Below are 57671 nucleotides of genomic sequence, written 5' to 3' on the forward strand. Positions count from 1 at the left end.
CGATTGCTACTCGCTATGACAAGTTAGCCTGTCATTTCCTCAGTGCGATTCATTTAGTTTCTTGTGTCATTTGGCTTAATTGATGACACGCCCTAGATAATCAGATAAAACTACGCCCAGTACACGAAAGTGATAAAATAAGGCTCAGCGCTGTAAATACAGTCTGGGCTTTTTTGTGTTAGCTATTTAGTGGCTTATTAATATTTATTTACCACTGATTGAGCGTCGATTGAGCATCTGGTTCAATACAGGATTTGCCTTTTTGCTGTGTAATAAGAGACAATGTGACATTTTTTCTATTTGTGTCACGAATCATTGCCTTATCACAATAATGCTATGATCGATGCTGATACTATTTATGCTGCCTATGCCGCTATTTTTTATTTATTTTTATTCGTGTTTTCACTCATATTTATTGGAAGTCTGCTGAACCATGCTTGATATTGCAAAAGATCCGACTCGGCCTATCGCCTTAGATTTACAAGACGTCCATAAAAGCTATGGCTCATTGGCAGTGCTAAAAGGGGTGTCCCTTACCGCATATGACGGTGATGTCATCTCTATTTTGGGCTCATCAGGCTCAGGTAAATCTACCTTGCTGCGCTGCATTAATTTGCTCGAAAAGCCCAATCAAGGTCGTATTATTATCGGTAATGATGAGCTGATGCTCAAGCCTGCCAAGTCAGGTGAGCTGCAAGCGGTCGATATTAAGCAATTGGAAAACTTGCGCGCGCGTGTGGGTTTTGTCTTCCAAAACTTTAACTTATGGCCGCATAAAACGATTTTGCAAAACATCATCGAAGGGCCAACCCAGGTTTTAAAGATTAAAAAAGATCAAGCCATTAGCGATGCTGAAAAGCTGCTCGATAAAGTCGGTTTGCTTGATAAAAAAGACGCCTATCCAGCGAATTTATCTGGTGGTCAGCGTCAGCGTGTCGCTATTGCCCGTGCGCTTGCCATGCAGCCACAAGTGCTGCTATTCGATGAGCCAACCTCAGCCTTAGATCCTGAGCTGGTCAATGAAGTGCTCGCCGTCATGCGTGAGTTGGCAGAAGAGGGGCGTACTATGCTTATCGTCACCCATGAGATGCGTTTTGCGAGAGAAGTATCAAGCAAAGTGGTGTTCTTACATCAAGGTGTGATTGAAGAGATTGGCACGCCCGAGCAAGTTTTTGATAATCCTACCTCTGAGCGTGTCAAAGACTTTATGGCATCGCATCGTCAGAACTAGCCTCCTATTTAGTATCCGTTTTATATGCAAAAATGGGGTGGTAATATTCTTACCACCCTATCGTCATTTTATTTTAAGCATAAAATTACTGCTTAGTAAGCAGCGTTGAGCGTTTATTACCCGTTAATAACAGTCGGTATGTAAAACGTTTGTTTTTGATATTTTACTCAGGTATTATCAAAAGGTTTACAGGTGGTCGATAATGACGGCTGCTTGTGTATTCTGCTATCTATATTGCTTGTCTGGCAGGGACGTCAGAGAACAAAATATCAGAACCCTACATTAAAAACCCATCAGAATTTAAGGAATGTATGATGTCGAATTCTCGCCTATTGTGGTCATCGATGACCGTTACCGCCGCATTGATGCTGAGCGCCTGTAGTCAACCGGCTAATGAAACTACTGATAGCAACACTGACGCCACTGCAGCAGAAACGGCTGGCAAGACCATTCGTATCGCGACCGAAGGTGCTTACCCTCCTTTTAACTACACCAATGCTGATGGCAGCTTGGCAGGCTACGATATTGACGTTGCCAATGCCTTGTGTAAACAGATGCAAGCCAAATGTGAAATCGTCGCTCAAGATTGGGATGGTATTATTCCAGGTCTTTTAGCACAAAAATATGATGCAGTGATTGCGGGTATGTCTATTACACCTGAGCGTCAAGAAAAAGTCGACTTTACCGAGCCTTACTTTGCTAATACGATGGTTTGGCTGACCGATACCAAAGGCAGTTTTGATCCTATGGCGATCAAAAATTTGACACTTGGTGGTCAACGTTCAACCACGCCTGGCGCTTATTTACAAGATAACTATGAAGGCAAAGACGGCAATACTGTGCAGTTGTATGACAATTATGACAATGCTTATCTGGATCTAAAGTCTGGTCGTAGCGATGCGGTATTGGCGGAAAAAGTCTCTGCCAAATCATGGTTGGCAGACAACCCTGAAGGCTTTGGTATCGTTGGTGACGAAATTGACAATGACGACAATATTGCCATTGCTGTTCGTAAAGGTGACGCACTCAGAGACGACTTTAATAAAGCACTCAGCGAAATCCGTAGTAACGGTGAGCTGGCACGTCTTGAGCAAGCGAACTTTGGTCAATAATCTTCTGATTGAAAAATGAAGGAATAGCAAACATGACAATATCAATGACATCATCATTAAAAACTAAGGCGCTTTGGCTTGCGCCATTAAGTGCCGCGATGCTTATGCTGGCTGGTTGTAATAATAGCGCCACGCCTGAAGATGGTGCGGCAGCTGACACCACAGCCGATGCACCTATGAACATAAAAATTGCCACCGAATCAAGCTATAAGCCGTTCAGTTATACCGATGCTGATGGCAAGTTAATTGGTTATGAGATTGAGCTGGTCGACGCTCTGTGTGCACAAATGAAGGCAAAATGTGAAGTCATCTCACAAGATTGGGATGGTCTCATTCCTGGTCTAAATGCCCAAAAATTCGATGCAATTATCGCAGGTATGTCGATCACGCCTGAGCGTAAAGAAGTGGTTGAATTCACTGACCCGTACTTTCACACCGGCATTATCTTGATCGGTAAAAAAGGTGATGACATTCGCGTCGATGCATTAAAAGGTCAGCCCATTGCCTCACAGCGCTCAACCGTCGCTTCACAGTACTTGCAGGATGAACATGCAGATGCTGATATCAAGCTTTATGATACCCAAGATAATGCGTATCTGGATCTGACTTCAGGTCGCGTACGGGCAATGATGTCCGATAAAGTCACTGGCATCGATTGGCTAAAAACGGATGCTGGCAAAGACTATGAAGTGAAAGGACAAGAAATCAGCACCGACGAAGATGCCATGGGTATCGCGCTTCGTAAAGGCGATCCATTGGTCGCTAAGTTCAATAAAGCGTTGGCTGAATTAAAAGAAAACGGTACTTATGACCAAATCACAGGCAGCTATTTTGGCACCAGCTCTACTGCTGCTGCGCAAAAAGCCGTGGCAACCACCGACGTAAAAGAAGTGATGGTGGTTGAAGGTGATGATGCTGTTGAAGTGAAAGAAGAATCAGCTGAAGCGGCGACTAACTAATATCATAGCTCATCTCTGTGCTCGGCTGATATGGCTGTCACGTATGGCGATATTCACTCATAGAGATGAGTGTTACTTTACTAACAAACCCCAAGGATGATCATGAACAACCATTTTGACCAACACCGTGCAATCGCGAACGCATCCGTTATCAATGGCATCAAGGCGCGACGTTTTTCAGCGCCCTTGCTTGCGATGGCGGCGCTTTTAACCTTAGCAGGATGTAGCAATGGTCAAAATGATGCAAATGATGATGTCAGCCCAGACGCCGCTGAGACCGCAGCGACGGGTGATGTGTTACGTATTGGTACCGAAGGCGCTTATGCTCCCTTTAATTATACCAATGCGGATGGCACCCTTGGTGGTTTTGATGTTGATATTGCCAACGCTATCTGTGCTGATATGAAGGTAGCATGTGAAATCACGGCGCAAGATTGGGACGGTATCATCCCCGGTCTAAAAGCGGGTAAGTACGATGCGATTGTGGCCGCCATGTCGGTGACGCCTGAGCGTGAGCAACAAGTCAGCTTTACAGAGCCGTACTTTAGCAATACCTTGGTGTTTTTGGCCAAAAAAGACAGCAGCTTTGATCCCAGTAATAGCGATGATATCAATGCGCATTCTATTGCCGCTCAGCGCTCGACCATTTCTTCGCAGTGGTTAGAAAAGGTTTATCCAAATGCTGATATGAAGCTTTATGACACACTCAGTAATGCATTTTTGGATTTGGGTTCGAATCGTGTTGATGCGATGGTGTCTGATAAGCTGCCAGCGCTAGAATGGCTTGGCTCCACCTCAGGCAGTCAGTATGCGCTCAAAGGTCAAGAGATTGACATCAATGATAATTTTGCCATCGCGGTGCGTCCAGGCGATGCATTGCAAGCAAAAATCAATAAGTCATTGGTCAATATTAAAGCGGATGGCACTTACGATAAAATCAATCAAAAATATTTTTCGATTCCAGCGTCAAGCTCAACGGTCACTACTGAGCCGACAGAAAAACCTGCTGAATAAGTCTTAAAATATATTTAGCACTGTTGCATCGTAACCGTGAGAATGGTGATTTTTACTAGGGCGTGTCCTCATTTTAAAAATGGTGATAAAAATGAGGTAAATTGCAGTCAAACAAGGAAAATAGTGCAGATAATATCGAGATATTACCTAGCTATTTGACGATGTTTGGCAAGATTTAACCATTTTTAGCTCATTTAGATTGCTATCAATTGAATTGAGGACACGCCCTAGGTTAATTTGAATTCCATTTCATAGGAAGGGTATTGCTTCAATAGCGATATCCTTTTTTTGTTTTTTATAAAAAATAGTTCGGTCTTGTGATATTGACTGTTCGGTTTGTAAAAATATGACTAATCTAATGCATTTTTAAGAAGATAAGCGTCTATTTAAGCACTGCTTTTACGTGTGAGTATTAACATAGCTGGCAGCGAATATGATAAAATCAGCGCTCATTTCTACTGTGTCAATTTCCGCCGCAATAATCGTATTGATTTGACGTCGATCTATGACGCAAAGCACCAAGGTCTATTTGGTATAAAATACGCTTATGAGCAGCGCTCAGCGATTGATGCTGATTCTTTTAACTCATATTTTGCAAATTGCTAATATAAAGAGACTGAGTGGATAATTGTGTTTGATTTACAAGGATTTGGCGCGCTACTACTGAGCGGCGCTACCGTCACCATCAAGCTTGCCATGACCAGTTTAGTCATCGGCATGGCTTTAGGGCTGCTCGGTGCCACAGCTAAGCTGTCCAATGTCTGGCTGCTGCGTAAAATTGCGACTGTATATACAGCGACAATGCGCGGTATTCCAGAGTTGCTATTGGTACTGTTTATCTATTACGGTGGCTCTATGCTGCTGATGACGATTCTCAAGAAATTCGGCTATAACGAATATGTTGAGATCAGTGCCTTTTGGGGTGGCGTGATGGCGTTGTCTATTGCGTTTGGCGCTTATGCGACTGAAATTTTTCGCATGTCGATCCAAGAGATTCCGATAGGGCAGAAAGAGGCGGCGCAAGCAATTGGCATGCGTCCTTTTCAGACGTTTTATCGCATTACCTTGCCACAAGTTTGGCAGATTGCGTTGCCAGGATTGGGCAATTTGTTTTTGGTGTTGCTCAAAGATACCGCATTGGTATCAGTTGTGGGTCTCAAAGACGTCATGTATCAGGCGTCACGTGCCGCCCAATCAACGCAGCAGCCATTCACTTTTTATATGGCAGCGGCGATTATTTATCTGGGTTTAACCATGTTGATTACTGGTTTTATGATGTGGCTCGAATGGCGCGCCAATCCAGCGGCACGCTATGCTAAAAAGCTGAGCCGTCAGTCAACCCACCGTCAATCGACCATAGGATAGAGGAGAAATACTATGGATTGGAATTGGCAGGTTATTTTTGATAGTATTCCTGATTTATTAAACGGGGCAGTATTGACCGTACAGCTGGTGGTTATCTCAGGTATTATCGGTCTATTTTTTGGTTTGGTTTTAGCCCAGTTGCGCTTGTCAAAAAACTGGCTGGTGCAGATACTACCATTTTCTTATATCTTCTTCTTCCGTGGCACGCCGCTGCTGGTACAGATATTTTTGATTTATTATGGTCTAGGACAGTTTGAGGCTATACGGAATTCGTTCTTATGGGAACCTGTGCTCAGTCAAGCGTATTGGTGTGCCATCATTGCCTTTACCATGAATACCAGTGCTTATTTGGCAGAAATCATTCGCGGTGCGATTCAGACCATTCCTGTTGGTGAGCTCGAAGCAGCTGACGCTATCGGTATGTCGAAATGGCAAAAGCTTACGCGTATTACCTTACCCCGTGCCTTTGGTATTGTCATTCCAGCTTATAGCAATGAAGTGATCTTTATGCTAAAAGGCAGTGCGCTAGCGTCAACCATCGCTTTGATGGATATCACGGGTGTCGCTCGAACCATTAGTGCGCGAACTTATACCTTGATGGAGCTGTTCTTTGCTGCTGGTATTATTTACCTTTTATTATCATGGGTGATTTTGTTTAGCTTTAGGTTGTTTGAAAAAAGAATGAATCGCCACACAAGCTATGTACCGCCTGATGTAATGACCAACACCATACCTTAAGGGTTTGGCTCAAAATAATGCTAAAAAATCAATGAAATAGCGGGTTAATATCTTAATATTAACCCGCTATTCTTTTGTTTAACTGCCATTTATCTCATTTTTATGACTATTTTAAAATGAAGATAAGCCCTAGAAAAATAGCGACAGATAGTGCAGTATGTATGACCAAACTATCAATAATCTGCTGTGAGTGCCTAGTATGAGCCAATCATCCCATATTTCGTTAATCAATGCGATTGCTGCCAGCGTCAATGATGACGCGAGCATCGCAATGGTTAACGATAGCGTACGTGCATCCATCGGCAAGGTGGTCTGTGTCGGTCGTAACTATGCGGAACACGCCCGCGAGCTTGGCAATGAGATACCAAAATCACCCATCTTATTTATGAAACCAGCATCGTCAGTGATCAGTGTGCGTCATGATATCGTCCGTCCCAATCCAGCGATATATGGTGAGACTCATTATGAAGCTGAGCTGTGTGTACAATTAGCAGCAGACTTATCGGCAGCCACGCTTGAACAAGCACAGCAAGCGATTGGTGGCGTGACTTTGGGGCTGGATTTGACCTTACGTGACTTGCAAAGTAAGCTCAAAGAAAAAGGTCATCCATGGGAGCGTGCTAAGTGTTTCGATGGTGCCTGTGTACTTGCTGATTGGATTGATCCGCAAGCGTTTGGTGATTTTAGTCATGTCGAATATCAGCTTTATATCAATGATGAGCTGAAGCAAGATGGTGACAGTGCCTTGATGCTATTTCCAGTTTATGAATTACTGGCAGAGATTAGCCATGCCTTTAGCTTACAAGCAGGTGATGTAATTATGACTGGAACGCCAAGCGGCGTTGGCATACTACAAGCAGGCGATGCGTTAAAATTGAAGCTCGGTGCCCATGAATGGCAGGCGCAGGTTCAATAAATTTCTGTAGCAGCACTATTTTATCAGTCGTCAAATGCAGCGACGCCATCATGAAATCCCAAGTTAACGCTTGGGATTTTTTTTCGTTTTATGAAGTGCTTACAAAGTGTTGTCATGAGACTGTCATCTATGTTTCAACGTTCTGTCATAAACTCTCGGTAGACTTAGGCGTAATTCGTATTTTTGTGGTGATAATTGTAAAGCCGCGACCAACTCTCCGCCAATCCAGCCTAACAGCAAGGTGACTGATAATGACATTATTGAATAATAAACAACCACTTGCCCATGAAGTCGTTGAAGATTCTAATCCAACTGACAATATCGATTTTCAAACCATTATTAGTCGTCGTTTAAATCGTCGTAGTATCCTAAAAGGTGGCACAGGATTGACGGCGGCGGCTTTTTTTGGGGCGCTACCTTTGGTTGGCTGTAGCGATGATGATGATGACAGCAGTCCTATCAAAAATACTGATAATAACGCGGCTATCCCTGCACAGGGCGATCTCAAACGTCCCGAAACTTTGAAGTTTACGGCAGTGGCGCATTCAACTGCCGAAACGATGAGCGTGGCAGCAGGCTATAAAGCCGAGATGATATTACCACTTGGTACGCCGCTGATATCTGGTATCGATGATTGGAAAGACAATCGAGAGCAGTCGGCAGAGTCATTCGAGTGGCGCATGGGTGATAACCATGACGGCATGTGGTTCTTTGGTAAGAATGGCGGCGCTTATGATGCCAAAGCGTCAGATAATGGCCTGCTAGTCATGAATCATGAATACGTGAATAGTAACGAATTGAGTCCGTTTGGCTACTATGTGACCCAAGATGATAATGCTGCTCCGATATTTAAAAACCGTCGCCTTGCGAGCGATGTGCGCCGTGAGGTTAATTGCCATGGGGTAGCAGTGGTCGAGATGAAACGCCGCTCTGATGGCATGGGTTATGAGATGGTGACTGATTCGAAATATAATCGCCGTCTCACGAGTAGTAGTACGGCGCAGTTAACAGGGCCCGTTGCTGGCTCTGATTTGGTCAAGACTAAGTTTGATCCGACAGGCTTTCAGACTCGCGGCATCAATAATAACTGCGGTGCAGGTTTGTCACCTTGGGGCACCTATCTGACCACCGAAGAGAACTTTTTAGGGGTATTCGCCCGTGGGCAAGATGCTAGCCAATTAAGTGATGGGCAAAACTATGGTCGCGAGCGCTACGGTGCAACAGAGGATTTCCCAGGCTGGGAGTATCTGTGGCACACACCTGAAGCCAAAGATGCCAAGATAGCCGATGAGTTTTCGCGCTGGGATATGACCGCCGTCGGTACCAGTGCTGCTGACGATTATCGTAATGGCTTTAATACCTTTGGCTATATCACCGAAATTGACCCTTTTGACCAAAACTCTATGCCGCAAAAACGTACGGCACTGGGACGTTTTGCCCATGAGAATTGCGCCTATGCGCCCGTTGAACAAGGCAAACCGGTGGTCTTTTATATGGGCGATGATGCTCGCGGCGAATATATTTATAAGTTTGTCTCCAAAGCCACATGGTCAAATAGTGATATCGGTGGTGGCTTAAAAGCGGGCGATAAGTATTTGAATGACGGTACGCTTTATGTTGCTATCTTTAATGAAGATGGCAGCGGTGAGTGGAAAGCACTCGTCCATAGTCAAAACGGACTGGATGCCTCCAATACGGTATTGCCTTTTAATGGGCAAGATGAAGTTCTGGTTTTTGCTCGTGCCGCAGCAGATGTGGTCGGCGCCACCAAAATGGATCGACCAGAGTGGGTGTCGGTTAGCCCTATGACTGGTGAGGTGTACGTCACATTGACCAATAATAAATACCGCGGCGTACGCGAAGATCAACCTGTGTCAGCCTCTAATCCGCGTAGCTATCAGGCAGGTGAAAAAGCGGCAGGTAATGACAATGGTCATATTATTCGCTGGGCAGAAGCAGGTGGCGATCATGCGGCCATGAGTTTTGAGTGGGATATTTATCTGTTTGCCACGCCTTATGATCTGACCGCAGAAAATTTGTCACAGTTAAATGATAGCAATGATTTGTCTTCTCCCGATGGTTTGTACTTCGATCCGCGTGGCGTATTATGGATTCAGACCGATGATGGTGCTTATACCGATACCAGCAGTTGTATGTTACTGGCGGCGCTGCCTGGTAAAGTCAGTGATGGGACAGCCATAACGACCTCAGCAGGGCAACAGACCCGAGTCGGCATGCCTGCTAGTAATGACAATATCAAACGTTTTTTTGTCGGTCCAGAAGGCTGTGAAGTAACAGGTATTACCATGGCTCCTGACTTTAAAACCTTATTTATCAATATTCAGCATCCGGGTAATACTTGGGGTGCTATTGCTGGAGGCAGTACGCCGCGCTCAGCGACCGTAATGATTACGCGTGAAGATGGTGACGTCATACTTGCAGAGTCGTTTGTCTAGTTAGACATTTGCATGAGTAATGATGTGTCTTTCTCAACAAAAAAATCCCAAGTCATGGCTTGGGATTTTGGAGGATAGTTATTAATATGCAAGCATTGGTATTAAAGGATAGCGCCTTTCTTTGACAATAAAGATACTTGATAGTTAAATCATTCTCTTCTGTTTATGACAATTACAGGATAGTATGGAAAATCCCTTCAACTGCTTGATATGTTAACACTATGACCAGTCCAAAACCTTTAGAAACCATTCATGATTTATTTGCCACCACTCGGCGTCCAACTGCTATTGAGTCGGATACTGGTGAAGGTTTTCAGGGCGATGTCTATGAAGAGCTGGCGAAACTCGAATATATCTATGTCGATGAGCTGAGCGCCGAGACGGTGGACAACAGTTATAGCAAACCGCATCAGCCTATTACGTTGGTTGATTTTTTTGAAGGCTTGGCTCAGTTGGCAACGATGGGCGTGGTGGAGGTCACTGATATTGTAGAGGCTATCCATCGTGAGATTCTGCTGCGTCCTTTAGGGCGGTTTAATAAAGGCAATATTGAGCACTGGCAGCGCGGTATCACGGGGCGGATTTATGGCACGGTGCGTTATACTATGCAATTGGTGGGCAATAATCTTGCCTCAGGGCTGCGTCTTTATAACACTGTTTCTAAACCCAAAAAAATACAACCTTTACCCAAAAACTTACGTCGCTTGGTCAATATTCTAAATGGCGTCATGGGCGATCACCTTATCACTCATCACAATCCATTGGCAGTATCGATGGTGCTATACGATGAATACAATCGTGTACAAAGTGGCGCGCTGTCCGGGCGTATTATTATCTTGTGCCATGGGCTTTGTATGAGTCACTTGAGCTGGCAGGTATCTGGAGAAGGCAATTTGGGTGAAGTGTTGGTCAATCACTTGCCAAAAGCGACGGTGCTGTATTTAAACTATAATACGGGTCGGCGTATTTCTAGCAACGGACGTAGCTTTGCAAAAGTCTTGCAAGATTTGGTTGAGAATAATCCAGACGTCACTCAAATAGATTTAATCGGTCATAGTATGGGCGGTTTGTTGAGCCGTAGTGCGTTGTTTTACGGTAAAGAGCAAGGCTTTAGCTGGGTCAAACGCGTAGGGAATCTTGTCACCTTAGGCTCACCGCATCATGGCGCAAGCTTGGAGCAGATTGGACATTTTGTTCAAGATAAAATCGCTAAGCTGCCTTTTGCAGGATCATTGGCTAAATTGGGCGACTTGCGTAGCGCTGGTATTATAGATTTACGTTACGGCAGTATTCGCGATGCTGATTGGAAGTCTACCGAAGGGCGCAGCGTGCTGCCAGCAGAGTTTCGTCATCCCACGCGTTTACCCCTGCATGTGAATACCTATTTAGTGGCGGCAGCTTTGATTGAAACTCATTATGAATCTAAGACCACAAGTTTGCTTGGGGACGGGTTGGTCTCAGTAGAATCAGCGCTCGGCGAATATACCGAAGAGCATACGCTAGCAGTACCAGAGGGACATAAGGCGATTTTTTATGGGGTCAATCACATGAATTTAATCTACAGCGATAGAGTACATGAGCAAGTTATTGCTTGGCTATTGGATAACAGGCTAGGCGATGCCCATGATGCAAAGTATGGGCTTGATAGTCGTATCTATTCTTATCCAGAAGTGGATGAAGTAGCCAATTAAGCGTGCTCGAAACCATTTATATCGTCAGTCATAAATTTCAAGCCCTGACGTTAAAAACCCCCAAGCGACACACTTGAGGGTTTTTTTATTACTAAGCGAGCTGCACTAAATCCTAATTACTCAGAAAATATCGTGGTCACATCGTCTTTATTAAATTTATACATCTCGCCACAAAAGCCGCAATCCATCTCAAAGTTACCGCCTTGCTCATCAATGATGTCTAAGGCTTCTGCTTCACCGATTTGCTCAATGGCCATCTCACATTTCTCACGTGAGCAGGTACAACCAAATGATAAGGCAACAGGGTCGGGCGCGACGACATTTTCTTCATGATACAAGCGATAAAGGATTTCGTTGGCATCAAGCGTGGTCAACTCTTCAGCTTTCACTGTCCGTGTCAAAACGCTCAGACGTGTCCATAAGTCATCGTCGATACCCGCATCTTGGTTTTGCTCGACTTCATAGGTTTCTTCAGCAGTACGAGGAAGCATTTGTACCAACATTCCACCCGCTTGCAGACCATCAGACGCCAAATTAATCAAGGTTGGAATCTGCGCCGATTGCTTTTGGTAATGCGCTAAGCAGTCTGCCAAATTGTCATGGCTGCGCTCGACGATGCCTTGATAGGCTTCGCCGCCTTCAGGCTGAATGTTAATAAACAACACGCCTTGACCCATCGCACCCAATTCAGCAAATGCCTCTTTGGCATGAGTCATATTTTCCCACGCCTGTACTTGCTCATCAGTTTCACCCTTCCAGCTAGCAAGGGCACGGATGATACCGTCTTGATTGCATTCTGCCATTGCCCAGTTTAGCAAGCTATCGCTGTCTGATGATTGCAATTGAATGGACAGATGACCATTGATTTTGACCGTGCCGATAAGCAAACTCGCTGCTGTCAGCATCTCACCCAATAAGCGCTTGATCGCTTCAGGATAAGGCTTTTGGGCTATCGTACTGGCATAGCTGCGTGATAGGCGCACCACATCACCGCGCACTGGCGAATCTTCAATAAAGAAACGTTGGCGTACGTCATTGTCACTATGGTTGCCAGCGTTCTGGCTGTCCGTATTAGGGACTTGAGTATCTTGTGTCATAGGTCATTTATAGTATTAAGAAGTTGTTAGCTTTATGGGGATTCATCGTGATTTATCAATTGCCCGTTAGATATTGTTTAACAGATTAAAGGCGTTTATTGGATAGTTATGGTGATACTAAGCCCGATATCCTTAAAAAATAAGCCTCATTAAAAATTTTTTACCCACACCCGCTATTTTGTTGTACAGTAACATTAAGTTGCATTGTGATAAATAACAGCAACAACAACCGCATGGATGCGTGGCAATAAGGTCAATGAATAAGACCTGTGTCGTCCAAGCACTCATTCAATCTTGTGATAATGTGATAACAGGATGTATCTCATGAGCTATCTATCTTCTAGGTCTTTCTCTAAACCTTTAACTCTCGCTGCTTTTATGGCACTAGGTCTTGCAGGGTGTAATAACAGTAGCCAAACCAGCACTGATGCGCCAGCAGATGATGCAACAGCGACAGAAACCACTACCAACGGTACTCTACAAAAAATTAAAGACTCGGGTACTATCGTGGTCGGTCACCGTGACTCTTCTATTCCATTTTCTTATATCGCTGACGACCCAAATCAGCCGATTGGTTATGCGCACGATTTGGAGATGAAAGTCGTCGAAGCGGTTAAGCAAAAGCTAAACATGCCAGACCTCAACGTCCGTTATAACCTTATCACCTCACAAACCCGTATTCCCTTGGTACAAAACGGCACGGTCGACTTTGAATGTGGTTCGACCACCAACAACGAAGAGCGTCAAAAACAAGTGGCATTCTCCAACGGTTTCTTTGAAATCGGTACGCGTCTATTGACCAAAAAAGACTCAGGTATTCAAGATTTCGAAGACCTAAAAGGTAAAACCTTAGTCACCACCGCAGGCACAACTTCAGAGCGTTATATTCGTCAGTATAACGATGACAACAAAATGGACATGAATATCATCTCAGCAAAAGACCACGGCGAAGGCTTCCTTATGCTAGAAAATGGTCGCGCTGATGCCTTTATGATGGATGATGTACTACTTGCTGGCGAAAAAGCCAAAGCAAAAAATCCTGATGAATGGGTCATCGTCGGCACGCCGCAATCGTTTGAGATTTATGGTTGTATGATGCGTAAGGATGATCCTGAGTTCAAAGCAGTGGTCGATGAAGCGTTAGCGAATGTCTTTAAATCAGGGGAAATCAACAGCATTTATGACAAGTGGTTCTTAAACCCAATCCCACCAAAGAACGTCAATCTAAACTTTGAGATGTCTGACAACTTAAAAGCCTTGATTGCCAGTCCGCATGACAGCGCTCAGCCGAAAGTTGCGGCGGCACAGTAATTATTGTCCTGCAACATAGCTTGCTTACGTGTTCAGACTGATGTTGATATCAATCTGAACACGTAGGATTTTCAGTCGCTGCTCGGAGAGACAACCATGAATTATAGCTGGAACTGGGGTGTGCTCTTTGAGCAGACTGGTATCGGTAATGAGCTTTATATCCATTGGATGATTACTGGTCTTGGCTGGCTACTATTGATTGGTAGTATCGCATGGGCCATTGCTATGGTCGTAGGTACTATCTTTGGCATCATGCGTACTTTGCCTAATAAGACCGCTCGTGCCATTGGCACCACTTATGTGACATTTTTTCGTAATATTCCATTGCTTGTTCAGTTGTTCTTTTGGTTTTATATTGCACCTGGCTGGCTCACGCCCACGATACAAGAGTGGTGGTATAAGGATTTATCTCCCAACACGTCAGCCATGCTCTCAGCGAGTATCGGTCTTGGCTTATTTACCGCCGCTCGTATCGTTGAACAGGTGCGTACAGGTATTGAGTCGTTGCCCGAAGGTCAGATCAATGCTGCTTATGCGCTAGGCTTTAGTATTCCGCAAGTCTACAAAGAAGTGCTGCTACCGCAGGCCTTTCGTATTATTCTGCCACCGCTCAGCTCTGAGCTGACCAACTGCTTCAAAAACGCCTCCGTCGCCTCATTAGTGGGGGTAATGGAGCTGATTAGTCAAACCAAAACCATCAGCGAATACACCCAAAACAGCATCGAGATTTATACCTACGCGACGATTATTTATTTAATATTTAACTTATCATTGATTGCTATTATGGGGTTAATTGAGCGCAAACTGCGTGTACCTGGGCTCATTGCAGGAGGTCAGAAATGAACATGATGACCGAATTGGCAACAGCCTATCCTGGTTTGATGGGCGGTATGATTACCACCTTAAAGGTGCTGTTTTTGGCGATTATTGGTGGTATTAGCTTAGGAACGGTATTGGCGTTGATGCGCTTGTCTGGTATCAAAGCGCTTGAGATTCCAGCAAAGCTATACGTCAATTACTTCCGTTCTGTACCGCTACTACTGGTGCTACTGTGGTTTTACTTTGCCGTACCGATGATTTATTTTTGGATAGCGGGTAAGTACTTACAACTTGATGCTGCTTTTGCCTCTTGTGTGGTTGCTTTTATGATGTTTGAAGCCGCTTACTTTTCAGAGGTGGTGCGTGCTGGTATTCAATCGATTGGTAGTGGGCAGGTCAATGCCGCCAAAGCGCTGGGTATGACTTATGGGCAGACCATGCGTCTGGTTATTTTGCCACAAGCCTTTCGCAAAATGCTGCCGCTAATCTTGCAGCAGTGTATTATTTTATTCCAAGATACGACGTTGGTTTTCGCTATTGGTTTGACAGATTTTTTCCGCGCCGCCTATGTACGCGGTGAGCTGATGGGTTTGCTGACGCCTTACATTTTGGGTGCTGGTGCGGTGTATTTTATCATCAGTGTCAGTGCCTCCGTGGGTGTACAACAATTGCAAAAGCGTTTGCGATTTTGATAGATATTTATCTTGGGTTGCGCTTTTTGAGTGTTGAGGCTTTGGTTGAGTAGTTGATCTAACTTTTCTTAAATGACGATTATTAAAAACAATGTGGTTAGGAGCCAGTGATGAGCAAAGCTGATACATACTTAAATGCCTTTGGCGGACTGGTCACCAACAATGGTCATGCTAGTGATGAGATAGTCATTCAAATGTCCGATGTCAGCAAATGGTATGGGGATTTTCAAGTATTGAGTGATTGTACGGCGCATGTACATAAAGGTGATGTCGTCGTCGTGTGCGGGCCATCAGGTAGTGGTAAATCAACCTTGATTAAAACGGTCAATGGACTGGAGCCTTTTCAAGAAGGTGGGATCATGGTAAATGGTATCTCAGTTGGTGCGGCAAAAACCAATCTGCCAAAATTACGCAGCCGTGTCGGCATGGTCTTTCAGCATTTTGAGTTGTTTCCGCATTTGACCATTATTGATAATTTGACAGTCGCTCAAATTAAAGTATTGGGTCGCAAAGAGAGCGAGGCCAAGCAAAAAGCCATGGCATATTTAGATCGCGTCGGACTAACGGTGCAGGCCGCGAAATATCCCGCGGAGCTATCGGGTGGTCAGCAGCAGCGTGTTGCAATTGCACGAGCGCTGGCAATGGATCCTGTAGCGATGCTCTTTGATGAGCCGACCTCTGCGCTTGACCCTGAGATGATTCAAGAAGTACTTGATGTTATGGTCGAGTTGACTCGCGATGGCATGACCATGATGTGTGTGACCCATGAAATGGGCTTTGCCAGTCAAGTAGCCAACCGTATTATCTTTATGGACGAAGGTCATATTGTCGAGAACTGTAGTAAAGATGAGTTTTTTGAAGGGGCAAAAAGTGACCGCGCGCAACTGTTCTTATCGAAGATTTTGAATCACTAACCATTTATATGTTTTTTCTCATGCAGCTCTAGGGTGATATCAAGCGTCTATTTATAGGCGCTTTTTTGTGCGTGATAGCTTGATGCATTTGACCGTGATGTTGATATGGTTGGCTATATAAGTGAGTAGATGAGTGTATGGCTGTTTACTGATACAATAGCGGTCAATATTTTTGATAATTAAAATAATTCATAAACCGTATTGGAGTTCATATGAGTGTAGAAAATTCATTAGTAGAATCATCTAAAGGTATCGTTATTATCGGTGCAGGTTTGGCAGGCTGGCATGTCATTGATGCCATTCGTGCAAAAGACAAAGACATCCCGATTACCTTAATTACTGCCGACAGTGGCGATCGTTATCACAAGCCAATGCTGACCATGGCGATTAGCCAAAAGAAAAGTGCGGCAGATTTGGTCAGAGCAACTGGTGTTGATGCCGCAGAAGCTGCAAATGTTAAGCTACTTGCCAACACGCAAGTAACGGATGTTGATACAACCACTCAACAGTTACAGCTTATCTCTGCACTGCGCTCAGATCCTGTTTATACCAATTACGCCACAATCGGCTATGACAAGCTGGTGCTTGCGATGGGCGCGCATCCTATCTTCCCAAAAAGCTTGCCAGAGGATTTGGTATGGCACGTCAATCATATTGAGCGCTTTGGACAGTTGCAAGAAAAGCTAGCCACTGGCAGTCAGCACGTCGCTATCGTTGGTGCTGGTATGGTCGGGACGGAGATTGCAGAGGACTTATTAAAAGCAGGTCATCAGGTGACACTCATTGATTTAAACGATGCGCCGCTATCACAAATGCTACCGCCAAAAGCAACTTCTCGTATCGTCCAAGCGGTGAAGTCGCAAGGGATTAACTTTTTGGGAGGTTATCAGGTATCTGCTATTACCCGTATCAGTGATGGAAAACTGCAGGTCAGTTATGAGGTGCTAGCATCAGCGACAGACAGCAGTACTGCTAAGTCAATTGAACCGCTCATCGTAGATCATGTGATTGCCAGTACAGGTCTGACCGTCGATGACAAACTGCCTACCGCAGCTGGTGTCGATTTTGACCGTCGCACTGGGATCGTGGTTGATGCGCCGACCTTGCGTACCAGTACAGCCAATATTTATGCGATTGGTGACTGTATGTCTATCGATGGTGTACCGTGTCGTTACGTCGCACCGTTGCGTGCGCAGGCTGCTACCATTGCCGATGATGTATTGGGTCTAGATCATAATGGCTACGATCATAAGCCACCCATGATTCGCCTAAAAAACAAAGCAATCTCCGTCATGGTGACAGGCGTGCCAAAAGCGACTGGTAATTGGCAGGTCAAGATAGAAAGTGATGAAGAATTGGTCATGGACTTGCTAAATGATAGTGATGAAGTCAGCGCAACGGTAACGATTAAATCGCCTGTAATGCCTAAAACATAATTGTAAAAGTATTATAAATCATAGCCAGTGTTGTCATCTTTATGCAGCACTGGCTTTTCTATATCTATAGTCAGAGAACTAGTAAACCGCTACGGTGTTACCCTCCCTAGAGGTACTATATTATGTACAATCAGCGGTCGGCTGCCTTGTAGCTGGTTTAGATTTCTTTGACTATATAACTTTTTATATCAATCATAATCGATACGTCCTGTATCAATATTATTGACAGGCTTTCATTTAAGAGGCTATATTGGTTAGGGCTTGATTTAATTATAGTCTATGGTGACAGAGAATATTCAAGGAAGAATATGACATTTACCTTTGTAGTCTATTACCGCTCTGATAACAAATATTAAACAGCAAAACGAAAGGACTCGTGATGACTCAGATTACCGATTTTGACAGCATTATTAATGAAAGCACGCCTAATAACAGTATTCTCAATAATATCCCCAAAGTTAATGTAGGCGTGCGTTCAGCAAATGCGCCACTCACCAAAAGCCATGATAAAGGTATTAATGTGCCGCTGATTGAAGCGACAATCGGTGATTTTTTTGATGCCATTGTCAATAAATATCCAGAGCGTGAAGCTTTGGTTTCTCGCCATCAAAATATTCGCTGGACGTATCGCGAACTACAAGAGAAAGTCAATCAGTTAGCGAGTGCCATGATTGAAATGGGACTTGAGATTGGTGATCGCATCGGTATCTGGTCACACAATAATGCTGAATGGCTGCTGATGCAATTGGCAACTGCGAAAGTCGGCGTTATCCTCGTCAATATTAATCCTGCTTATCGTACCTTTGAGCTGCAATATGCACTGAATAAGCTGGGCTGTTCGGCATTGGTATTAATGCGTCATTTCAAAAGCAGCGACTATACACAAATGATTCGTGAGCTTTGTCCTGAGATTTATCATAAGAACTATCAGCAATTAGACTTGGTGGAGATTCCAACGATTGAGCGTATCATTTGGATTGACAAGCCAGCATCTGATGAAAATTTCAATTTTATGCAAAAATTCTCTGCTTGGATGGTAGAGGGTAATGCAAACGACCCTCGCGTAGCTGCGCGCCAAGCCCAGCTTAAGAATACTGATGCTATTAGTGTGCAGTTTACTAGTGGGACAACGGGTACACCAAAAGGCGCTACTTTAACGCATCGAAATATCTTGAATAATGGCTACTTCCTTGGCGAAGGTATGAGGCTGACAGAAGAGGATAGGCTATGCATTCCATTACCACTTTATCACTGCTTTGGCATGGTAGGCGGTAACTTAGCCATTTTGACCCATGGTGGTTGTGCGGTGTATCCCAACGATGGGTTCGATCCGCTAACGGTATTGCAAACGGTGGAAGAGGAAAAATGTACGGCTCTGCTTGGCGTACCGACGATGTTTATCGCGGAGCTTGATCACCCAGACTTTGACAGTTTTGATTTGACTAGCTTACGTACTGGTATTATGGGCGGCTCTAGCTGTCCCATCGAAGTCATGCGCCGCGTCATGGATAAAATGCACATGAGCGAGGTGACGATTGCTTATGGCATGACCGAGACCAGTCCAGCTTCTTGTCAAACCAGCTCGCAAACGCCCCTTGAAAAAAGAGTCTCTACCGTAGGGATGGTGCTGCCCGCGCTTGAGGTCAAAATTGTCGACACTGAAACGGGTGATGTCGTCCCGATTGGAGAGACGGGCGAATTACTCACTTATGGCTACGCGGTGATGAAAGGCTATTGGGGCAGCCGCTTTAAAACACGCGCGGCGATTACTGATGGCTGGATGCATACGGGTGATTTGGCAGTGATGGACGAAGATAGCTATATCACGGTGGTTGGACGTAGCAAGGACATGGTCATTCGCGGCGGCGAAAATATCTATCCAGTAGAAGTTGAGAACTATCTCTATCGTCATCCGAAGATTCGCGATGTACAAATTGTTGGTGTTCCTGATAAAAAGTACGGTGAGGTACTCGCGGCGTGGATTATTGCAAAAGAGCCAAATAGCTTAAGCGAAGAAGAGGTAAGGCAGTTTTGTTGTGACCATATCGCTCATTATAAAGTGCCGACCTACTTTCGTTTCGTCGATGAATATCCAATGACCATCACTGGTAAAATTCAAAAATTCAAAATCGTTGAGCAAATGATAAAAGAATTGGGTCTAGAGTGATTTGAGACTATTAATCACTGGAAAAGCCAGCTTTTTTCTATATATGATAGGGCTGGTTTTTTTGATTTAAGTCATTCAAGAAATTCGTCATTTAATCATGACTGATGAATTTGTCTTATCTTATATTATCATTTTAAATGATACATATTGTATTACTATTATTGACAGTCTTCGATTTAAGACGGTATAGTAGCTAACGCTAGTTAATACCTGTTCAAGGAAGAATGAATCGGTGATAGGCAACTAATAAGCACCATAAAAAGTAAAACGAAAGGACTCGTTATGACGCAAACTTCTGATTTTGATGCGACTAAAATTGATTTTGATACTATTCTAAATAGCATTCCTAGTATTAATATGGGCGCACGCTCAGCAAATGCACCGCTTACCCAGAGCTATGATAAAGGCCCTGATGTGCCGCTGATTGAAGCGACTATCGGTGACTTTTTTGATGCCATTGTATCCAAGTATCCAGAGCGTGAAGCCTTGGTTTCTCGCCATCAAAATATCCGCTGGACCTACCGTGAGCTGCAACAGCAAGTCAATCAGCTGGCCAGTAGTATGATTGAGATGGGACTGGAAATCGGTGATCGCATCGGTATCTGGTCACACAATAATGCTGAATGGCTGCTCATGCAATTAGCAACGGCAAAAGCCGGTATTATCCTTGTCAATATCAACCCTGCCTATCGTACCTTTGAGCTGCAATATGCCTTGAACAAATTGGGCTGCTCAGCGCTTGTACTCATGCGCCATTTCAAAACCAGCGATTACGCCAGTCTCATCAGTGAATTGTGTCCTGAAATTTACCATAAAGACTACACCCAGCTTGATTTGGTCGAGATTCCAACGATTGAGCGTATCATCTGGATTGATGAGCCAGCATCTGAAGAAACCTTTGGATTTATGCAGAAGTTCTCTGCGTGGATGGCGGAAGGCGATGCCAATGATCCACGTGTTGCCGAGCGTCAAGCCCAGCTCAAAAATACGGATGCCATTAATGTACAGTTCACTAGCGGTACAACTGGTACACCAAAAGGCGCAACCTTAAGCCATCGCAATATCCTAAACAATGGCTACTTCATCGGTGAGGCAATGAACCTTACTGAAGAAGATAGACTGTGTATTCCAGTGCCACTTTACCATTGCTTCGGTATGGTACTCGGCAACCTAGCGATTCTCACACATGGTGGCTGTATCGTTTATCCGAACGATGGTTTTGAGCCGCTAACCGTATTGCAAGCGGTCGAAGAAGAAAAGTGTACGGGTCTGCACGGCGTGCCAACGATGTTTATCGCTGAGCTTGACCATCCGGAGTTTAAAAACTTTGATTTATCGACTTTGCGTACGGGCATCATGGCAGGCTCTAGTTGTCCGATTGAAGTCATGCGCCGCGTCATTGATGAGATGCATATGAGTGAAGTGACGATCGCTTACGGCATGACAGAGACCAGTCCAGTATCTTGTCAGACCAATGAACATACGCCGCTTGATAAGCAAGTATCGACCGTTGGTTTAGTGCAGCCAGCGCTTGAAGTCAAAGTCATCAATACTGAAACGGGTGAGACTGTCGCATTGGGGGAAACGGGTGAGCTACTGACACGCGGTTATTCAGTGATGAAAGGCTATTGGGGCAGTCGCTTCAAAACCCGCGCAGCCATCCAAGATGGTTGGATGCATACGGGTGATTTGGCTACGATGGATGAAGATGGTTATGTCAAAATCGTTGGCCGTAGTAAAGACATGGTCATTCGTGGCGGAGAGAATATCTATCCGGTCGAAATCGAAAACTATCTCTATCGTCATCCGAAGATTAGAGATGTGCAAATCGTCGGTATTCCTGATAAAAAGTATGGCGAAGTACTCGCGGCGTGGATTATTCCTAAAGAAGCAGACAGCTTAACCGAAGAGGAAGTCCGCCAGTTCTGTAGCGAGCATATTGCCCATTATAAAGTACCGACTTATTATCGTTTTGTCACCGAATATCCAATGACCATCACTGGAAAAATTCAGAAATATAAAATCATTGAACAAATGAAAGAAGAGCTAGGTTTGTAGTCAGATGATTATTTAATCTGTAATACTAAAGACTATTTAACATCTGTCATATTGAAAATCATTATTATGAGTCAAGACTAAAAGAGAAAAGCCACTCGCATTTACGTATCTACGTATCTACGTATTAAAGAAAAAGGGATGTCATGAGCGCTATCATAACCAGTAAACTGAGTCCAAACGCCGCTGAATTTCAGCAAAATAGTGCCGCCATGCAAGCGGTGGTCGATGACTTATATGGTCACTTACGTAAAGTCGTACAAGGTGGCTCAGAGCGTGCCCGTGCCAAGCATTTAGCACGTGGCAAGCTGCTGCCTCGTGAGCGTGTCGAGCGTTTATTAGATGTGGGTACGCCATTTTTAGAAGTGGCACCGATGGCTGCACACGATATGTATGGCGAAGAGATTCCTGCGGCGGGCGTGATTGCGGGTATCGGTCGTATCAATGGTATTGAGTGTATGATCGTCTGTAATGATGCCACGGTAAAGGGCGGCACTTATTATCCAATGACGGTCAAAAAACATCTGCGTGCGCAAGAAATCGCGCAAGAAAACAATTTGCCTTGTGTCTATTTGGTGGATTCAGGTGGCGCTAACTTGCCCAATCAAGATGACGTGTTCCCCGATAAAGAGCACTTTGGTCGCATCTTTTTTAATCAGGCCAATATGAGTGCGGCAGGTATTCCACAGATTGCTGTGGTCATGGGCAGTTGTACGGCTGGCGGGGCTTATGTGCCAGCGATGAGTGACGAGTCTATTATCGTCAAAGACCAAGGCACCATCTTTTTGGGTGGTCCACCATTGGTCAAAGCGGCGACAGGCGAAGAAGTTACTGCCGAAGACTTGGGCGGCGGGGATGTGCATACCCGTCTGTCTGGGGTTGTCGATCACTTAGCACAGAGTGATACCCATGCGTTGTCGATTGCGCGCAACATCGTTAGCCATCTAAATCGTCCTGCGAAGCAAGTGCCCAATCAAATCAAACCACGTCCACCGCGCTATGATGCCAAAGAGCTATACGGCGTTATTCCAACCGATAAGCGCAAGCCATTTGATATCAGAGAGATTATTACCCGTATCGTTGATGACAGTGCCTTTGATGAATTTAAAGCACGCTTTGGTACGACGCTGGTATGTGGTTTTGCTCATATTGAAGGGATGCCCGTTGGTATTATTGCCAACAACGGTATCTTATTTAGTGAGTCAGCGCAAAAAGGCACGCACTTTATTGAGCTATGTTGCAAGCGTAAAATTCCATTGGTATTTTTGCAGAACATCACTGGCTTTATGGTTGGTCGCAAATATGAAAACGAAGGCATTGCCCGTCATGGTGCCAAAATGGTGATGGCGGTAGCGAATGCTAAAGTACCTAAATTCACGGTCATTGTTGGTGGATCATTTGGTGCAGGTAACTACGGTATGTGTGGACGTGCGTATAGCCCGCGTTTCTTATGGATGTGGCCAAATGCCCGCATCTCCGTGATGGGCGGTGAACAAGCAGCCTCGGTATTAGCAACGGTTAAGCGTGACAACTTCGACCGCAAAGGTGAGGAATGGAGTAGCGAGGACGAAGCGGCATTTAAAGCCCCGATTCTCGATATGTATGAAAAGCAAGGTCATCCATATTATGCCACTGCCAGACTGTGGGATGACGGCGTAATTGATCCTGCTGATACGCGACATGTATTGGCATTAGGACTAAGCGCCGCCTATAACGCTCCGATTGAAGAGACAACCTTTGGTGTTTTTAGAATGTAAGCATTTTCAGGCCTTCCCATAATAAGCTACTACTGCGTCAACCTCATTTGAAGTACGATTTGTACATCTACATTCGGCTTCCTTGTATTAACATTATTATGGATTGACCGAGCGTTTGTTTAAATATTTACATAAAAATATAGAGAAAGTTATGCAAAAAGACAGTGATAAAAATTATAAAAGTCTACTGGTTAAAGTAGAGCAGCACGTCGCCACCGTAACGCTAAATCGTCCTGAAATACGCAATGCTTTCAACGATGAAATGATTGCGGAGTTGACCGAGGTGTTTAGCAAACTTAGCGATGATGATCACGTACGTGTTATCGTCTTAGCGGCGGCGGGCAAGGCATTCTGTGCGGGCGCGGATCTCAATTGGATGCGTGCCATGGCGGATTATAGCTATGAAGAGAATCTAGCAGACGCAGATAAATTAGCACAGATGCTTAAGACTATTTATGAGTGTTCTAAGCCAACAGTTGCTGCTATTCAAGGTGATGTTTATGCCGGTGGCATGGGCTTAGTGGCTGTCTGTGATGTGGCCATCGCTGTCAAAATTGCTAACTTTTGCCTCAGCGAAGTCCGTTTGGGCTTAGCCCCTGCAACGATTAGTCCTTATGTCATCAGAGCACTGGGTGCTAGAGCATCACAGCGCTACTTCTTAAGTGCTGAAGTATTTGATGCCAAAAAGGCACGGCAGCTTGGCTTTATCCATGAGCGGGTTAGCGAAGAGTGGCTGGCTGATGAGGTCGCTATATTTTGTAGAAAAATCGTCAAAAATAGCCCTGATGCAGTCAAAACTTGCAAGCAGCTATTACACGATGTCGCTGGTGCGCCCATCACTGATGAGCTGATTGCTGATACGGTAAAAGGTATCGCTGATATTCGCTCATCAGAGCAAGGTAAAGAGGGCGTGCAAGCCTTTTTGCAAAAACGTAAGCCCAACTGGTTGACGACAGATGAATAATGCACAAGAGACAAATGAGTAAATAAACAAGACCTCAAATAAAAACGACAAGAAACAGGGATAGTTATGTTTTCTAAAATTCTAATTGCCAACCGTGGTGAAATTGCCTGCCGAGTAGCCGCGACTGCCAAGCGTCTGGGTGTCAGCACCGTCGCTGTTTATTCTGATGCGGATCGTGAAGCTAAGCATGTGGCTGTCTGTGATGAGGCTATCTATTTGGGCGGCTCGGCACCGAAAGACAGCTATCTAAAAGGTGACGCGATTATCGCGATAGCGCTTGAGACTGGCGCACAAGCGATTCATCCGGGTTATGGGTTTTTAAGTGAAAATGCAGATTTTGCGCAAGCCTGTCAGGATGTAGGACTGATATTTATCGGTCCATCAGCTGATGCTATCCGCGCCATGGGTGGCAAATCTGAATCCAAGCGATTGATGGAGATAGCGGGCGTACCACTGATACCGGGATATCATGGTGACAATCAAGACGCCACATTCTTACAACAGCAAGCCGATAGTATTGGCTATCCATTGCTGATTAAAGCCAGTGCAGGTGGTGGCGGTAAAGGCATGCGTATCGTAGAGCAAAGTAGCGACTTTGTGGATTTATTAGACTCATGTCGCCGTGAAGCCATTACTAGCTTCGGTGATGATAAAGTGTTGGTTGAAAAATACGCCTTAAAACCGCGCCATATCGAAATCCAAGTATTTGGTGATACGCATGGCAACTATGTGCATTTGTTTGAGCGTGATTGTTCCGTACAGCGCCGCCACCAAAAAGTATTAGAAGAAGCGCCCGCACCAGGTGTTGACATTGCGATGCGTGAGGCGATGGGAACAGCTGCCATCGAAGCAGCTCGTGCAGTTGATTATGTCGGCGCAGGCACGGTTGAGTTCATCGTTGAGCAGCGTGAAGATTCTATGAATTTTTATTTCATGGAAATGAATACACGCCTGCAGGTTGAGCACCCAGTCAGTGAAGCGATTACTGGTGTCGATTTGGTCGAGTGGCAGCTGTTGGTTGCTGCGGGTCAGCCATTGCCAAAAACGCAAGACGATCTGACTATCAACGGTCATGCTATCGAGGCGCGTATCTGTGCCGAAAACCCTGACAATAGCTTCTTGCCCGCGACCGGTACGTTGTTTACGTATCAAAAACCTGAACACAGCACCTTTATAATTGATAAAAATGGTACCGGCGTGCGTATCGATGATGGCGTGCGCGAAGGTGATGTAATTAGCCCATTTTATGACTCTATGATTGCCAAGCTCATCGTTCATGCGCCAACGCGAGAGCAAGCCTTAGCCAAGCTCGATCGAGCACTTGCTCAAACACGTATCGTAGGTTTACCGAATAATGCTGCATTTTTACGCTATATTTTAAATACAGAATCTTTTAGCAAAGCCAATCTCGATACGGCATTGATTGAGCACGAGCGTGATGCGATTTTTAATCAGCAGCCTTTAGCCTTATCGACGCTGGTTGTGACTGCCATTACTCAGCAGCTTGCGAGTGAAGCGACCACGCAGGGCTCAGATCCGTTTAGTAAGCCAACGGGTTTCCGTGCTTATAGCGATTATACTCGCTCATTTAGCTTGGTTTATGATGAGAGTACTTATACTGCCCGCATGAGCAACTGGCACAATGCAAGTTTTTCTGATAGTAAAAAAGGCGTTGAGAACCTCAGTAGCTTTACGCTCGTTATTGAAAAAGAAATCGCTAACACGCAGGATAATAGCAATATTAACGTAGCTGCTCAGACCGAAACAGTTTATGAAGGTCAAGTGAGCTATGTTAGCAGTGACGAAAATAATCATACGTTATGGTTGGATGGTGCCCGTATCAATGCTCAAAGCTGGGTGAATAACGAGACGGTCTATGTGTTCACTGATAGTGGACGTGATGAGATTACGCTTGTTGATATTATGGCACATGTGGGTGAAGAGTCCGCAGCGGTCGGTAGTTTAAAGTCACCGATGCCAGGTCAAGTAGTGGCCTTTAAAGTAGCGGTTGGCGATACCGTGAAAAAAGGCGAGCCGTTAGCAGTTATTGAAGCCATGAAAATTGAGCATACTATTACTGCGCCGACGGATGGTGTGGTGGCAGAATTGCTATTTGCAGTAGGTGACTTGGTCGCTGATGGTGATGAGTTATTACGCATTGATGCTGGCGAAAATCCTGAGAGCGAATAGCTGACATAGCCTCAATAACAGGTAAGTAATAAAAAGGACGACAAGCATGAGTCATTCGTATCCAGACCATACATATCCAAGCCATGTCAGAATCGTTGATGTCAGTCCTCGTGATGGACTACAAAACGAATCAATGACGGTACCGACCGATGTTAAGCAAACGCTTATCAACGATTTGATTGCAGCAGGTGTCAAAAAGCTGGAAGTTACTAGCTTTGTCTCGCCAAAGTGGGTGCCACAAATGGGCGATAACAGCGCACTACTTGATGCGCTAGCGCCGACACGGCATGCGGACATTTGCTACTCAGTCCTAGTACCCAACATGCGCGGTTTTGAAAATGCCATCTCGCATCGTCCTGATGAAATCGTTATTTTTGGCTCAGCCAGTGAGACCTTTAGTCAAAAAAATATCAATTGTAGTATCGATGAGAGCATTGAGCGTTTTGCACCAGTAGCAGCGGCTGCAAAAGCGCAAGGCATCAAAGTACGAGGCGTTATCTCTTGTACGGTTGGCTGTCCTTATGAAGGCGACATTGACCCAAGCCAAGTAGCGTACGTCACCAAACGATTGGTTGAGATTGGTGCTGAGCAGATTGGCATTGCCGATACCATTGGTGTTGGTACACCGCTCAAGGTACAGCGCGCCTTACAAGCCGCTTTAGAATATGCTGATATCTCTATGCTATCGGGTCATTTTCACGATACTTATGGTCAAGCATTGAGCAATACACTAGCCGCATTACAAATGGGTGTCAGCGAATTTGATACCTCGGTGGCTGGCCTGGGCGGCTGTCCTTATGCCAAAGGCGCAACAGGTAACGTGGCAACCGAAGATGTTGTGTATATGCTACATGGTATGGGTATCAGTACGGGTATCGACTTGGATAAATTGGTCGTGGCAGGCGAGCGTATCAGTGCGTTCTTAAAGCGTCCAAATGGCTCAAACGTGGCACGTGCCATCATCAATAAACGCCAGTCTTAAATTTTGGCTTTAAAAAACAAATTAGAACTTAAACGTTAAAAATATCAGAATATCAAAACACAAGGAATAGTTATGAGTTTACCTGGATTGAATTTTCAACTTGGCGAAGATATTGATGCATTACGCGATATGGTACAGCAGTTTGCAACCAATGAAATCGCCCCACGTGCTGCCGAGATTGATAGCAGCGATGAATTCCCAATGGATCTATGGCAAAAGATGGGTGATATCGGTCTGCATGGCATTACCGTTCCTGAAGAATACGGCGGCTCTAACATGGGCTACGTCGCACACATGGTCGCGATGGAAGAGATTAGCCGTGCGTCTGCTTCTGTAGCACTGAGCTATGGTGCGCACTCAAATCTATGTATTAACCAAATCAAACGTAACGGCTCTGAAGAACAAAAGCAGAAATATCTGCCAAAGCTAATTAGTGGCGAGTTCATCGGTGCATTGGCAATGAGTGAGACAGGCGCTGGCTCAGACGTCGTTAGTATGAAGCTCAAAGCCGAAGAAAAAGATGGCAGCTATGTGTTAAACGGTAGCAAAATGTGGATCACCAATGGCCCTGACGCTGACGTGATGGTGGTTTATGCTAAGACCAATCCAGAGCTAGGCGCGAAAGGCATGACCGCCTTTGTCGTTGAGAAAGGTATGGAAGGTTTTGGCACGGCACAAAAGCTGGATAAGCTCGGCATGCGTGGTAGTCATACGGGTGAGATGACCTTTAATAATGTTGAAGTACCTAAAGAGAACATCTTAGGCGGCCTCAATGAAGGCGTTAAGGTATTGATGAGCGGGCTGGATTACGAGCGTGCAGTATTGGCTGCAGGTCCTATCGGCATCATGCAAGCGGTGATGGATAATGTCGTGCCTTATATCCATGATCGTAAGCAGTTTGGTCAAGCCATCGGTGAGTTCCAGCTTATCCAAGGTAAAGTCGCAGATATGTATACGATATTGCAAGCAGGTCGCAGCTTCTTGTACACTGTCGGCAAAAATCTCGATATGTTGGACGCGCGCGGTGCCGGTCATAGTCGAGAAGTACGTAAAGATTGTGCCAGTGTAATTTTGTGGTGTGCCGAAAAAGCCACTTGGATGGCAGGTGAGGGCATTCAAATCTTTGGTGGTAATGGCTATACCAATGAGTATCCACTTGGTCGCTACTGGCGTGATGCCAAGTTATATGAGATTGGCGCAGGAACTAGTGAAATTCGCCGCATGCTAGTCGGTCGTGAACTGTTTAACGAGACCAAATAAAGCATAATAATGATTTAAAAGTTAACTTTTATCGAATAATTTTTTCTTAAGTTTTAAAAATGTGCTACGTTATATGTCTCATAGCGTGGCACTTTTTAATGACTGAAATAAAAGACTTTTATCATGACTCGTAAATTACAGACTAATTTAGCTTTTAATATCGCTTCTTACTTTTTAACTAACATAAAATTTCTCAGTGCTTATAGCCTATTAGCCATTTTGTTCACATTGTTTACGATGACAGCGAGTATGGTGCCTGCACAAGCAGAGCTGGTTGATTTGTCTAGTCCTGAACCTGTTATTCAGCTCTCTACTCAAGATGCTAGCTGGCTGAAACCGCCAAAGTTTGATCGACTTGTTCGTTCTATGAATAGATATTTAATCAATTGTTCTTATGATCAAGACGGGAATGTTATCAGACCTTGCGAGAGAACAGGTTTAGAAATGGTTTTTTCATTGCGCGTTGATAAGCAAGGTAGTATCCAAAATGTCAAAGTTATTAAGAGTAGTGGTAAAGAAGTGATAGACAAAAAGGTTGCTAGAGAACTTTACAAAGCTCGACTTAAACCTTTTTCGAGAAAAGGACAGGCAGTAGAAGGTAACGTTACATTACCGATTGAATTTAAATAGCCGTAGAATAGTAAGAAAAATTAAGTAGATTTAAACCAAAAAAGCAGTACGCCTAAAACGTACTGCTTTTTTATTAATCATTTTATAAGGTTCATAAAATGATTACGACTGTTTGGTATGATCAAAATATCGTGCCAGACCGTTCAACAATAAATCATCACGTAAGCGTACTGGACGGTTGACGTGCTGCGAGATAATAGATGCATCACCACCCGTCATGATAACTTCAAAGTTGGGATAACGATGGCTAATCTCATTGATGGCACCGACGATAGAGAGCAAAATGCCGCGATGTACCGCATCTTGTGTGGTCATGCCTTGACCAACACTATCAAAGGTGCCGTTAGAGATGGTGATTTGCTTAGTGCCTGAAAATAGTGATTCACGTTGCAGATAAATACTAGGGAAAATATAACCGCCCAAATGCTCAGCATGATCAATCAAGTCAATGGTCACTGCTGTGCCACAGCCAATCACGCATTGACGTTTTTTCTTATCCACGGCGCCCAGCATCTGTAGCCAACGATCACAGCCGAGCTGTTCGTCATTATAAGCACTCTTCATCAAAGCATGCGCTGCATCGACATGGACAAACTCAAACGGAATATTCAGACGACCTAACGTCTCTGACACTTTAACATTTAAATCGTCGCCCAGCACCGATGAGATACCAATGAAATCAGGCGCATAACGCTCGAAGCGATCGGTCAAACCCATCAGTAGTTCGGCAGGCGCTTGCAAATGTTGCTTGGCATCATGCGCGACTATTTGTCCGATATCATCGGTGAGCCAGTATTTTAGACGGGTGTTGCCAAGATCTAACCAGAGCATAAAAATCCCTTTATATCGTGCCCATTGGGTCTTTGATTTAAGCCTTATCAATAACGTCGATGCGTCCGGTAAAAAGCGCAGAAATCTTACCGCTATCTTGACGCAATTGCAAACATCCATGTGTATCAAGACCACAAGCATAACCTGTGATGCTATCTGTTTTACCGTTATGCTCTTGAGTAACGTGCAAGCGTAATCCTGCCAGTGCATCCATCGACTCAAACTGTTTTAAAAAGCTGTCCAAATTATAGCTTTGACCAGTGGGCTTCTCTAATCCTAAGTGCTCAAAGCGTGTCATCGCGGCTAGCAGGGCTTTACTCATTTGTTGGTAAAGTATTTTTAGGCTTGGCAGACTCACAATATCTGTTTCTGGTTTTAGCCTCTCATAAATATCCTGTAGGCTAATCGCCTCATAACTCATGCCTTCGCAGGTCTTTGCCGTGAGATTGGGCGTTGACTGTACATTAAGTCCTACGCCCATCACTACGCCGACCAATTTGCCCGTTTGCGACACGGGTTCTATTAAAATACCCGCAAGTTTATGAAAAGGTAGGGTCTGTGCTGCCAGTTTAGGCTCATTTGACACTGAGTCAGATGGCGGTTGATAAAAGCCCAAATCATTTGCCCACTTCACGCCGATGGGCGTCAATCCTTGCGCGCGCAATTGCTCATTTAATATTTGAATAACGGGCATTTTTGCTAGTTCAACGCCGATAATTAGTGACAATAAACCGCTAATCGGCAGATGAACAGGATGATATAACGACAGATAGACATTGCCGCGCGGTGATTGCCACGAGCGCCCGTGCTGCCCACGACCTGCGCTTTGGGTTTCAGCGGTCAGTAGATGCATCTGCGCAGCATTTAACGTGCCATGTTGTACATCTGCTATTAGCTCGCTATTGGTAGAGGCACTGCTGACAAGGTGGCGATGGTTCAGCTGTGGTAAATGATGAAGCTCTAATGAGTCGTCAGAAAAATTGGAAAATGGCGGCATAAGTTTCGTCGATGTGGTTAATATAGCGTGGATAATCTTTGTTATACTGGGTGATTGTCATGAGATTGTCACGATTAGACAATACCAAATAAACAGCATAAAGGTCGGATTATGATTTAGCAAATGCGATAGGCAAGTGATTATAAAACTAAAGAATTTTGATAAAAATAAGTGTGATAAAAGGCTGATTCGATGATGTTATATATGTGGTTTGTGATTGCAGGCGCGTTTGCGGGTGTCAGTGCCGGTTTATTTGGCGTTGGTGGCGGCATGATTATCGTACCAGCACTGGTATGGATTTTTACCGCTTATGATTTTTCACCAGAAGTGGTGACCCATTTGGCGATTGGTACGTCACTGGCGACCATCGTTGTGACCTCGATCAGCTCAATGACTGCGCACAATAAGCGCGGCGGCGTGCGCTGGGAAGTATGGCGCAAAATGGCACTCGGCTTGGTCATCGGTAGTTTGGTGGGAGCAGGTATTGCCGATATGATTGACGGTAAAGTATTGCAAGCCATCATCGGTGTCGGCGCGTTATTGGTCGCTTTAAAAATGCTGTTTTTGTCCAATAAAGAGCAGCTGGGCAAACCGCTACCGTCAGCTGGTGTACAGTTCGGCGCGGGTACAGGGATTGGCATGGCGTCGTCTATTTTTGGTATTGGCGGTGGCAGCTTAACCGTACCATTTTTAAATTGGGCGGGGTTACCGATGAAGCAGTCGGTCGGCACGTCTGCCGCTTGTGGATTGCCGATTGCATTGGCTGGTGCGGCAGGGTTTGCGTGGTTCGGGCAAGATGTGGTCAATCTGCCTGAGGGCACGATAGGCTTTGTGCATATCACGGGTTTTCTATGTATTTCTGTCGCTAGCTTTGCGATGGCAAAAGTCGGTGCGAAGCTTGCGCACCAGTTGCCTGCGCTAACGCTCAAGCGTGCCTTTGGGGTGTTGTTATTGTTTGCAGGCGGGCAGCTGTTATTAAGCGGGATTGGGGTGATTTAAGTGTCTATTCTTTTAATAAGAATTAGAGCTGTAATTTGGGAATACTAATAGAATGAAAGCAGCAGAAAAGTATCGCCGTGTTTTCGGCTCAATGAGTCATTTAAAAGACCAGATACCATGGACGACTGGTCTATCCAATATGGTAGAGTTTTTAGTATGGGAGCCGCAGCGTGTTCTCGGTATTAGCAAAAAGCAATATGTAAGACAGATTATTGAATGGGCAACGGTTCCAGAGCTGAAAGATAAGAGCTTACAAGAAATCGAGCAAGCTGTTAGTAAAAACTTGAATCAAAAAATGAGTGAGTCTGAGCAATTAGAAACTTATTCAACTCAAACGATAGGTATCTGCAATGCTAGGGAAGCGGTCCGACGCGTAAAGTTCTTTTCTGAGGATTATCTAAATAAAGAGTTCGATATTTTTCTGAGTTTATGTAGTGACATTTATCTAAACCTATTTTATGGGCAATTCATTAAATTTGAACAATGTGGTTCGTGGTCAACACACGGCAATAGCGGCATCTTTGAATTTAGTACCGAACTAAAAGCTATGTTCATGGACAATTTATCTTATAACCATGAGGCAAATATATTGATTGCCAATGAATTAAAGCTTAATGGCAAGAAAAACGCTGACCAAATATTAAAGTACTGCTTAATGTACAAGTATTTATTAGAAATAGGCTTCATTGATAAAGGTGCAAAGTTTCTACTACTGTTTATCGGTGGCAGTATTATAGAAGAGGATAAGCAAAGCCTAATTAATCAAGAAATAGCTATGTGTCAGAGCAAGCCAGCAAAATACCAACACTTATTACAGCCTGAGTTATTGGAAGTAATTGCCCATTTAAAAGTTGCGAGTATCTCTTGGCGGTCACTGATTGAGTTTAATAATCATTATTTGAATGAAAATGAGATTTGCCAAGTCGAGCAAAAATTATTGAAGGGTTTCAATCAAAGCCTTCACTCAAAATCGTTTATGCACTTATGACTCTAATTCTAAAGCTCATTACGACTTTAGATAAAATAGCTGTCTACTTCCTATCAATCGCATCAAGCCCCAAACGCATCCACTTTCTTGCTAGCTCATCATGGTCGCTGAGCATACTCCACAGCGCATCTTCACTAAAGATAGAGTATTCATCACCTGAATGTTCAATTGGCAGATCCGCTTCACGATCTGTCATCCATTGCGGGTCTAGGTAGTAAGTTTTTAACTCATTTTGCAAGGCTTCAGCTTGCAAAAACTGCTGCTGCGCTTCGAGTTGCTGGCGATGCAGTTTGCACCATTGCTCATATTTTTGCTGTAGTTCTTGCGGATTATAGTTAGGCATTTTTATACTCTTATTTTTTGATAGTTAGACGAATGATTATTATTTTCAGCCCTATTATAGCATCTGTCACAAACCCTAAAAATCCGTCACAATTTCAGGTAGAATAGCCGCCTGTTTTCGCCATATTTACTGATCCTTCATGCGCCTAAAATCTCTAAAGCTGGCAGGCTTTAAATCCTTTGCCAATCCAACGACTTTTACCTTTCGTCATGGTATTACCGCCATTGTCGGGCCGAACGGCTGTGGCAAATCTAACGTCATTGATGCCATTCGTTGGGTGCTGGGCGAGACATCTGCCAAGCAGTTACGTGGCGGCGCGATGAGTGACGTTATCTTCGCTGGTACGCAAGATAAATCCGCCAAAAGTGTCGCTAGTGTCGAGCTAACCTTCGAGCATACGCAAGATGAACAAAATGGCATTCGCCATGAGTTTAATCTGTATCAAGAGCTGTCCGTTCGTCGTCAGGTAAATAAGGAAGGTCGCTCAGATTACTTTATCAATGGCACGCGTTGTCGTCGCCGTGATGTGGTCGATGTGTTTTTGGGAACGGGACTTGGCGCACGTAGCTATGCGGTGATTGAGCAAGGCATGATTGGGCGTATCGTTGAGTCTAGCCCGATGCAGCTGCGTGAATTTATCGAAGAGGCGGCAGGGGTGTCGCGCTATCAAGCTCGCCGTGAAGAAACCCAAAAGAAGCTCGAGAAAACGAAAGATAATTTAGCACGCCTGCATGATATGCAAAGCGAGCTGGTCAGCCAACAAAAACGTCTGTCTAAACAAGCCGCCAGTGCTGAGCGTTATGAAGAGTTGGCATTGACACTAGCTGATATCGAGCAGCAGCTCGCCATTCAGCAGCTGTACCAAGCCAAGCATACGCAGCAGCAGCAAAAAATAGCCCATGAGCGTAGCACTGCCGAAGTCGCCACGTTGCAAGCCGACTATGAAACGCTAAAAGCCCAACAAGATAAGCTCGCCACGCACATTAACCAAGAGCAATGGCTCAAGGACGATGCTCAAAGCGCTCATTATCAGCAGCAGCTAGGCTATCAACAAGCCGAGCACGAGCTGAGCGATGCCAAGTCGCAATTGACTGTGATTGAGCAGCAACTCGCGAGCTTGGACCAGCAGCGCGCGCAAGCAGTAAGTGAGATTGATCGATTAAAAGCTGAGCAAGCCGAGCAGCAGGATATATTAGAAACGTTACGTCCACAGCTCACTGAGTTGACGGGTAGACGTGACATGCATAAGCGTAATGAGCAACCGCTGCAACGCGCCTACCATGACGCGCAAAATCAGCTATCACGCTTGCAGGATGAAGCTCGATCGCTAGAACAGCAGCAAGCAATTAATAGCCAAGCACAAAAACGTTATCAGCAAAATAATGAAAAATGGCAACGTCGTCAGCAAAATTGGCAGCATTTATGGCAGCAACTCCAACAGTCGCTATCACCAGTTGCAAGTGCTGGTTTGCAAGATAATTCTGATACGAATAATTTGCAGCAGACGTTAGTGGCGCAAGTTGCCGAGCTAAACAAACAATTGCATCAGATTGAACGCCAACAAGACAGCGTGGATGAGCGACTGTCTGAGCTACAACCGCAAGCGCAGGATTTACAGCAGCAATTGCATACGCAGCAGCGCGAGTTGAGCGAGAATGAGAAGCGCCACGCCGTATTGGCAGGTGAGTACGATACCCTGCATCAGATATTGCATCCTAAGCCGACACCAAAATCGCAACCGCTTGTTCATGCAAAAACTGCTGATATTAAAAGTGATTTAGAAAATGAAATAGCTAGCGACTATAGCCAATTGACCATTACCATCTTGCGTGACCAGATTGAGTTAAGCGCGAAAGGGCAGCAGCATGCAGAGCTACTTGATAGCGTATTGGCATTGTGGCTAGATAGCCATGTGCTGGTTTCTAATCGCACTTATCAACCAAATGTTGATAACGTGAGCGATGATTCTGAGAAACCGCACAGCTTATGGCAAGTCCTTGAGCATGACTTAACAGCTTTATTTATTTATCAGACTGCGCAAAACGAGGATGCTAATACAGAAGAGAAGTCACCGATAGAAAATGGTCATAGCCTGTGTCTATCTGCTAAGCAAAGCGAGATTAAAGACCATTTATTTATTAGCGAATTACCAGATACTTTAATTGATAAAATACTGCCTTTATCACAGCTGATTACTGCCCCTAACTTAGCGCTTTGGCAGCAATGTTATTTATATGTTGTTCCATCTGAAACGACTCATCAGCGGATGCTTGCATCGCTCGCTGACATCGTAAAAATATTACCGTCGTCAGCCATTTTACTAACCTCGGACGGTTGGCTTATCAGTCGTCAGGGTACGATTAATCTCAGTAAATTTATTGGTGCGCAAAATGGTCAAAACGATAGCAATAGCCAATTCTTAAGCCAGCGTTTACAGCAGCGCAGCCGTTTACAAGCGTTAGAAGATTTGCTTGATGAGTTTGAAACCAAAATACAAGAGCAGAAAAAGACCATCGCTAATAACCAGCGTAACTACGATGCGTTAACGGTCAGCTTAGAAGAAACGCGCGCGCAAGCTGAACAATTAACCCGCGATAAGCATCAATACCAGCAGCAGCTTACCACCGAGCGCGCCAACGTTGAACGTCTACAAGCGGACAGCCAGCGTCTAAATGCTGATAAAGTTGCCCTTGAGCAAGAGCAACAAGAATTAGAGCAAGAGCAAAAAACGCTTCATCATGAGCAGCAGCAGATCCAAAGCGAGATAGCAGCGCTGACGCCGCAAATAGACGACGCTCGTGCATTAAGTCAGCAATTACAATCCGAGCGTAGTGAGCTAAATCGTGCGCGTCAAAAGGATGATGACGCTTGGCAAGCATTGCAACTTCGTATTCAACAAAGTGAGATGCGTCTAGAACATAGTGTGAGTAGTCTTGCACGGGCAACTGCGCAACATGATAAATCGCTACAAAGCGAGCAAAGTCTAAAAGCGCGTCATGAGCAGCAGCAAAGTAAACTGCCCGCACTACAAGCAGCATTGCAAACAGCACAGAAAGCACGTGATGAGCAGCAAGTAGTATTAACGACACGCGAGACAGCATTAACGGCGCTTAAAGGGGAATATAGTCAGCAGCAGACTGAATTAGATACACTGCAAAACGCCTTGCAAACGCAGCAAAGTGAGCTTGCCCGCCTCGCCACTGAGCTGGCCTTAAGTGCGGCGCGTTTAGACGATGCCAGTGCTCATACGCAAGAAGCGCTAGATGCTTACTATAAAGTCAGTCATAACTATAAAGTGCAATCGGATACAGCGCAGCAGCCCCAGCCCCAGCATCAGCAACAAGTGATGAGCGTCTCAAACTTATTGGCGGATTTTATTGCCCATGATCGCCGCGTACGTCCAGATAAAATCGCAGAATTAAATTCTGAGCGCGCAAAGCTTGAGCAGCAGCTCAGTAAAATTGGCGCGGTCAATCTCGCTGCAGTAGCAGAATTGGCAGAAGTTAATGAGCGCTTAGAGCCACTCGCGCAGCAGACAGCAGACATTGCTGCTAGTATGGAGACGTTAACGGAGGCGATTGCCTCGATTGATGAGACTACCAAAACGTTATTTATGCAGACGCTTGAGGCGGTCAATACCGAGCTTGCCAATTTATTTGCCAAAGTCTTTGGTGGCGGGCAAGCAAGCTTAACGCTCAATACTGACGATATGCCTGCTAATGCGCCAAAGTCAGAGCAGTGGCGGGCAGGGCTGACTTTAATGGCGCAGCCAAAGGGCAAGCGTAATAGTCGCCTTGCTGTACTATCAGGTGGTGAAAAAACCTTGACCGCGCTAAGTTTAATTTTTGCGATATTTAAGCAGCATCCAGCACCGTTTTGTGTGCTTGATGAAGTCGATGCGCCGCTTGATGATGCCAACGTTGCTCGCTTTACTAGCCTCATTCATGAGTTAGCAGACGACTTGCAGTTTATTTTTATCAGCCATAATAAGCTGACGATGCAGATTGCCGATGAGCTAAAAGGTGTTACCATGCCAAGCGCAGGTATTTCTACCTTGGTCAGCGTCTCGCTCGATGAAGCCGCGCGTTACCTTTCTGATTAAGAGCAGCCCAGTAATAAAATAATTGATAACTGGCAGCCATTGCTAGTGGTATAGTTAGGGCTAGAATCTAAAGTCACGCAAATATTTCGGGCTAATGATAAACGATGACTATATGGTGACGATATTAATCAGCCATGCTAGACTATTGCCATTTATTCACTCTTATATCTTCCCTTTTGTCATATATTAGGATGTATTTCTCATGACCGCTATCCAGTTTATATTAATCGCCATTGCCGCATTTATCGTGCTTGCAGGGCTATTTATGGTCATTCGCAGCTTTAAGCGTCGCAAAACTGCTGAGGCTGCCGCGGTCAATTATGATAAAAACGGTATCCCCATCATACCGCGCCACGAGCGCAATATCGTTGATCAGCCAGACTTAGACGATACGGTCGCGGGCGAGACCAGTATCGGTCCTGATCGCAGTTATTTGGATGCAGTCGTTGAAGAAGAACCTTTGACCCAGACGCATACCCATGTCGATGCACAGCTAACGGCTGGTCGTGGTGAGATAAATGACGCTAATAACGATGTGGTAGATGACGCCGACTATGCGCGCTGGCAAAATGAGCAGCAGCATGCCGATGATAGCGAGTTTGCGTTTACTGCTGAGCAAATGAATATCGAGCAAGAGCCAGATGCGTTTTCAAGCTTGGTTTCTGCAACCGACAGCCTGATGCCAGTGATTGATACCGCAGACGAGCCAAGCTTTGATAATAATAGTCCGATACTCGATCAGCATCTCTCAGAGCCGGTTGATGAAGCGCAAAACGGTCCGTTAATTAATGCCAAAGACAACATTAATATTACTATCTTGCCGCATCAATACCGTGACCGCCCAGCCGCGATTATCCGTGGTCGTGATTTATTGGCGTTAATTGATAAATACGGTCTACGCTATGGCGCGATGAATATGTTCCATCGTTATGAGCAAAAAGACGGCACCGGCATGCTGTGGTTTAGTATGATGGGCATTACTGATAGTGGTATCGCACCTTTTGACCCGCATAGCGTGGCGACCAATACTTACAATGGCGTGGTGGTTTTCTTATCCTTGCCGCATCCACAAGCGCTGCGTAGTTTCGATAGTATGATGAGCATCGCCTATATGATGGCAAGTGATTTGGACGCCGTTATGCTTGATGAAGAGAACGAACCAATCACCCCTGAATACAAGCAGCAATTGCGTAACCAAGTTCGTGATTATGAAGGTTAGTTTTCATCAATCCATACAGGCTAATTAATACAGGCTAGTTAATACAAACTGACGATATTAATAGCAGTATAAAAGGCAAATAGCGCTTGACGTTATTTGCCTTTTTTAGTTTTTGGTTGATGAGCGTTTCATTCGCCTGATTTTCTATAAACTTGGTTTTCTACAGAATCGATTTTCTACAGAATTAGTTTTCTACAAAATCATATCCGCATATCCTGCAAACTTGTTATCATATCGGCATCTTGAATCGCAAAAAAAAGACGCCGACTATGACTGATCCTATCGCACCGCTTACTTCTAAAGACATCAATACTGCACAATCTGCAAGCAATGATGTTGCTATCGTTACCCAAATGCGCACGCTTATTGATAATTTAAAGACGCATAATTATGCCTATTATGTGCTCGATAATCCGATTTTAGAAGACAGCGAATACGATCAACTGCGTCGCTCATTGCTTGAGCTTGAAGAACAACACCCAGATTTGGTACAGCCGGATAGCCCAATCAATCAGGTTGGCGATATGCCACTGTCAGCCTTTACCCAAGTTACCCATGATATTCCGATGTTGTCACTGGGCAACGTCTTTGATTATGACGAGCTGCATACCTTTATGCGCCGCGTCAATGATCGCCTCAATGACGCGCAGAAAAATCCTGAGTATGAGATGGAGCTAAAGCTTGATGGCTTGGCGGTGTCACTCAAATATGCTTATGGACAATTTACCCAAGCGGTGACGCGCGGTGATGGGCAAACGGGCGAGGATATCACCCAAAATGCCAAAACCATTCGCAATCTGCCACTTTGGCTTACTGCTGCAAGCGATATTCCGTTGTTAGAAGTGCGTGGTGAAGTGCTGATGCCAAAAGCAGGCTTTGAGCGTCTGAATCGCCTAGCGGAAGAAAAAGGCGATAAAACCTTTGCCAATCCACGTAATGCCGCCGCTGGTAGCTTACGTCAGCTTGACCCCGCTATTGCTGCAAGCCGTCCGCTCGCCTTTTATTGTTATTCAGTCAATCAAGGTCTACCTGAGACTATCGATACCCAATCAGCGGCATTGGCTTGGCTTGGTGACATTGGTTTTAGCGTCAGCGCGGTGAGAGTGGTAAAAAACCCACGCGAAGCACAAGCCTATTATGAGTCGATGATTGAAACACGTACTAAACTGCCGTTTGAAATCGATGGCATGGTCATCAAGGTTAATAACTTGGCATTGCAGCAACAGCTTGGTTTTTTATCGCGTGAGCCGCGCTGGGCAACCGCTTATAAATTCCCTGCCGAAACGGTGATGACGCGTCTAAACGATATCGAATGGCAAGTTGGACGCACCGGACAAATCACCCCAGTTGGTAAGTTAGAGCCAGTCAAAGTCGGCGGCGTTACCGTCAGCAATGTCACCTTGCATAACTTTGGTGAAATTCAGCGCTTGGATGTGCGCGCAGGCGATATGGTTAGCGTCCACCGTGCCGGCGATGTCATCCCTAAAGTCACCCGCGTTTGGACAGATCAGCGTCCAGAAGATTCAGAACCTGTTAAATTGCCATCGACTTGCCCTGTATGCGACTCCCCTGTGGTATTGCCTGAAGGTGAAGCGTTGGCACGTTGTACTGGTGGTTTATTCTGTCCCGCGCAGCAGCAAGAAGCGCTTATTCATTTTGTCTCGCGTCGGGCGATGGATATCGATGGCTTAGGCGCAAGTTGGTTGATTAGCTTTTTTGAGCACGGTTTGGTCAAGACCGTTGCCGATATCTATCAGTTGCACAAGCATCAAGACGAGCTGATTACGCTTGAAAAACTAGGGGAGAAATCAGTACAAAATATCCTCAGCGCCATTGAAACCAGTAAACAGACGACGCTCGCACGCTTTATCTATGCGCTTGGTATTCGCGGCGTCGGTGAGACCACGGCGCAGAATTTGGCGCAGCAATTTGGCGACCTCGATAGCTTGATGGCTGCTGATATCGATAAGCTACTGCAAACGCCTGACGTCGGTTCGATCACTGCTGAGCTTGCTTATAAATTTTTCCGCGCACCGCATAATATCGAAGTCATCACGGCATTGCGAGAAGCTGGCGTGCATTGGGATAAGGTTGAGCAAGTCGCGTCAGAAGGATTGCCACTCGATGGTCAAACATGGGTGATCACCGGTGCGCTCGATAGCATGGCGCGTGATGAAGCCAAGGCCAAACTACAAGCATTGGGTGCAAAAGTCTCAGGTAGTATCTCAGCAAAAACCACGGCACTGTTGGCAGGTGATAAAGCTGGATCGAAAATGGCAAAAGCGGAGAAGCTGGGCGTTAAAGTGGTGGGTGAAGACGAGTTTTTGGCGTTGGTTGGAGAGTAGAGTATGAATACTGATGACATGGAAGGTCTGGACGAAGAAACTCGGAAAGAGATTGAAGAGTTGCAGAAAGTGACGCGAGAGAAAGATGGGGATGAAGCTTTTGCAGAGGCTCAAGCTACTATTGGAGAATTCTTGATAAAAAAGAAGAAACCTGAAAAAGCTATAGAAGCTTGGTCTAAGGTTGAGCGTTCAGATAAATCAAACTTGTATGCTAAGTTACAAATTAATATTGGAATAGCTTTTAGAGAATGTGGAAATATTGAAAATGCTTTAAAGTCATGGCGTAATGTAACTCGCTTAGATGATCAGGAAGTTTATGCACACGCGCAGTTTTATATTGGACTTGCATTAAAAGAAAATGGTGATGATAGAGAAGCTATACAAGCTTGGAATAATATAAAACATACGGATCATCTGGAGCTGTATGCTAAGGCAAAGCTTAATATTGGACTTGCATTGATTGAGCAACAAGATAATGAAAATGCTGTAATAGCTTGGGAAAAAATAAAGCATTCTGATAACCCAGCATTATATGCTAGTGCACAAATTAATATTGGTAACGTCTTAAAGAGAAATCAAGATAATCAAGGTGCATTGCAGGCATTCTACAATGTCAAACGAGAAGGTGATCCAATAGCATTTGCTCACGCACAATTTAATATAGGTGCTATATTACAAGAATTGGGAGACAATAATAAAGCAATAGAAATATGGGAAAAAATTATACCTTTAGATGATCCAGAAGTGCATGCCAAAGCGCAATTTAACATAGGCATTACTTCATACAATAATGGTGACAAAGAATTTGCCTTAGCAATATTGGAAAGTATCAATCGTGCAGATAATTCTAATGCATATGCAAAAGCTCAATATGTAATTGCTAAAATACTAAAAGAGAGAAATAATTATGGAGATGCGCTCAAAGCCCTATGTAGTATAGAGCAATCTGATGATCCAGAAACCTATGCTCATGCAGAACTCGTTATTAATTCTTTATTAGATGAAGTAGGAAATCACACAAGTTCACTAGAAGCATTGCGTAGAATTAAACATCAAGATAGTTCTGCAGCTTATTCCTTAGCACAATGGCTGATTGGATCTGATTTTGAGAGAAATGGGAATATAGACGAAGCTATCAAGAGGTGGAGTAATATAAATTATTTAGATAATCCACAAGTATATGCATTTTCTCAATATCAGACTGGACTATTATTAATTCGTGATCATATATCAAAAAAATACAAAGATGCTGAACAAGCTTTTACTAATTCTGAATCAACCTATCCTTATGAGTCATATTGCTACAGAAAAATATGTGAGTTATTAACAACTCCAGAGACGAATAATTTTGGTCTAATTTCATTAAATTTATTAGACACAGTATTAAACATAGTTAATATTTTAACTTTAGACTTTGATAGTCACGCTGATGAAGAAAAGCCTTTTGAAAGAAAGCTTGCTCATTATACTTCGACATATACTTGCAACTTGCTATTGGGTAATGAGCAGAAGGAGATAGCTCCGAGCTTGTTCAGACTGAATACAATTAATAATGTTAATGACCCTAGTGAAGGTCAATTACTTATTAGAAAGCTGAAAGGTATAAAAGATAATAATTTTACTGCATTAGATTTCAATGAAGAATTCCACGCTTTTATAAGCTGTTTCACTTTCAACCATGACAGTCTTAATCAGTTTAGACTTTATGGTAAGCAAGATAACAAAGAAGCTTCTGGAATGAGCTTGGTGTTTAAAAAAGAATTTTTCCAGTCTCAGAACTTCGTAGGAGGACTATCTCATTTATCAGTTGAGAACACTTCAAAAATTATTAAAAATATTTCAACTATAAATGATACGAAACTAGATAACACAAAGGTGCAAGCATCTGAAGATAATAAGATAGTTAAATACTCAGTGATGAGGTGTGTTTATTTAGACCCAACATCAGAGTATTTTCATTTAGCACAACGAAATCGTTTAACGTTTTTTCGTGAATTTGGCGAGAAAAGAATAATAAAAAACGGTACAGAGCAGTCTCAAGCTGAATATGAGTGGGGTATTTATCAAGATTATATAAAGATCATTACTGATGAATTCAAAATTGCTTATGAAGATCTTAAGGTTACTTATGAAGAAGTAGAGACGGAAATTAACAGTGTAAGGTTTATTCTTGGGAGCTTGAAGCAGAAAGAGTTGAACACCTTATTAGATGAAATCCTTTTACCTTTGAAGTATTTGATAAAACATTCAGCATTTCGTGAGGAGCAAGAGTGTAGGATGATTTATATCACTTCGATTGATAGGCCTGAAGTGACAATGGAGTATGGTAGTTTTCTATATGTTGAGTATGAACCTAGTGTTAAAGATCATCTCGATAAAATCTATATAGCACCTGCTGCGCTTCATCATAAGAGGTACTTTGAGCATCTTCTAAAAGACGTTGATGTACCCGTTGAGAAATCAGAAAATGTATTTAGATAGTTGTTGCCAGTTATTTTCTTACGAAAAATCATAAATAATATGGATGCTGACTCATGGCCTATGATCATTTATTCCTGTATAGGTCATCATCCATAATATATATCAATTTTCTACTCCACCACCTCACTATGCGCCTTCACATCACTCTTTTTACCATCAGGCACAATCACAATAGGTAACACCAGCCCTTTCGCAAAGTCATCAGACAGCACATAATCATAGCGACTGGCAGCGACATCAGGCGTAGTATGAATAATGAGTTTCATCTCATTGCCATCGGTTAGCTCATGCGAGACATAGCTTTCACTCAGCTGATCCAACGCTTTAGATAGTGCCTCATTACTCGCCATGCTTATCGTTAGATTATGCTGAGCGGTGGCATTATCCACTTTGAAATACTCTGCGTAGTCGCGCACATTTTGGCTATCGAGCGCAAACGGATATTGATAATTGGCAGGGTCAGCGGGCTTCTCACCGCTCGCCATGACTGACCAATCAATAGTCTTAGTGGCTGTCGTTGATGAGTCTGCGGTCGCCACCACTGGCTCAGAAGCTTGAGCGGCAGTTTCAGCATTGTTGTCGCAGCCTGCCAGTGCCCACATGCTGGCAGTAGCGATGATCATCATATTCATTAGGCGCTTAGCCATCGACGTATCCTCAGTATTATTAATCATAAACAATGTCCTATCAGCGCTATTTTGACAGGTTTCTTGATGCTTCTCTAGACAAAAGCAGCAAACCGTTCATTCTAACCAACGCTTTACCTAAATCTAGGGTTTTAATGTCAGTTTTGATGTCAGTTTTGATACAGATATTCAATGCAATATTGTTCAATCAACACGCAAAAAAAACAGCCATCCTATGATGACTGTTTTTTATAAGTAGCTAGTTTTTTACAACTGGCAGACTGTTTATAGCTAGCCAACTAGATTTGGCAGTTTACTTGATATTCTTTACCGTTTGCCCATTTGATGGCAAAAATACCTTTGTCGCCTTTCATGTGCCATGCATAGACAGCTTCTGGGTTTGACTCATTAACGTAGCTTGCGGTATCACCTTGTACATCACCATTTAAGATGATTGGTTGCTCAGCCCATTTTACTTTAGGCAAGGTTGCATTGAGCATCACTTGTTTTTTATTAATAGATTGTTTAGCCATGATGGTGCTGTCGTCAGTACAGGTATAAGGTGCTGGTGCCATACGATCATAAGCGGCATCGGTGACGCTTTCTGATGCAGGCGTGTTCGATGCATTTGGCGTAGTAGGAGCCGTGGTCGCACAAGCACTTAATAGGGCAAGGGTAGGTAGAGCAACAGCAAATTTGGTTAGGGTGTTCATGGCATTCTCCAAAGGTATAAAAATCATAATGTATTTATTTTTAATAATGCGTTAAGCATATAGCGCATATGGTAACGAAAACAGCGCTTGAAGAATGTTAGAAATTGTTTGTTACGTGTTCATTAAGTTACTTAATCACTGACTAATGTAACGCATCATTTGGCGCGTTTTGGTCGGTATTTAAGCTTTGATTACGTATTTATTAAAAATAAGCCGCTTCAAAGGAAAAAGCGCCTATCGATCTTTTGACCGATAGACGCTTTTTTATGGGCTTAAATAAGTGTTCGTCACTCATTTAAGTATCTGTATTTAGCACTGAGATACAGGACTTTAACTACTTGGTTTTACGCGGTGGCAGACCAGTATGCTGGGTTTGGAAATTGCCTTTGCTCACGCGCTTTTTGGTATTTTTGCTGACCGTATTTTGACTCGCAGCGCCTTTAGCGGATGCGCCATTGGTTGACGAATTATTATTACGCTTCACCGAGTCATTACCTAGGCGGCTGTTCTTTTTACGCGCCGATTGATAGCTGTCTTGTGCCGCATCGCGCCCTTCTAAACTGGCGTTGAATGGCGGGATTAAGCAACCACGGTTTTTACCAATCAAATCACCACGACCCATATCTTGCAGAGCTTTACGCAATAATACCCAGTTTTTTGGATCGTGATAGCGCAAGAACGCTTTATGCAATTTGCGCTGCTTACCAGATTTGACGATATCCATGTCACCTTCATCACGGCTGATCTTATGCAGTGGATCTTTGTGCGTGTGATACATGGTGGTCGCTGTCGCCATCGGGCTAGGATAAAACGCTTGCACTTGGTCAGCGCGGTAGCCGTGGCTTTTTAGCCACAGCGCAAGGTTCATCATATCCTCATCTTTCGTGCCCGGATGCGCGGCGATAAAGTAAGGAATCAGATATTGCTCTTTACCTGCTTCTTGGCTGTACTGCTCAAACATGGCTTTGAATTTATCATAGCTGCCCATGCCCGGCTTCATCATTTTCGATAAGACGTTTTCTTCTGAATGTTCAGGCGCAATTTTTAGATAACCACCGACATGATGGCTGACCAATTCTTTGACATACTCAGGGTCTTTTACCGCCAAGTCATAGCGTAAGCCAGAAGCGATAAGAATCTTTTTCACGCCCTTGATATCACGGGCTTTGCGATACAACTTAGTCAAATTACTGTGATCGGTAATCAAGTTTTCGCAGACGTCAGGATAGACACAAGATGGCTTACGGCAATTCTTTTCAATGGTCTCGTCTTTACAGCTCAGACGATACATATTGGCCGTTGGCCCGCCAAGGTCAGAGATAACGCCAGTGTAGTTAGGTGCGGTATCACGAATGGCTTCGACTTCTCGTAGGATAGATTCTTCCGAGCGGTTTTGGATAATGCGGCCTTCGTGCTCAGTGATCGAGCAAAAAGTACAACCACCAAAGCAGCCACGCATGATATTGACTGAAAACTTAATCATGTCATAAGCAGGAATGCGTGCATCGCCATAGCTCGGATGTGGCAGACGGGCATATGGCAAATCAAATACGTAATCCATCTCTTCCGTAGATAATGGAATTGGCGGCGGATTGAGCCAGACATCGATAGAGGTGTGTGAGTTACCAGCGCCGCTACTATGACGTTGCACGAGGGCACGGGCATTACCCGGATTGGTCTCAAGATGTAAGATACGGCTGGCATGAGCATAGAGCACAGGGTCAGATTTGACGTGCTCATAATCAGGCAGGCGAATGACCGTCTTTTCACGTGGTGGCATTTTTATTTTATGCTTACGCGCCGTCATTGGCTTGTCTGTTTTTACCTTACTGAAACCACGCATTTGCACCACTTGCGTTTCTTCGTCAACTTGCTCAGCATTTAGAATTTTATTGGCAACTGGTTCAGACACAAAGCCCGGATACTGTGAAGCCATTCCTGAGAGCGCTTGCCCAACTGGTGAGTCGCTAGGCTTGTCTTGCTCGATTGAGCATTGATCCACGTCTTCGGTCATCACATACGGGTTAATAATTGGGTCAACACGGCCAACGGTATCGACATCGTTACTAGCAACTTCAGTCATATCGTCTTGCCAATGGCGGCGCGTTGGCGTCAATAGATATGAGGTACCGCGCAATTTGCTCATCTGCTCAAAGCTATAGCCTTTAGACAGACCATGTACCACATCGACGATGGCGCGCTCAGCATTACCGTACAATAAAACATCGGCACGGGCATCCATCAAGATACTACGGCGCACTTTATCCGACCAGTAATCATAATGAGCGATACGGCGTAAGCTACCTTCGATACCGCCTAAGATAATTGGCACATCAGGATAAGCTTCGCGGCAACGCTGGCTATAGACGATAGCGGCGCGGTCAGGGCGTTTATTTGCCACGTTGCCCGGCGAGTACGCATCATCGCTACGAATCTTGCGATCGGCGGTATAGCGGTTGATCATGCTGTCCATGTTGCCTGCGGTCACGCCGTAAGCATAGACAGGTTTGCCCAATTCCATAAAGGCGTCTTTGCTCTTCCAATCGGGCTGAGCAATGATACCCACACGAAAGCCTTGTGACTCTAGTAGACGACCGATAATCGCCATACCAAAACTTGGATGATCGACATACGCATCGCCTGAAATGATGATGACATCACAGGCATCCCAGCCCAAATCGTCCATCTCTTTGCGGCTCATAGGCAAATAAGGCGCTGGCTCGTAGCAGCTTGCCCAATGTTTGTCGTAGTCGTAAAGTGGTTTGGTGCCTTGTTTAAAGGCGGTGCGGGCGATGGTATCGGCAGACATGAGCGGACCTGTTAATTAGAAAAATGGCACTAAAAAAAGCCGTTATTCATTAAAAATATTAACGGCTCATTTAAAAGTGCTCATTTTAACATGAATTGTCTTCATGATGTCATAAACGATTAGCGATAAGTTATTGATAGTTTAAGTAATCTATGAATAAAAAGGCTTGTAGAAACTAAGCGAATCTTTATTTCAAATCATCGTTTATAGTAAGGATTTATTGCTCTAATAACTGAAATGGGAAAGTAACTACGTCAAAAGCTAAGGCAAAGGGCAATAAAACCAGCTTCTGAGCCGTATTTGCACCACTACGAGACACTTGATTTTGCTGACTTTGTGTATAAAAACTGACCGTATAAGGTTTGCTCAAGGCACGATAATTCGACTGAATTATGCTTAAATTACTGACTTGTGGATAGATAGCGCCTTTGACAGGAACGCTAAAGCAAAAACGCTGAGCATTGATACGCTGGTCACTGGCTGAGGTACATTCTTTGCCGTTGTTTTGCAAAAAAAACTGATAGTCAGAACGTTTAAATTCATCTTTTAGTTTGGCATAAGACAGCTTCATCTCTCCCTGAAAGTAGCCATCATTATTGGGCACATAAAAATTCATCTCATTATCAACTTGGATATTTTTTGGTGTCAAATTGGTCAGTAAATTCACCATCTCTGTCCCACCTTGGGTCAGCACATAGCTGTTTTTTTCACCGACGATCACCATGGTCGCGTTGGGCATTTTTGGTAATGCCTGTGCAGGGCGACCAAAGGCCACAATTTGATCTTCTGACAACACACTTTTAGTTGTCGTTGTGCTGACTCGATTGTCACTGTCTAATAATGAACTGGTTGCACAGCCAGAGCTGGCTAGCAATGCCGCAAGTGATGTACCGACTATCACTGTCTTAAAGCTTAATGCTTTTAGTACTGGATTATTACTTTCTTCTTTTCTAATGGTACGGGTGTTTTTAATCATGGTAAGGCTTCCTTGTCTACTAGGCGATGGACTACTGGTGCGGCATCTATTATTTACTGCCAAACTTTCGTTGATATCGTACCTTGTTTGACCGCGACTTATCTACTTTTAATTAAACAGCCAAGCAGTTTTCATAATCAAATTAATCGAGCAAAATCTTTGTCCCACTTTTAGTAAAGTTCATCACAAATTGGCTTTTAAAGTTGCGCACATTATTCTCATAGGTGAGCAAACCAGTCGTGAAGCGATGGTAATCACTCATATTTTTGGCATTGACCATCAACATAAAATCCGCATCACCGGACACCTCATAACAGCTCATCACTTGTGGTTGTGTATTCATCAAGCGCTCAAACCGATGTTGCATCGAAGTGTTTGAGCGCGCCATCTCTATCATCACCACTGCCGTAAGCCCGTAGCCAACCTTATTTGGGTCAACGATAGCGACTTGCTTGGTAATGACGCCATTGCTGATTAATGCTTGAATACGGCGCTGGGCAGTAGCGATAGACACATGCACTTGTTCTGCCACGGTTTTTAATGGCAAGGTCGCATCGTCCTGTAATAAATTTAAAATCGCTTTATCGATATCATCTAAAACTTGGCTCATGGTGTTCTCTCTTTTAGAAAGCATTTTATTCACTGGATTTTTTATAATTATTATCACTATAAGTCAAAATTTAAGAAAATATTTATTTTTAAGTGATTAATAAGATAGATTTATTCATAAATAGGTTTTTATAGCAATAATATCTCACCGACACTCAGTAAAATAGGTGCTATTAATCAAGGTCTAACAACCAAAAATTAGCAATTAAAGCCTAGCAACCAAAGCTTAACCCTAACAAGTAAAAGCTCACAGCTGGTTTTCTAATATCTATTTAAACTTACGGTGCTTTTATGTCTACTTCAATGCTTTCTACTGTCTTTGCAAATACGCTAGCAACGACTGTCTCGCGCTTGCCATTGCCAGTGATTTGGACGGCGGGTAGCGCACAGCAACGCACATTAATATTGGGCGTAGCGTTAGCGGTGTTGTCGAATTTATTATTTGGCGTACTTTATGCTTATAGCAGCTTTTTAGCACCATTGTCAGGTACGCAAGTGTTTATCTGGCGTATGCTAGCAATGTGGGCGGCATTGATAGGCTATTTGCTGATCAGTGGGCGCTTGAGTTCGCATATTGATAAGCTCAAAGCGCTAGGCACAGTTAAACAATGGGCGTGGTTATTATTACCGACACCTATATTCTTAAGCCAGTTTTGGTTGTTTATGTGGGCACCAGTCAATGGGCAGGGCGTACAAACCGCGATGGGTTATTTTTTATTCCCACTCATGATGGTAGTGTTTGGTTGCGTCTTGTTTGGCGAAAAACTAAGCCGCCTGCAATGGCTAGCGGTGGCTTTTGCAGCAGTGGGTGTGTGCAGTGAAATCATTCGTACGCAAAGTGTCTCTTGGGCAACGCTTTGGGTCTGCGGCACGTACCCGCTATATTATATTTTACGCCGCATACAAGGGATTGGCGCGGTGACTGGGTTATTGGTTGATTTGACGATATTCGCACCATTTGCTTTGGCTTACTTATTGCTGTTTGCGCCGAGCAGTTTAAGCTTAGTGAGCGGTTCTGGCTTTTTTATCCTGATGCTGGCGGGACTTGGTGTCATGAGCGTGCTTGCCATGAAAACCAATGTCGATGCCAGTCAGATGCTACCAGTCAACGTCTATGGCATGATGAGCTATTTGGAGCCTGCTTTATTATTCATATTGGCAATCACCGTATTAGGCAACCCGTTTGAATCGGCGATGATCTATAGCTATGGCTTGATTTGGGTAGGCATCGCATTTTTAGTGGCTCATGGGGTGCGCAAATTACGTAGCGCTCATAAACAATCGTAAACGACAAAGATTGCGCCAGCTATTTGAAAATTAATAAGTAACCTTGATTGAACAAATAAAAACGGACGATTCAGCATAAAGTTGAATCGTCCATTTTTTTAAGATTAACACCAATCTGTTGAAAGATGGCTTTAATCTAAATCCTTCTTAAAACCACGCTGCTTATCACGTTCCCAATCACGGTCTTTAAGCGTTTTACGTTTGTCATGCTGTTTTTTACCCAGTGCCAAGCCAATTTGACATTTCACCAACGAGTTTTTCCAATAGCAGGATAATGGCACGCAGGCATAGCCTTTTTGGTTGACTGCACCCATTAACTTTTCTATTTCGCGGCGATTGAGCAGCAGCTTACGGGTACGGATACTATCAGGACTGACATGCGTTGAGCTGGATAGCAGCGGCTGAATATGGGCACCAAATATAAATGCCTCATTATTACGAAAGATAATATAGGCTTCCGTAATGGTCATTTTGCCCGCACGAATGGCTTTTACTTCCCAACCTTGTAACGACAATCCTGCTTCAAACGTTTCTTCAATAAAATACTCGTGTCGAGCTTTTTTATTGGCACAAATTTGATTCTCTGGTTTTTTTGATTTTTTTGACATAATTTCTCCATAAGGACTGCCTACAAATACAAAGTCCTTATCTGACTAGTCCTACTGATTCCTCATCCTAACTCAATAAATGGCATTGTCTTTTATTTGGTTTATAAAACGGATGAGTCGAACCGCCTATTGTAGCAAAGCCTCTAACAAAAATGTAAGTCGGCTATTAGGACAAATGTAGCCAATATAGTCGAAGTCATTTAAGGTGGTCACACAGCAATCGGGCGCAAACAGAAGACTGAGTACATTAAGTGAGTTTAAGGCGGTAACTATTTACAAATGCATCGACGATAAGTATTAAGTTTGAGCAAAATTTGCTAGCATATAGCCTACTATTACTGACCCTATTAGCCACGCTATGAGCCACTCTACTTCTGCTAACTCCTCAAAGCTGCACACTAGAATTTTATATCCTGGTACCTTTGATCCTATTACCAATGGTCATGTGGACTTGGTCACACGCGCCACCAAACTGTTTGATGAGGTTGTTATTGCGGTTGCCTCAGGACATCATAAAAAGCCTTTATTTAACTTTGAGGAGCGCGTCGCCTTAGTCGAGACGGTATTTGCTGACTTACCACAAGTATCGGTCGTGGGTTTTGAAGGTTTGCTCGTTGACTTTATGCGTGAAAAAAATGCCACTGCTGTCTTACGAGGTCTGCGGGCGATGTCAGATTTCGAATATGAATTTCAGCTGGCCAATATGAACCGTGAGCTTGATGAAAACTTTGAAGCGGTGTTTTTGACGCCATCGCAGAATTACTCATTCATCTCCTCGACGATGATTCGAGAAATCGCCAAACTCGGTGGTGATGTGACTAAATTTGTCCCACCATGTGTGTCACAAGCTTTTGCTGAAAAACTCAATCTTAGATAGCAAAATACCTGCTGATAATTAAGATGTGTTGAATATTTAAACGCATCGAAATCGTCAAAGCCAACGATACAAGTGTTATAAGAAAAATATAAGGAGCAGTCTATGGCGTTATTAATTACTGATGAATGCATCAACTGTGATGTGTGCGAGCCTGCCTGCCCAAACGAAGCCATCTCAGAAGGCGATGATATTTATGTGATTGACCCTGATTTATGCACCGAATGTGTCGGGCATTTTGATGAGCCGCAATGCGTGGTCATTTGCCCAGTCGATTGTATTCCTCATGATCCCAAGCATGTCGAGACCGAAAGCGATTTGTTGTCCAAATACAAACGCATTACGGGTCAATAAAATATGACAACATCACTCTTATCTACGAAATCAACGAACGACTTTGACCAGCAACATCTCTGGCATCCTTATGCTAGTCTACCGCCGACTTATCCTAATATTGTGATTGATCACGCTGATGGTATTTATATCGTCACGCAAGATGGCACGCGTCTGATTGATGGGATGTCATCGTGGTGGGCAAGCGTCCATGGCTATAACCATCCCAAACTGAATGCAGCGATGATTGAACAATTGGGTAAAATGGCGCATGTCATGTTTGGTGGTTTGACCCATCAACCCGCAATAGATTTGGGCAAAAAGCTGCTTGCAATCGTTCCTACTGGACTGGATGCCATATTTTATGCGGATAGTGGTAGCATTGCGGTAGAGGTGGCTTTAAAAATGGCATTGCAATATCAAATTGCTGCTAAGCGTCCGCAAAAGTGCCAATTTGCCTCGACCCATTCAGGTTATTATGGTGATACGTGGCATGCGATGAGTGTCTGCGACCCTATCAATGGCATGCATAGTCTCTATGGCAAGCAATTACCTATGCAGCATTTTGTGCCAGCTCCGCCAATGGGCTTTGAACGTGATATTAGCCAGTCTGAATATGATGAATTAACGGATTTCTTTGATAAAAATAGCGATAAGTTGGCTGGATTTATTATCGAGCCGATTATTCAGGGCGCAGGCGGGATGCGCTTTTATAGTCCTCAGTATTTGCAGCTGCTTCGCAAATTGTGTGATAAATACAAAGTAGTACTAATTGCCGATGAAATCGCAACTGGTTTTGGTCGTAGCGGTAAGTTATTTGCATGTGAGCATGCTGATATCAGCCCAGATATTATGACGATTGGTAAAGCGCTGACTGGCGGTTATATGACTTTTGCCGCAACACTATGTACTCGAAAAGTTGCTGAAACGATTAGCCAAAGTGATTATCCGGCACTGATGCACGGTCCGACCTTTATGGGCAATCCGTTGGCATGTGCCGTCGCTTGTGCTTCGATTGATTTGATCCTGTCCTATGATATTGAAGCGCGCACTGCCAATATGCAACTCACTATAGAGCAGCAGCTAGCACCTGCCGCGTTGCTAAAAGGTGTTGCTGAAATCCGTTGCTTGGGTGCAGTCGCCGTCATTGAATTACGAGAAGCGGTTAAGATGCCCGTCTTTCAGTCGCTACTTATCGAGCATGGCATTTGGGTCAGACCATTTGGCAAATTGGTGTATATCATGCCGCCTTATGTCATTACTAATACTGAGCTTGTGACTTTATGCCAATCTCTATTAAAAGTAGTTACAATTTATCTGTCGCAAATATCGAGTGCAGCTTCGAATAGTGAAGTTCATCAATAAAAACTGTCTTATACACCAGTCAATGTCTTTTATAAGGTGTGCTATGAGTGTTCTATTTGTTTCAGGTATCGATACCGATATCGGTAAAACTTATGCTACTGGTATCATTGCCAAATCATTGATGCAGCAAGGCGTCAACGTCATCACTCAAAAACTGGTGCAAACGGGCGTTAGTGTCAATTCAGATAGTGGCGAGATGAATATTGCGGACGACATTGTCACTCATCGTCAGCTGATGGGTATTCCACTACAGCCATGTGATATTGATAGCTCCACTTGTCCATATCGTTATGAAAAACCCGCATCACCGCACTTAGCGACTCGGTTATCAGGGGGAGTGCTAGATCCTGAACTGATCACTAGTGCTACCAAACGATTGCAAGCTGAGTATGACTTGGTATTACTAGAAGGTGCTGGTGGATTGCTCGTGCCAATAACTGAGCAATTATTAACCTTAGATTATATTGCAGCTCAAGGCTATCCGATTGTTTTGGTCACTTCTGGTCGTTTGGGTAGTATCAATCATACGTTACTAAGTCTAGAGGCAATAAAAGCACGTGGGTTATCGGTACATAGCATCATTTATAATCATATTCATGATAATACTGCTCAGACGGATGCTGAGATTGCAAACAGCACTGTGGATTTTTTGCAAAATTATTTAGCTGCGAATTATCCAAATACGAATTGGTTATCTTTACCTGTGCATGGGAATGATAGCTGTAATAATGCAGATTTTATACTCTCTGAAAACTTTATATAAATCACCGTTAAAAATAAGCTAAAAAACTTTCCGAAAGTAAGATTAATTTTGCTATACTAGCGCGCTTGGTAGACTAGGCAATCGCCGCTGCACACTGGCAACAGACTGAGCAGGGGAGGAAAGTCCGGGCTACATAGGGCAGCGTGCCAGCTAACGGCTGGGCAGGGTAACTTGACGACCAGTGCAGCAGAGAGTAGACCGCCTTTGGCTTATATGAGTATCGCAAGATATTCATGTCATCGGTAAGGGTGAAAGGGTGCGGTAAGAGCGCACCGCGTGTCTGGCAACAGTTCACGGCATGGTAAACTCCACGCGTAGCAAGACCAAATAGGCATCGGCATGGCGCGGCCCGCGTTCGATGCGGGTAGGTTGCTTGAGCGTACGAGCGATTGTGCGCCTAGAGGAATGATTGTCCACGACAGAACCCGGCTTATCGGTTTACCAAACCTTTTTTATTGTTCGTGATAAAAATGCAGCTAATTTGAATAAATTTCATGTTTTCTGCAAAAAATGCCCTTATAGGGGTTGACGACAGTCAACAGCTTGGGTAAAATGTGCATCCTAAAATGGCGATGTAGCTCAGCTGGTTAGAGCGCATGACTCATAATCGTGAGGTCAAGAGTTCAAGTCTCTTCATCGCCACCATTTTTAGCAATACCTGTAGTATTAAAAATACCAATCATTATTTGATTGGTTTTTTTTTGCCTGAAATAAATTATTTCAGAATATGGTGAATGGCTCAATGCGCACCATAAAATTATAATTACCTACTGATTTCTTGCTAAATCATAGCTTTATCTGTTTAGGTACAGATTAATTGTTGTAACTTATGTCCCGCTTACTTATCATAGGGGCTGTTTTCGGTAAAGTCCTGTAACGCCATGTCTGTACAACTACCTCCTTATCGTCCTATTAAGCACCGCAATGGTCTAAAAGTCATGGGTGCCGCATTTCATGCTTTGCTGATGCGTGAGCTGCAAACGCGCTTTGGTGGTTATCGCTTGGGCTATCTGTGGGCGCCATTAGAGATAATGTTTCAAGTTGCTATTTATTTGATAATATTTGGCGCTATTATGACCCGTGTGCTGCCAGGAATGGACTACATGTTATTTCTGGTGGCAGGCCTAGTGCCTTTTCGTATGATGAGTACCATAGCAACACGATCGTTAGGAGCAGTTGAGGCCAATCAAGGGCTTTTAATGTATCGATCAGTACGTCACATTGACGTCATTATTGCCCGCTCATTTTTAGAACTAGTGATTTATTTTTTTACCTTTGTACTGCTGTTAGTCATACTTGCTTTTATTGGTATTCCTATCAGTCTTGCACATTTGAATGTGGTTTTGTTTTGCTGGTTAACTTTATTCTTATTTGGCTTTGGATTAGCTATGATAATGATGGTTGTTGGCTATTATGGGGGTGAAATCAGCAAAATTATTGGTTTGATTTTTACTATTTTATATTTTGTATCTGGAATTATGTATTCTATTCATATTATTCCTGAACCATATCTGAGTTATTTATTATATATTCCATTTGTCCATAATATTGAACTAATGAGAAATGCACTATCTCCTACTTATCCTGCGTATCATATTGACATAACGTATTTTTTAAAGTGGACGGTTGCAGTAAATTTCTTAGGTTTGCTCATGTATAAAGCGGTAGAAAGAGACTTAATACGTTCTAAATAAATCATAAATTGTGATACCAGTTTTAACTTAGGGCAAACAGATGATTGAGATTAAAAATGTTTCTAAGTCATTTATGACCAAACAGGGTCGGCATTATCTATTTAAAGACCTAAATCTGACCATTGGTGATAAAAAAAGTGTGGGTTTACTCGGTCGTAATGGGGCAGGAAAATCAACTTTGCTGCGTATTATTTGCGGACTAGATAAGCCCGATCACGGAGAGATTATCACCGACTCGACGATTTCTTGGCCAGTAGGGGTAGGCGGCGGTTTCCAAGGTAGTTTGACTGGTCGTCAAAACGTTCGTTTCGTTTGCCGTCTCTATTCAAGCGGTCCTTATATTGACGAAAAAATTCGTTTTGTTGAAGAGTTTGCAGATATCGGTAATTATTTCGATATGCCGGTAAAAAGCTATTCATCAGGGATGAAGTCGCGCTTAACGTTTGGCTTAAGCTTGGCCTTCGATTTTGATTACTATATGCTCGATGAAGCAGGCGCTGTGGGTGATGCGGCTTTTCGTAAGCGTAGTGAAGAGATTTTGGCCGCGCGCCGTGAACAAGCAGGGTTTTTGATCGTATCGCATAACATCGGTGATATTAAGCGTAATTGTGATATTGGTATTGTGCTAATGGATCAAACAGCACACGTCTTTGAAGACACAACAGAAGCGATTGAGGTTTATGAAAAGCATGTCCACAAAGCGAAAAAATAAGATAATTGACTTCTCGCTGTTTATTGGCTTGGTGGTCCTCCCTTGGGTGCTGGTGATATTTTATGTCATGACCATTGCTCATCCGCGGTTTATTTCGACGGCTGATGTGGTGGTCAAACAAGTCAGTGATACTAGTGTGCCTTCTGGCGGCGGACTGTCGGCCTTGTTGGGTGTGAACAGTACCAGTAAAGAAGATGCGACTTATCTGACCGAGTATATTCTATCCAATGATATGGTGAAG

At 44.0% G+C, this 57671-nt stretch carries 46 protein-coding genes, 1 tRNA gene, 1 other RNA gene and 1 pseudogene (1 of these 49 running past the window's edge); 39 read left to right on the plus strand and 10 right to left on the minus strand.

All coding sequences use genetic code 11. The annotated features are described in order from the left end of the window. The 10 genes and pseudogenes from C8D84_RS06510 to C8D84_RS06560 all read left to right on the plus strand — a co-directional run. Positions 1–83, plus strand: a pseudogene (locus C8D84_RS06510) (IS5/IS1182 family transposase); the annotation flags it as partial. Positions 84–433: 350 nt separating this feature from the next. Beyond that, entirely contained in the window at positions 434–1231 is a 798-nt protein-coding gene (locus tag C8D84_RS06515; RefSeq protein ID WP_045443533.1) for an ABC transporter ATP-binding protein, read from the plus strand. A 311-nt stretch (positions 1232–1542) separates the two neighbouring features. Then, on the plus strand, positions 1543–2343 hold the full coding sequence (locus C8D84_RS06520; protein WP_173936682.1) for a transporter substrate-binding domain-containing protein: 801 nt from the start codon (positions 1543–1545) through the stop codon (positions 2341–2343). Positions 2344–2375: 32 nt separating this feature from the next. Further along, complete coding sequence (locus C8D84_RS06525) at positions 2376–3302, plus strand: transporter substrate-binding domain-containing protein (protein ID WP_109590919.1); 927 nt, start codon at positions 2376–2378, stop codon at positions 3300–3302. A 102-nt stretch (positions 3303–3404) separates the two neighbouring features. Then, the gene (locus C8D84_RS06530) at positions 3405–4316 is read left to right on the plus strand and encodes an ABC transporter substrate-binding protein (protein ID WP_407691874.1); all 912 of its coding nucleotides are present in this window, start codon (positions 3405–3407) and stop codon (positions 4314–4316) included. 630 nt (positions 4317–4946) lie between these two features. Then, complete coding sequence (locus tag C8D84_RS06540; protein WP_109590921.1) at positions 4947–5681, plus strand: ABC transporter permease; 735 nt, start codon at positions 4947–4949, stop codon at positions 5679–5681. Between the two features lie 12 nt (positions 5682–5693). Then, positions 5694–6419 carry an ABC transporter permease gene (locus C8D84_RS06545; protein WP_045443544.1) on the plus strand — a complete coding sequence of 242 codons (726 nt, stop codon included), beginning with the start codon at positions 5694–5696 and terminating at the stop codon, positions 6417–6419. A 271-nt stretch (positions 6420–6690) separates the two neighbouring features. Continuing rightward, the gene (locus C8D84_RS06550) at positions 6691–7335 is read left to right on the plus strand and encodes a fumarylacetoacetate hydrolase family protein (RefSeq protein WP_228244508.1); all 645 of its coding nucleotides are present in this window, start codon (positions 6691–6693) and stop codon (positions 7333–7335) included. 251 nt (positions 7336–7586) lie between these two features. After that, positions 7587–9791 (plus strand): PhoX family protein, encoded by a 2205-nt coding sequence (locus C8D84_RS06555; protein ID WP_109590924.1) that lies wholly within the window; start codon positions 7587–7589, stop codon positions 9789–9791. Positions 9792–10012: 221 nt separating this feature from the next. Further along, positions 10013–11482, plus strand: a complete 1470-nt coding sequence (locus C8D84_RS06560; RefSeq protein WP_109590925.1) for an esterase/lipase family protein — start codon at positions 10013–10015, stop codon at positions 11480–11482. A 116-nt stretch (positions 11483–11598) separates the two neighbouring features. Here C8D84_RS06560 and hslO read toward each other — a convergent pair whose 3' ends face one another. Then, the gene (hslO, locus tag C8D84_RS06565; protein ID WP_055123454.1) at positions 11599–12579 is read right to left on the minus strand and encodes an Hsp33 family molecular chaperone HslO; all 981 of its coding nucleotides are present in this window, start codon (positions 12577–12579) and stop codon (positions 11599–11601) included. A gap of 324 nt (positions 12580–12903) precedes the next feature. Here hslO and C8D84_RS06570 point away from each other — a divergent pair, with 324 nt between their 5' ends. The 13 genes from C8D84_RS06570 to C8D84_RS06630 all read left to right on the plus strand — a co-directional run bounded on the left by C8D84_RS06570 (position 12904) and on the right by C8D84_RS06630 (position 29756). Then, a complete protein-coding gene (locus C8D84_RS06570) occupies positions 12904–13890 on the plus strand; it encodes a glutamate/aspartate ABC transporter substrate-binding protein (RefSeq protein ID WP_109590926.1) in 987 nt (328 codons plus the stop codon). A gap of 96 nt (positions 13891–13986) precedes the next feature. Further along, on the plus strand, positions 13987–14733 hold the full coding sequence (locus C8D84_RS06575; protein ID WP_109590928.1) for an amino acid ABC transporter permease: 747 nt from the start codon (positions 13987–13989) through the stop codon (positions 14731–14733). After that, the gene (locus tag C8D84_RS06580) at positions 14730–15401 is read left to right on the plus strand and encodes an ABC transporter permease subunit (protein WP_060490392.1); all 672 of its coding nucleotides are present in this window, start codon (positions 14730–14732) and stop codon (positions 15399–15401) included. Before C8D84_RS06575 ends, C8D84_RS06580 begins: the two co-directional genes overlap by 4 nt. Before the next feature lie 194 nt (positions 15402–15595). Further along, complete coding sequence (locus tag C8D84_RS06585) at positions 15596–16315, plus strand: amino acid ABC transporter ATP-binding protein (RefSeq protein WP_170108283.1); 720 nt, start codon at positions 15596–15598, stop codon at positions 16313–16315. A 212-nt stretch (positions 16316–16527) separates the two neighbouring features. After that, positions 16528–17751, plus strand: coding sequence for an FAD-dependent oxidoreductase (locus C8D84_RS06590; protein ID WP_109590932.1), 1224 nt, complete (start codon positions 16528–16530; stop codon positions 17749–17751). A gap of 379 nt (positions 17752–18130) precedes the next feature. Then, positions 18131–19918, plus strand: coding sequence for an AMP-binding protein (locus C8D84_RS06595; RefSeq protein WP_109590934.1), 1788 nt, complete (start codon positions 18131–18133; stop codon positions 19916–19918). 282 nt (positions 19919–20200) lie between these two features. Beyond that, entirely contained in the window at positions 20201–21976 is a 1776-nt protein-coding gene (locus C8D84_RS06600) for an AMP-binding protein (RefSeq protein ID WP_109590936.1), read from the plus strand. A 143-nt stretch (positions 21977–22119) separates the two neighbouring features. Further along, a complete protein-coding gene (locus tag C8D84_RS06605; RefSeq protein WP_109590938.1) occupies positions 22120–23730 on the plus strand; it encodes a carboxyl transferase domain-containing protein in 1611 nt (536 codons plus the stop codon). A gap of 151 nt (positions 23731–23881) precedes the next feature. Further along, positions 23882–24694: an enoyl-CoA hydratase/isomerase family protein gene (locus tag C8D84_RS06610; protein ID WP_109590940.1), complete on the plus strand. Its 813-nt coding sequence runs from the start codon at positions 23882–23884 to the stop codon at positions 24692–24694. Between the two features lie 66 nt (positions 24695–24760). Further along, the gene (locus C8D84_RS06615; protein ID WP_109590942.1) at positions 24761–26884 is read left to right on the plus strand and encodes an acetyl/propionyl/methylcrotonyl-CoA carboxylase subunit alpha; all 2124 of its coding nucleotides are present in this window, start codon (positions 24761–24763) and stop codon (positions 26882–26884) included. Positions 26885–26930: 46 nt separating this feature from the next. Continuing rightward, entirely contained in the window at positions 26931–27866 is a 936-nt protein-coding gene (locus tag C8D84_RS06620) for a hydroxymethylglutaryl-CoA lyase (protein ID WP_087813966.1), read from the plus strand. 72 nt (positions 27867–27938) lie between these two features. Next, entirely contained in the window at positions 27939–29126 is a 1188-nt protein-coding gene (locus C8D84_RS06625; protein ID WP_109590944.1) for an isovaleryl-CoA dehydrogenase, read from the plus strand. 123 nt (positions 29127–29249) lie between these two features. Next, on the plus strand, positions 29250–29756 hold the full coding sequence (locus C8D84_RS06630) for an energy transducer TonB (RefSeq protein WP_109590946.1): 507 nt from the start codon (positions 29250–29252) through the stop codon (positions 29754–29756). A gap of 102 nt (positions 29757–29858) precedes the next feature. Here the strand turns inward: C8D84_RS06630 and C8D84_RS06635 are convergent, their stop codons facing one another. Together C8D84_RS06635 and C8D84_RS06640 are read right to left on the minus strand one after the other, a co-directional pair. After that, a complete protein-coding gene (locus C8D84_RS06635; protein WP_109590948.1) occupies positions 29859–30587 on the minus strand; it encodes a pantothenate kinase in 729 nt (242 codons plus the stop codon). 37 nt (positions 30588–30624) lie between these two features. Next, positions 30625–31584 (minus strand): biotin--[acetyl-CoA-carboxylase] ligase, encoded by a 960-nt coding sequence (locus C8D84_RS06640; protein ID WP_109590950.1) that lies wholly within the window; start codon positions 31582–31584, stop codon positions 30625–30627. 195 nt (positions 31585–31779) lie between these two features. Between C8D84_RS06640 and C8D84_RS06645 the strand changes: the two genes are divergently transcribed. Both C8D84_RS06645 and C8D84_RS06650 read left to right on the plus strand, forming a co-directional pair. After that, positions 31780–32583, plus strand: coding sequence for a sulfite exporter TauE/SafE family protein (locus tag C8D84_RS06645; RefSeq protein WP_170108284.1), 804 nt, complete (start codon positions 31780–31782; stop codon positions 32581–32583). 52 nt (positions 32584–32635) lie between these two features. Then, positions 32636–33571: a hypothetical protein gene (locus C8D84_RS06650; RefSeq protein WP_109590954.1), complete on the plus strand. Its 936-nt coding sequence runs from the start codon at positions 32636–32638 to the stop codon at positions 33569–33571. 43 nt (positions 33572–33614) lie between these two features. Here the strand turns inward: C8D84_RS06650 and C8D84_RS06655 are convergent, their stop codons facing one another. Further along, complete coding sequence (locus tag C8D84_RS06655) at positions 33615–33914, minus strand: DUF4298 domain-containing protein (protein ID WP_109590956.1); 300 nt, start codon at positions 33912–33914, stop codon at positions 33615–33617. Positions 33915–34053: 139 nt separating this feature from the next. Between C8D84_RS06655 and C8D84_RS06660 the strand changes: the two genes are divergently transcribed. The 4 genes from C8D84_RS06660 (at position 34054) to C8D84_RS06675 (ending at position 44061) form a co-directional block, all read left to right on the plus strand. After that, positions 34054–38016, plus strand: coding sequence for an AAA family ATPase (locus C8D84_RS06660; RefSeq protein WP_109590958.1), 3963 nt, complete (start codon positions 34054–34056; stop codon positions 38014–38016). 202 nt (positions 38017–38218) lie between these two features. After that, entirely contained in the window at positions 38219–39235 is a 1017-nt protein-coding gene (locus C8D84_RS06665; RefSeq protein ID WP_109590960.1) for a cell division protein ZipA, read from the plus strand. A gap of 269 nt (positions 39236–39504) precedes the next feature. Then, positions 39505–41580, plus strand: coding sequence for an NAD-dependent DNA ligase LigA (ligA, locus tag C8D84_RS06670; RefSeq protein ID WP_109590962.1), 2076 nt, complete (start codon positions 39505–39507; stop codon positions 41578–41580). Positions 41581–41583: 3 nt separating this feature from the next. Beyond that, complete coding sequence (locus C8D84_RS06675) at positions 41584–44061, plus strand: tetratricopeptide repeat protein (protein WP_109590964.1); 2478 nt, start codon at positions 41584–41586, stop codon at positions 44059–44061. 110 nt (positions 44062–44171) lie between these two features. On the opposite strand, the gene C8D84_RS06680 is transcribed toward C8D84_RS06675, so the two are convergent. The 5 genes from C8D84_RS06680 to C8D84_RS06700 form a co-directional block, all read right to left on the minus strand. Next, the gene (locus C8D84_RS06680) at positions 44172–44735 is read right to left on the minus strand and encodes a hypothetical protein (RefSeq protein WP_228244505.1); all 564 of its coding nucleotides are present in this window, start codon (positions 44733–44735) and stop codon (positions 44172–44174) included. A gap of 251 nt (positions 44736–44986) precedes the next feature. Then, on the minus strand, positions 44987–45400 hold the full coding sequence (locus tag C8D84_RS06685) for a hypothetical protein (RefSeq protein ID WP_045443583.1): 414 nt from the start codon (positions 45398–45400) through the stop codon (positions 44987–44989). Between the two features lie 334 nt (positions 45401–45734). Then, positions 45735–48209 carry a YgiQ family radical SAM protein gene (locus C8D84_RS06690; RefSeq protein ID WP_109590966.1) on the minus strand — a complete coding sequence of 825 codons (2475 nt, stop codon included), beginning with the start codon at positions 48207–48209 and terminating at the stop codon, positions 45735–45737. A 217-nt stretch (positions 48210–48426) separates the two neighbouring features. Then, positions 48427–49185 (minus strand): YidX family protein, encoded by a 759-nt coding sequence (locus C8D84_RS06695; RefSeq protein WP_109590968.1) that lies wholly within the window; start codon positions 49183–49185, stop codon positions 48427–48429. A 142-nt stretch (positions 49186–49327) separates the two neighbouring features. Then, the gene (locus C8D84_RS06700) at positions 49328–49795 is read right to left on the minus strand and encodes an Lrp/AsnC family transcriptional regulator (RefSeq protein ID WP_045453648.1); all 468 of its coding nucleotides are present in this window, start codon (positions 49793–49795) and stop codon (positions 49328–49330) included. A gap of 290 nt (positions 49796–50085) precedes the next feature. Between C8D84_RS06700 and rarD the strand changes: the two genes are divergently transcribed. Beyond that, complete coding sequence (rarD, locus tag C8D84_RS06705; RefSeq protein WP_109590970.1) at positions 50086–51081, plus strand: EamA family transporter RarD; 996 nt, start codon at positions 50086–50088, stop codon at positions 51079–51081. Between the two features lie 131 nt (positions 51082–51212). On the opposite strand, the gene smpB is transcribed toward rarD, so the two are convergent. After that, a complete protein-coding gene (smpB, locus tag C8D84_RS06710; RefSeq protein ID WP_045453654.1) occupies positions 51213–51689 on the minus strand; it encodes an SsrA-binding protein SmpB in 477 nt (158 codons plus the stop codon). A gap of 358 nt (positions 51690–52047) precedes the next feature. Between smpB and coaD the strand changes: the two genes are divergently transcribed. From coaD to C8D84_RS06755, 9 genes are all read left to right on the plus strand, one after another. Continuing rightward, positions 52048–52566 carry a pantetheine-phosphate adenylyltransferase gene (gene coaD, locus C8D84_RS06715; protein WP_045453657.1) on the plus strand — a complete coding sequence of 173 codons (519 nt, stop codon included), beginning with the start codon at positions 52048–52050 and terminating at the stop codon, positions 52564–52566. A gap of 102 nt (positions 52567–52668) precedes the next feature. Next, complete coding sequence (locus C8D84_RS06720) at positions 52669–52917, plus strand: YfhL family 4Fe-4S dicluster ferredoxin (protein ID WP_060490412.1); 249 nt, start codon at positions 52669–52671, stop codon at positions 52915–52917. A 3-nt stretch (positions 52918–52920) separates the two neighbouring features. Beyond that, on the plus strand, positions 52921–54261 hold the full coding sequence (bioA, locus tag C8D84_RS06725) for an adenosylmethionine--8-amino-7-oxononanoate transaminase (RefSeq protein WP_109590972.1): 1341 nt from the start codon (positions 52921–52923) through the stop codon (positions 54259–54261). A 43-nt stretch (positions 54262–54304) separates the two neighbouring features. Continuing rightward, positions 54305–55024, plus strand: a complete 720-nt coding sequence (bioD, locus tag C8D84_RS06730; RefSeq protein ID WP_109590974.1) for a dethiobiotin synthase — start codon at positions 54305–54307, stop codon at positions 55022–55024. A gap of 65 nt (positions 55025–55089) precedes the next feature. Continuing rightward, positions 55090–55473: RNase P RNA component class A (gene rnpB / locus C8D84_RS06735), an RNA gene on the plus strand. A 119-nt stretch (positions 55474–55592) separates the two neighbouring features. Next, positions 55593–55669 (plus strand) — tRNA-Met (locus C8D84_RS06740). 236 nt (positions 55670–55905) lie between these two features. Then, positions 55906–56718, plus strand: a complete 813-nt coding sequence (locus C8D84_RS06745; RefSeq protein WP_109590976.1) for an ABC transporter permease — start codon at positions 55906–55908, stop codon at positions 56716–56718. 40 nt (positions 56719–56758) lie between these two features. Then, complete coding sequence (locus C8D84_RS06750) at positions 56759–57430, plus strand: ABC transporter ATP-binding protein (RefSeq protein ID WP_109590978.1); 672 nt, start codon at positions 56759–56761, stop codon at positions 57428–57430. Further along, positions 57408–57671: the 5' end (the start) of a capsule biosynthesis protein gene (locus C8D84_RS06755; RefSeq protein ID WP_226950228.1), read on the plus strand. It continues 843 nt past the right edge of the window; only the first 264 of its 1107 coding nucleotides appear in the window; its start codon is at positions 57408–57410; its stop codon lies off the right edge, out of view. The genes C8D84_RS06750 and C8D84_RS06755 overlap by 23 nt, the downstream gene beginning before the upstream one ends.

The organism is Psychrobacter immobilis, assembly GCF_003148585.1.
Classification (GTDB): domain Bacteria; phylum Pseudomonadota; class Gammaproteobacteria; order Pseudomonadales; family Moraxellaceae; genus Psychrobacter; species Psychrobacter immobilis.

Coding starts and splice junctions, on each gene's coding strand:
- C8D84_RS06610 (WP_109590940.1), top strand. CDS start 23,882: ATGCAAAAAGACAGTGATAAAAATTATAAAAGTCTACTGGTTAAAGTA.
- C8D84_RS06660 (WP_109590958.1), top strand. CDS start 34,054: ATGCGCCTAAAATCTCTAAAGCTGGCAGGCTTTAAATCCTTTGCCAAT.
- C8D84_RS06575 (WP_109590928.1), top strand. CDS start 13,987: ATGAATTATAGCTGGAACTGGGGTGTGCTCTTTGAGCAGACTGGTATC.
- C8D84_RS06745 (WP_109590976.1), top strand. CDS start 55,906: ATGTCTGTACAACTACCTCCTTATCGTCCTATTAAGCACCGCAATGGT.
- C8D84_RS06690 (WP_109590966.1), bottom strand. CDS start 48,209: ATGTCTGCCGATACCATCGCCCGCACCGCCTTTAAACAAGGCACCAAA.
- bioA (WP_109590972.1), top strand. CDS start 52,921: ATGACAACATCACTCTTATCTACGAAATCAACGAACGACTTTGACCAG.
- rarD (WP_109590970.1), top strand. CDS start 50,086: ATGTCTACTTCAATGCTTTCTACTGTCTTTGCAAATACGCTAGCAACG.
- C8D84_RS06720 (WP_060490412.1), top strand. CDS start 52,669: ATGGCGTTATTAATTACTGATGAATGCATCAACTGTGATGTGTGCGAG.
- C8D84_RS06645 (WP_170108284.1), top strand. CDS start 31,780: ATGTTATATATGTGGTTTGTGATTGCAGGCGCGTTTGCGGGTGTCAGT.
- C8D84_RS06625 (WP_109590944.1), top strand. CDS start 27,939: ATGAGTTTACCTGGATTGAATTTTCAACTTGGCGAAGATATTGATGCA.
- C8D84_RS06750 (WP_109590978.1), top strand. CDS start 56,759: ATGATTGAGATTAAAAATGTTTCTAAGTCATTTATGACCAAACAGGGT.
- smpB (WP_045453654.1), bottom strand. CDS start 51,689: ATGTCAAAAAAATCAAAAAAACCAGAGAATCAAATTTGTGCCAATAAA.
- C8D84_RS06525 (WP_109590919.1), top strand. CDS start 2,376: ATGACAATATCAATGACATCATCATTAAAAACTAAGGCGCTTTGGCTT.
- hslO (WP_055123454.1), bottom strand. CDS start 12,579: ATGACACAAGATACTCAAGTCCCTAATACGGACAGCCAGAACGCTGGC.
- C8D84_RS06700 (WP_045453648.1), bottom strand. CDS start 49,795: ATGAGCCAAGTTTTAGATGATATCGATAAAGCGATTTTAAATTTATTA.
- C8D84_RS06570 (WP_109590926.1), top strand. CDS start 12,904: ATGAGCTATCTATCTTCTAGGTCTTTCTCTAAACCTTTAACTCTCGCT.
- C8D84_RS06555 (WP_109590924.1), top strand. CDS start 7,587: ATGACATTATTGAATAATAAACAACCACTTGCCCATGAAGTCGTTGAA.
- C8D84_RS06585 (WP_170108283.1), top strand. CDS start 15,596: ATGTCCGATGTCAGCAAATGGTATGGGGATTTTCAAGTATTGAGTGAT.
- C8D84_RS06515 (WP_045443533.1), top strand. CDS start 434: ATGCTTGATATTGCAAAAGATCCGACTCGGCCTATCGCCTTAGATTTA.
- C8D84_RS06665 (WP_109590960.1), top strand. CDS start 38,219: ATGACCGCTATCCAGTTTATATTAATCGCCATTGCCGCATTTATCGTG.
- C8D84_RS06615 (WP_109590942.1), top strand. CDS start 24,761: ATGTTTTCTAAAATTCTAATTGCCAACCGTGGTGAAATTGCCTGCCGA.
- C8D84_RS06545 (WP_045443544.1), top strand. CDS start 5,694: ATGGATTGGAATTGGCAGGTTATTTTTGATAGTATTCCTGATTTATTA.
- C8D84_RS06655 (WP_109590956.1), bottom strand. CDS start 33,914: ATGCCTAACTATAATCCGCAAGAACTACAGCAAAAATATGAGCAATGG.
- C8D84_RS06550 (WP_228244508.1), top strand. CDS start 6,691: ATGGTTAACGATAGCGTACGTGCATCCATCGGCAAGGTGGTCTGTGTC.
- C8D84_RS06635 (WP_109590948.1), bottom strand. CDS start 30,587: ATGCTCTGGTTAGATCTTGGCAACACCCGTCTAAAATACTGGCTCACC.
- C8D84_RS06605 (WP_109590938.1), top strand. CDS start 22,120: ATGAGCGCTATCATAACCAGTAAACTGAGTCCAAACGCCGCTGAATTT.
- C8D84_RS06595 (WP_109590934.1), top strand. CDS start 18,131: ATGACTCAGATTACCGATTTTGACAGCATTATTAATGAAAGCACGCCT.
- ligA (WP_109590962.1), top strand. CDS start 39,505: ATGACTGATCCTATCGCACCGCTTACTTCTAAAGACATCAATACTGCA.
- C8D84_RS06520 (WP_173936682.1), top strand. CDS start 1,543: ATGATGTCGAATTCTCGCCTATTGTGGTCATCGATGACCGTTACCGCC.
- C8D84_RS06650 (WP_109590954.1), top strand. CDS start 32,636: ATGAAAGCAGCAGAAAAGTATCGCCGTGTTTTCGGCTCAATGAGTCAT.
- coaD (WP_045453657.1), top strand. CDS start 52,048: ATGAGCCACTCTACTTCTGCTAACTCCTCAAAGCTGCACACTAGAATT.
- C8D84_RS06530 (WP_407691874.1), top strand. CDS start 3,405: ATGAACAACCATTTTGACCAACACCGTGCAATCGCGAACGCATCCGTT.
- C8D84_RS06675 (WP_109590964.1), top strand. CDS start 41,584: ATGAATACTGATGACATGGAAGGTCTGGACGAAGAAACTCGGAAAGAG.
- C8D84_RS06685 (WP_045443583.1), bottom strand. CDS start 45,400: ATGAACACCCTAACCAAATTTGCTGTTGCTCTACCTACCCTTGCCCTA.
- C8D84_RS06640 (WP_109590950.1), bottom strand. CDS start 31,584: ATGCCGCCATTTTCCAATTTTTCTGACGACTCATTAGAGCTTCATCAT.
- C8D84_RS06600 (WP_109590936.1), top strand. CDS start 20,201: ATGACGCAAACTTCTGATTTTGATGCGACTAAAATTGATTTTGATACT.
- C8D84_RS06580 (WP_060490392.1), top strand. CDS start 14,730: ATGAACATGATGACCGAATTGGCAACAGCCTATCCTGGTTTGATGGGC.
- C8D84_RS06680 (WP_228244505.1), bottom strand. CDS start 44,735: ATGATTAATAATACTGAGGATACGTCGATGGCTAAGCGCCTAATGAAT.
- bioD (WP_109590974.1), top strand. CDS start 54,305: ATGAGTGTTCTATTTGTTTCAGGTATCGATACCGATATCGGTAAAACT.
- C8D84_RS06620 (WP_087813966.1), top strand. CDS start 26,931: ATGAGTCATTCGTATCCAGACCATACATATCCAAGCCATGTCAGAATC.
- C8D84_RS06630 (WP_109590946.1), top strand. CDS start 29,250: ATGACTCGTAAATTACAGACTAATTTAGCTTTTAATATCGCTTCTTAC.
- C8D84_RS06695 (WP_109590968.1), bottom strand. CDS start 49,185: ATGATTAAAAACACCCGTACCATTAGAAAAGAAGAAAGTAATAATCCA.
- C8D84_RS06560 (WP_109590925.1), top strand. CDS start 10,013: ATGACCAGTCCAAAACCTTTAGAAACCATTCATGATTTATTTGCCACC.
- C8D84_RS06590 (WP_109590932.1), top strand. CDS start 16,528: ATGAGTGTAGAAAATTCATTAGTAGAATCATCTAAAGGTATCGTTATT.